The 55,897-nt window shown below is 63.9% G+C and carries 56 protein-coding genes (2 of these 56 only partly in view); 26 read left to right on the top strand and 30 right to left on the bottom strand.

Annotation, left to right across the window (positions count from 1 at the left end):
• Positions 1-545, bottom strand: the 5' portion of a protein-coding gene (locus tag LPA36_RS18380; protein ID WP_228879758.1) for an alpha/beta hydrolase. 286 nt of this gene lie to the left of the window's left edge; the window shows 545 of its 831 coding nt (coding positions 1-545); the start codon lies at positions 543-545; its stop codon lies beyond the left edge, outside the window.
• 310 nt (positions 546-855) lie between these two features.
• Between LPA36_RS18380 and LPA36_RS18375 the strand changes: the two genes are divergently transcribed.
• The 5 genes from LPA36_RS18375 to LPA36_RS18355 all read left to right on the top strand — a co-directional run bounded on the left by LPA36_RS18375 (position 856) and on the right by LPA36_RS18355 (position 5,378).
• Positions 856-1,890, top strand: coding sequence for a methionine ABC transporter ATP-binding protein (locus tag LPA36_RS18375; protein WP_228879614.1), 1,035 nt, complete (start codon positions 856-858; stop codon positions 1,888-1,890).
• The gene (locus LPA36_RS18370) at positions 1,880-2,533 is read left to right on the top strand and encodes a methionine ABC transporter permease (protein WP_228879612.1); all 654 of its coding nucleotides are present in this window, start codon (positions 1,880-1,882) and stop codon (positions 2,531-2,533) included. Before LPA36_RS18375 ends, LPA36_RS18370 begins: the two co-directional genes overlap by 11 nt.
• A 53-nt stretch (positions 2,534-2,586) precedes the next feature.
• The gene (locus LPA36_RS18365) at positions 2,587-3,390 is read left to right on the top strand and encodes a MetQ/NlpA family ABC transporter substrate-binding protein (protein ID WP_228879609.1); all 804 of its coding nucleotides are present in this window, start codon (positions 2,587-2,589) and stop codon (positions 3,388-3,390) included.
• Positions 3,391-3,666: 276 nt separating this feature from the next.
• Positions 3,667-4,416 carry an electron transfer flavoprotein subunit beta/FixA family protein gene (locus LPA36_RS18360; protein ID WP_228879607.1) on the top strand — a complete coding sequence of 250 codons (750 nt, stop codon included), beginning with the start codon at positions 3,667-3,669 and terminating at the stop codon, positions 4,414-4,416.
• Positions 4,417-4,442: 26 nt separating this feature from the next.
• A complete protein-coding gene (locus tag LPA36_RS18355; RefSeq protein ID WP_228879605.1) occupies positions 4,443-5,378 on the top strand; it encodes an electron transfer flavoprotein subunit alpha/FixB family protein in 936 nt (311 codons plus the stop codon).
• A 506-nt stretch (positions 5,379-5,884) separates the two neighbouring features.
• On the opposite strand, the gene LPA36_RS18345 is transcribed toward LPA36_RS18355, so the two are convergent.
• On the bottom strand, positions 5,885-7,171 hold the full coding sequence (locus LPA36_RS18345) for a D-amino acid dehydrogenase (protein WP_228879602.1): 1,287 nt from the start codon (positions 7,169-7,171) through the stop codon (positions 5,885-5,887).
• A 146-nt stretch (positions 7,172-7,317) separates the two neighbouring features.
• On the opposite strand from LPA36_RS18345, the gene LPA36_RS18340 reads away from it, so the two are divergent.
• Together LPA36_RS18340 and LPA36_RS18335 are read left to right on the top strand one after the other, a co-directional pair.
• Complete coding sequence (locus tag LPA36_RS18340; protein ID WP_228879595.1) at positions 7,318-7,806, top strand: Lrp/AsnC ligand binding domain-containing protein; 489 nt, start codon at positions 7,318-7,320, stop codon at positions 7,804-7,806.
• 87 nt (positions 7,807-7,893) lie between these two features.
• Positions 7,894-9,024 carry a PA0069 family radical SAM protein gene (locus tag LPA36_RS18335; protein ID WP_228879593.1) on the top strand — a complete coding sequence of 377 codons (1,131 nt, stop codon included), beginning with the start codon at positions 7,894-7,896 and terminating at the stop codon, positions 9,022-9,024.
• 25 nt (positions 9,025-9,049) lie between these two features.
• On the opposite strand, the gene LPA36_RS18330 is transcribed toward LPA36_RS18335, so the two are convergent.
• Both LPA36_RS18330 and LPA36_RS18325 read right to left on the bottom strand, forming a co-directional pair.
• Positions 9,050-9,517, bottom strand: a complete 468-nt coding sequence (locus LPA36_RS18330) for an NINE protein (protein ID WP_228879592.1) — start codon at positions 9,515-9,517, stop codon at positions 9,050-9,052.
• 145 nt (positions 9,518-9,662) lie between these two features.
• A complete protein-coding gene (locus LPA36_RS18325; RefSeq protein ID WP_228879756.1) occupies positions 9,663-10,802 on the bottom strand; it encodes a PQQ-dependent sugar dehydrogenase in 1,140 nt (379 codons plus the stop codon).
• Positions 10,803-10,996: 194 nt separating this feature from the next.
• On the opposite strand from LPA36_RS18325, the gene rpsP reads away from it, so the two are divergent.
• The 6 genes from rpsP (at position 10,997) to LPA36_RS18295 (ending at position 15,254) form a co-directional block, all read left to right on the top strand.
• Positions 10,997-11,251, top strand: coding sequence for a 30S ribosomal protein S16 (gene rpsP / locus LPA36_RS18320; RefSeq protein ID WP_006476550.1), 255 nt, complete (start codon positions 10,997-10,999; stop codon positions 11,249-11,251).
• 105 nt (positions 11,252-11,356) lie between these two features.
• On the top strand, positions 11,357-12,052 hold the full coding sequence (rimM, locus tag LPA36_RS18315) for a ribosome maturation factor RimM (protein WP_228879589.1): 696 nt from the start codon (positions 11,357-11,359) through the stop codon (positions 12,050-12,052).
• Between the two features lie 50 nt (positions 12,053-12,102).
• On the top strand, positions 12,103-12,870 hold the full coding sequence (trmD, locus tag LPA36_RS18310) for a tRNA (guanosine(37)-N1)-methyltransferase TrmD (RefSeq protein ID WP_228879753.1): 768 nt from the start codon (positions 12,103-12,105) through the stop codon (positions 12,868-12,870).
• Between the two features lie 156 nt (positions 12,871-13,026).
• Positions 13,027-13,413, top strand: a complete 387-nt coding sequence (gene rplS / locus LPA36_RS18305; protein ID WP_020069334.1) for a 50S ribosomal protein L19 — start codon at positions 13,027-13,029, stop codon at positions 13,411-13,413.
• Between the two features lie 106 nt (positions 13,414-13,519).
• On the top strand, positions 13,520-14,200 hold the full coding sequence (locus LPA36_RS18300) for a CoA pyrophosphatase (protein WP_228879587.1): 681 nt from the start codon (positions 13,520-13,522) through the stop codon (positions 14,198-14,200).
• A gap of 115 nt (positions 14,201-14,315) precedes the next feature.
• A complete protein-coding gene (locus tag LPA36_RS18295) occupies positions 14,316-15,254 on the top strand; it encodes a CobD/CbiB family protein (RefSeq protein WP_228879585.1) in 939 nt (312 codons plus the stop codon).
• 88 nt (positions 15,255-15,342) lie between these two features.
• Here LPA36_RS18295 and LPA36_RS18290 read toward each other — a convergent pair whose 3' ends face one another.
• From LPA36_RS18290 to LPA36_RS18280, 3 genes are read right to left on the bottom strand one after another with little or no spacing between them, the layout of a single operon-like run.
• Positions 15,343-15,663, bottom strand: a complete 321-nt coding sequence (locus LPA36_RS18290; protein ID WP_228879751.1) for a putative signal transducing protein — start codon at positions 15,661-15,663, stop codon at positions 15,343-15,345.
• Between the two features lie 23 nt (positions 15,664-15,686).
• Complete coding sequence (gene rsgA, locus LPA36_RS18285; RefSeq protein ID WP_228879582.1) at positions 15,687-16,628, bottom strand: ribosome small subunit-dependent GTPase A; 942 nt, start codon at positions 16,626-16,628, stop codon at positions 15,687-15,689.
• Positions 16,625-17,884, bottom strand: a complete 1,260-nt coding sequence (locus LPA36_RS18280) for a M48 family metallopeptidase (protein ID WP_228879580.1) — start codon at positions 17,882-17,884, stop codon at positions 16,625-16,627. Before LPA36_RS18280 ends, rsgA begins: the two co-directional genes overlap by 4 nt.
• Positions 17,885-18,028: 144 nt before the next feature.
• Here LPA36_RS18280 and orn point away from each other — a divergent pair, with 144 nt between their 5' ends.
• Positions 18,029-18,646, top strand: a complete 618-nt coding sequence (gene orn / locus LPA36_RS18275; protein ID WP_228879578.1) for an oligoribonuclease — start codon at positions 18,029-18,031, stop codon at positions 18,644-18,646.
• Positions 18,647-18,667: 21 nt separating this feature from the next.
• On the opposite strand, the gene mog is transcribed toward orn, so the two are convergent.
• Both mog and yjgA read right to left on the bottom strand, forming a co-directional pair.
• Positions 18,668-19,288, bottom strand: coding sequence for a molybdopterin adenylyltransferase (gene mog, locus LPA36_RS18270; RefSeq protein ID WP_228879748.1), 621 nt, complete (start codon positions 19,286-19,288; stop codon positions 18,668-18,670).
• A complete protein-coding gene (gene yjgA / locus LPA36_RS18265; protein WP_228879575.1) occupies positions 19,269-19,874 on the bottom strand; it encodes a ribosome biogenesis factor YjgA in 606 nt (201 codons plus the stop codon). Before yjgA ends, mog begins: the two co-directional genes overlap by 20 nt.
• A 182-nt stretch (positions 19,875-20,056) precedes the next feature.
• Here yjgA and pmbA point away from each other — a divergent pair, with 182 nt between their 5' ends.
• A complete protein-coding gene (gene pmbA, locus LPA36_RS18260; RefSeq protein WP_228879573.1) occupies positions 20,057-21,433 on the top strand; it encodes a metalloprotease PmbA in 1,377 nt (458 codons plus the stop codon).
• A 122-nt stretch (positions 21,434-21,555) separates the two neighbouring features.
• Here pmbA and LPA36_RS18255 read toward each other — a convergent pair whose 3' ends face one another.
• From LPA36_RS18255 to LPA36_RS18215, 9 genes are all read right to left on the bottom strand, one after another.
• The gene (locus LPA36_RS18255; protein ID WP_228879570.1) at positions 21,556-22,056 is read right to left on the bottom strand and encodes a dihydrofolate reductase; all 501 of its coding nucleotides are present in this window, start codon (positions 22,054-22,056) and stop codon (positions 21,556-21,558) included.
• 113 nt (positions 22,057-22,169) lie between these two features.
• Entirely contained in the window at positions 22,170-23,753 is a 1,584-nt protein-coding gene (locus LPA36_RS18250) for a sigma-54-dependent transcriptional regulator (RefSeq protein WP_228879567.1), read from the bottom strand.
• Between the two features lie 26 nt (positions 23,754-23,779).
• Positions 23,780-25,252, bottom strand: a complete 1,473-nt coding sequence (locus LPA36_RS18245; RefSeq protein ID WP_228879555.1) for a hypothetical protein — start codon at positions 25,250-25,252, stop codon at positions 23,780-23,782.
• A 117-nt stretch (positions 25,253-25,369) separates the two neighbouring features.
• Positions 25,370-26,203, bottom strand: coding sequence for a peptidase C39 (locus LPA36_RS18240; RefSeq protein ID WP_228879551.1), 834 nt, complete (start codon positions 26,201-26,203; stop codon positions 25,370-25,372).
• Between the two features lie 7 nt (positions 26,204-26,210).
• Positions 26,211-26,861, bottom strand: coding sequence for a C39 family peptidase (locus LPA36_RS18235; RefSeq protein WP_228879747.1), 651 nt, complete (start codon positions 26,859-26,861; stop codon positions 26,211-26,213).
• Positions 26,862-27,000: 139 nt separating this feature from the next.
• Positions 27,001-28,584, bottom strand: coding sequence for a beta strand repeat-containing protein (locus LPA36_RS18230; protein ID WP_228879549.1), 1,584 nt, complete (start codon positions 28,582-28,584; stop codon positions 27,001-27,003).
• A 27-nt stretch (positions 28,585-28,611) separates the two neighbouring features.
• Positions 28,612-29,247: a hypothetical protein gene (locus tag LPA36_RS18225; protein WP_407674301.1), complete on the bottom strand. Its 636-nt coding sequence runs from the start codon at positions 29,245-29,247 to the stop codon at positions 28,612-28,614.
• Complete coding sequence (locus tag LPA36_RS18220; protein WP_228879545.1) at positions 29,244-29,750, bottom strand: hypothetical protein; 507 nt, start codon at positions 29,748-29,750, stop codon at positions 29,244-29,246. The genes LPA36_RS18225 and LPA36_RS18220 overlap by 4 nt, the downstream gene beginning before the upstream one ends.
• A gap of 74 nt (positions 29,751-29,824) precedes the next feature.
• The gene (locus LPA36_RS18215; RefSeq protein ID WP_228879542.1) at positions 29,825-30,271 is read right to left on the bottom strand and encodes a hypothetical protein; all 447 of its coding nucleotides are present in this window, start codon (positions 30,269-30,271) and stop codon (positions 29,825-29,827) included.
• A 534-nt stretch (positions 30,272-30,805) separates the two neighbouring features.
• On the opposite strand from LPA36_RS18215, the gene LPA36_RS18210 reads away from it, so the two are divergent.
• Together LPA36_RS18210 and LPA36_RS18205 are read left to right on the top strand one after the other, a co-directional pair.
• Complete coding sequence (locus LPA36_RS18210) at positions 30,806-32,200, top strand: sigma-54 dependent transcriptional regulator (protein WP_228879539.1); 1,395 nt, start codon at positions 30,806-30,808, stop codon at positions 32,198-32,200.
• Positions 32,201-32,381: 181 nt separating this feature from the next.
• A complete protein-coding gene (locus tag LPA36_RS18205; protein ID WP_228879538.1) occupies positions 32,382-33,353 on the top strand; it encodes a thymidylate synthase in 972 nt (323 codons plus the stop codon).
• Between the two features lie 163 nt (positions 33,354-33,516).
• Here the strand turns inward: LPA36_RS18205 and LPA36_RS18200 are convergent, their stop codons facing one another.
• Together LPA36_RS18200 and LPA36_RS18195 are read right to left on the bottom strand one after the other, a co-directional pair.
• Positions 33,517-36,096 carry a DUF6600 domain-containing protein gene (locus LPA36_RS18200; RefSeq protein WP_228879535.1) on the bottom strand — a complete coding sequence of 860 codons (2,580 nt, stop codon included), beginning with the start codon at positions 36,094-36,096 and terminating at the stop codon, positions 33,517-33,519.
• A 157-nt stretch (positions 36,097-36,253) separates the two neighbouring features.
• On the bottom strand, positions 36,254-36,973 hold the full coding sequence (locus tag LPA36_RS18195) for an ArsR/SmtB family transcription factor (protein WP_228879533.1): 720 nt from the start codon (positions 36,971-36,973) through the stop codon (positions 36,254-36,256).
• A 174-nt stretch (positions 36,974-37,147) separates the two neighbouring features.
• Here LPA36_RS18195 and LPA36_RS18190 point away from each other — a divergent pair, with 174 nt between their 5' ends.
• From LPA36_RS18190 to LPA36_RS18175, 4 genes are all read left to right on the top strand, one after another.
• Positions 37,148-37,297, top strand: a complete 150-nt coding sequence (locus LPA36_RS18190) for a hypothetical protein (RefSeq protein WP_228879530.1) — start codon at positions 37,148-37,150, stop codon at positions 37,295-37,297.
• 131 nt (positions 37,298-37,428) lie between these two features.
• Positions 37,429-38,682 carry an MFS transporter gene (locus LPA36_RS18185; protein WP_228879527.1) on the top strand — a complete coding sequence of 418 codons (1,254 nt, stop codon included), beginning with the start codon at positions 37,429-37,431 and terminating at the stop codon, positions 38,680-38,682.
• A gap of 52 nt (positions 38,683-38,734) precedes the next feature.
• Positions 38,735-39,928, top strand: a complete 1,194-nt coding sequence (locus LPA36_RS18180) for a GlxA family transcriptional regulator (protein WP_228879523.1) — start codon at positions 38,735-38,737, stop codon at positions 39,926-39,928.
• Between the two features lie 141 nt (positions 39,929-40,069).
• Complete coding sequence (locus LPA36_RS18175) at positions 40,070-40,588, top strand: acyl-CoA thioesterase (protein ID WP_228879520.1); 519 nt, start codon at positions 40,070-40,072, stop codon at positions 40,586-40,588.
• A 153-nt stretch (positions 40,589-40,741) separates the two neighbouring features.
• Here LPA36_RS18175 and fumC read toward each other — a convergent pair whose 3' ends face one another.
• The 5 genes from fumC to LPA36_RS18150 form a co-directional block, all read right to left on the bottom strand.
• Positions 40,742-42,142 carry a class II fumarate hydratase gene (gene fumC, locus LPA36_RS18170; RefSeq protein WP_228879518.1) on the bottom strand — a complete coding sequence of 467 codons (1,401 nt, stop codon included), beginning with the start codon at positions 42,140-42,142 and terminating at the stop codon, positions 40,742-40,744.
• A 56-nt stretch (positions 42,143-42,198) separates the two neighbouring features.
• A complete protein-coding gene (locus tag LPA36_RS18165; protein WP_228879745.1) occupies positions 42,199-43,815 on the bottom strand; it encodes a phospholipase D family protein in 1,617 nt (538 codons plus the stop codon).
• Between the two features lie 363 nt (positions 43,816-44,178).
• Complete coding sequence (gene panS / locus LPA36_RS18160; protein WP_228879515.1) at positions 44,179-45,150, bottom strand: ketopantoate/pantoate/pantothenate transporter PanS; 972 nt, start codon at positions 45,148-45,150, stop codon at positions 44,179-44,181.
• 113 nt (positions 45,151-45,263) lie between these two features.
• Positions 45,264-46,700, bottom strand: coding sequence for an MATE family efflux transporter (locus LPA36_RS18155; RefSeq protein ID WP_228879512.1), 1,437 nt, complete (start codon positions 46,698-46,700; stop codon positions 45,264-45,266).
• Positions 46,701-46,817: 117 nt separating this feature from the next.
• Entirely contained in the window at positions 46,818-47,036 is a 219-nt protein-coding gene (locus tag LPA36_RS18150; protein ID WP_012400207.1) for an RNA-binding S4 domain-containing protein, read from the bottom strand.
• Between the two features lie 295 nt (positions 47,037-47,331).
• On the opposite strand from LPA36_RS18150, the gene LPA36_RS18145 reads away from it, so the two are divergent.
• The 3 genes from LPA36_RS18145 (at position 47,332) to LPA36_RS18135 (ending at position 50,596) form a co-directional block, all read left to right on the top strand.
• Positions 47,332-47,802 carry a hypothetical protein gene (locus LPA36_RS18145; protein ID WP_228879510.1) on the top strand — a complete coding sequence of 157 codons (471 nt, stop codon included), beginning with the start codon at positions 47,332-47,334 and terminating at the stop codon, positions 47,800-47,802.
• A 114-nt stretch (positions 47,803-47,916) separates the two neighbouring features.
• Entirely contained in the window at positions 47,917-48,189 is a 273-nt protein-coding gene (locus LPA36_RS18140; protein WP_228879507.1) for a hypothetical protein, read from the top strand.
• Between the two features lie 241 nt (positions 48,190-48,430).
• Positions 48,431-50,596 carry an ATP-dependent helicase gene (locus LPA36_RS18135; RefSeq protein ID WP_228879505.1) on the top strand — a complete coding sequence of 722 codons (2,166 nt, stop codon included), beginning with the start codon at positions 48,431-48,433 and terminating at the stop codon, positions 50,594-50,596.
• A gap of 81 nt (positions 50,597-50,677) precedes the next feature.
• Here the strand turns inward: LPA36_RS18135 and LPA36_RS18130 are convergent, their stop codons facing one another.
• The 5 genes from LPA36_RS18130 to LPA36_RS18110 all read right to left on the bottom strand — a co-directional run bounded on the left by LPA36_RS18130 (position 50,678) and on the right by LPA36_RS18110 (position 54,253).
• Positions 50,678-51,436: a DUF4088 family protein gene (locus LPA36_RS18130; protein WP_228879503.1), complete on the bottom strand. Its 759-nt coding sequence runs from the start codon at positions 51,434-51,436 to the stop codon at positions 50,678-50,680.
• A gap of 244 nt (positions 51,437-51,680) precedes the next feature.
• The gene (locus LPA36_RS18125; protein WP_228879499.1) at positions 51,681-52,004 is read right to left on the bottom strand and encodes an AzlD domain-containing protein; all 324 of its coding nucleotides are present in this window, start codon (positions 52,002-52,004) and stop codon (positions 51,681-51,683) included.
• A complete protein-coding gene (locus tag LPA36_RS18120; protein WP_228879743.1) occupies positions 52,001-52,678 on the bottom strand; it encodes an AzlC family ABC transporter permease in 678 nt (225 codons plus the stop codon). Before LPA36_RS18120 ends, LPA36_RS18125 begins: the two co-directional genes overlap by 4 nt.
• 186 nt (positions 52,679-52,864) lie before the next feature.
• Complete coding sequence (locus LPA36_RS18115; protein WP_228879497.1) at positions 52,865-53,704, bottom strand: AraC family transcriptional regulator; 840 nt, start codon at positions 53,702-53,704, stop codon at positions 52,865-52,867.
• Between the two features lie 60 nt (positions 53,705-53,764).
• On the bottom strand, positions 53,765-54,253 hold the full coding sequence (locus LPA36_RS18110; RefSeq protein ID WP_407674300.1) for a CreA family protein: 489 nt from the start codon (positions 54,251-54,253) through the stop codon (positions 53,765-53,767).
• A 178-nt stretch (positions 54,254-54,431) separates the two neighbouring features.
• On the opposite strand from LPA36_RS18110, the gene LPA36_RS18105 reads away from it, so the two are divergent.
• Entirely contained in the window at positions 54,432-55,175 is a 744-nt protein-coding gene (locus LPA36_RS18105; RefSeq protein WP_228879493.1) for a (Fe-S)-binding protein, read from the top strand.
• Positions 55,172-55,897: the 5' portion of a lactate utilization protein B gene (locus tag LPA36_RS18100; RefSeq protein WP_228879490.1), read on the top strand. 666 nt of this gene lie beyond the right edge of the window; 726 of the gene's 1,392 nt are visible here — the first part of the coding sequence; it begins with the start codon at positions 55,172-55,174; the stop codon falls past the right edge of the window. Before LPA36_RS18105 ends, LPA36_RS18100 begins: the two co-directional genes overlap by 4 nt.

The raw sequence follows: 55,897 nt of genomic DNA, 5'->3' as shown, positions 1-55,897 counted from the left end.
AGCGGATCGTTGCGGTTTGCCTCGACGATGGCCGGATCGCGCGACAGCAGCGATGCATCGATCTTCATCGCCGGAAACCGGGGCCACACGCGGCTGATGATACGGCTCAGCGTGATCATCCAGCGCGGCACATCGTGGCCGGCGGCAAGCGCCGGGCTCGACAGGATCAGTCCGCGGAGCTTTGGACCACTGCCGGCCGCGCGTTCGATCGTATGGAGCGCCGCGATGGCGCCGCCCATGCTGTGGCCCATCAGGAAGAGCGGCGTTGCCGGTCGGGAAGCCGCATCGAGCAGGGCGTCGGCGTCGTCCAGATAGTCGTCGAAGCGCTCGATCCAGACGCGCGCGCCAGATGCAAGACCGTGTCCGCGCAGATCGATCGCCACCAGTTCGATGCCCGCGGCGTTCAATTCGCGGGCAAGCGCCCCATAACGGCCCGCGTGTTCGGCAAGACCATGGATGAGCGCGACCGTCGCGCGCGGTGCGCCTTCGGGCGTCCAGCGGTAGAGCGACAGTTCGGTGCCCTCGCGGGTCCCGATGCGCGACATCGCCGGCGCTGGCGCGTCGCCAGTTCGCGTCGTGGACGTCACGTTTGCTTGTGAAGTGGTCTCTGGCACGGCTGTCTCCCGTCTCATTATTCTGATCCGCCCGATCATAGTCGCGGGCGACGACCGGCGCGAGCAACCCGCGCGGTGTGGTCCTCTAATGCTTTCAGGTTATGAAAAGATCGTAATTGATTATTAAAGGGAATGTCGCCGATGCGGTAAAATCCGGGCTCAAATCCCAATAAAAGCAACGGCGGCCGTGTGTCGGAGCGCAAAACGCGCGTCGGACAGAACCGCCGTTTCGTTTTTCTACATGATCGAACTTCGCAATATTTCGCAGCGTTTCGCGGGGCTCAGAGGCTGGGTCGAAGCACTGCATAACGTCAACCTGGCCATTCCGCCTGGCGAGGTGTTCGGCATCATCGGCCGCAGCGGTGCAGGCAAAAGCACGCTGGTGCGCACGATCAACCTGCTGACCCGTCCGACCGAGGGCAATATCGTCGTCAATGGTCGCGATCTGACGACGCTGCCCGCGGCGCAACTGCGCGAGGCGCGTCGCGAGATCGGCATGATCTTCCAGCATTTCAACCTGCTGTCCTCGCGTACCGTCTACGAGAACGTCGCGTTGCCGCTCGAACTTGCCGGCATGAAGCGCGCCGAAATCGAGCTGACGGTGTTGCCGCTGCTCGAACTCGTTGGCCTGTCGGCGCAGAAGGATCGCTATCCGGCGCAGATCAGCGGTGGCCAGAAGCAGCGCGTCGGCATTGCACGTGCACTTGCGAGCAAGCCGAAGGTGCTGCTCTCCGACGAAGCCACGTCGGCGCTCGATCCCGAAACCACGCGCTCCATCCTCGATCTGCTGAAGCGTATCAACCGCGAGCTCGGTTTGACGGTGGTGCTGATCACGCACCAGATGGACGTGATCAAGCAGGTCTGCGATCGCGTCGCGGTACTGGATGCCGGACGTGTGGTCGAAGAGGGCAAGGTCATCGATGTGTTCCTGCAGCCGCATCACGAAGTTACGCGCGCGCTGATCGGCGACGTGATCGCCCAGGAACTGCCGCCCGCGATGAAGGCGCGCGTTGCCGAGCGTCTGAAGACGGGCAGCGGTCATCTGCTGCGTCTCGCGTTCACGGGTTCGGGCGTCGACCAGCCGATCCTGTCGGAGACGATCCGTCGCTACGAACTGGACTTCAACATCCTGCACGGCCAGATCGACGAGATCCAGGGTCAGGCGTTCGGCTCGCTCGCCGTGCTCGCGGGCGGCCAGCCGGTCAAGGTGGCCGAAGCGATCGCGTATCTGCGCGAACAGGGTGTGGTGGTCGAGGAGTTGTCGTATGTTGAGTGAAATGTTCGATATGTTCGTGCAGTCGTTCTGGGAAACGCTCGTGATGGTGGGCATTTCCGGACTGGTCGGCGCGCTCGTGGGGCTGCCGCTTGGTGTGCTGCTTTATCTGACGGATCGCGATGGCGTGCTGCAGAACATCGGCGTGAACCGCGTGATGGGCGTGGTCGTCAACGCCGTGCGCTCGACGCCCTTCATCATCCTGCTGGTCGCGGTGATTCCGTTCACGCGGCTGATCGTCGGCTCGTCGATTGGCACGGCGGCCGCCGTCGTGCCGCTCACGATCGCTGCCGCGCCGTTCATCGCGCGTCTTGTCGAGACAGCGTTGCGCGAAGTCGATCGCGGTCTCATCGAGGCCGCGCAGGCGATGGGGGCAACGACCAGCCAGATCGTCTTCAAGGTGCTGTTGCCGGAATCGCTGCCGGGTGTGATCGCCGGCCTCACGATCACGTTCGTTTCGCTCGTTGGCTATTCGGCGATGGCGGGTGCAATCGGCGGCGGTGGGCTCGGCGACCTCGGCATCCGCTATGGATATCAGCGCTTCCTGCCGGAAGTCATGGTGACGGTCGTCGTCATCCTGATCGTGTTCGTGCAACTGGTGCAGTCGTTCGGGGATTGGCTCGTGCGTCGTTTGAGCCACAAATAACAAAGGCTTTGCCCGTCGCGGGAAGCCGCTTATACGGATTGGAAGGGTCAGTCATGCAACGTCGTTTTGTTCTCAAGCTTGCCGCCGTGCTCGGCGCAGCATCGGTGTTTGCCTCGGCCGCGACGGTCGCCGCGGCTGATGAAACCATCAAGGTGGGCGTCACGGGCGGCCCGCACGCGCAGATCATGGAAGCCGTCAAAACGGTCGCCGCGAAGAACGGGCTGAACATCAAGATCGTCGAGTTCTCGGACTACGTGCAGCCGAACGCGGCGCTCGCCGGCGGCGATCTCGACGCCAACAGCTACCAGCACGATCCGTATCTGCAGGCGCAGGTCAAGGACCGCGGCTACAAGCTGATCCGCGTAGCCGATACCGTCACGTACCCGATGGGCATCTATTCGAAGAAGATCAAGACGCTGGCCGAACTGCAGCCGGGCGCGAAGATCGCGGTGCCGAACGACCCGACGAACGGCGGCCGCGCGTTGTTGCTGCTGCAGAAGCAGGGTCTCCTGAAGCTGCGCGCCGACGCCGGCCTGAAGGCGACGCCGCTCGATATCGTCGAGAACTCGAAGAAGCTGAAGATCGTCGAACTCGACGCCGCGCAGATCCCACGTTCGCTGAACGACGTCGACGCCGCGGCGATCAACACCAATTTCGCGATGGAAGCGGGTTTGAAGCCGAAGCAGGACGCGATCGCGATCGAAGATGCAAAGGGTCCGTACGTGAACATCATCGCGATCCGCGAAGCCGACAAGGGCAAGCCGTGGGTCGCGAAGCTGGTTGCCGCGTATCACTCGCCTGAAGTAAAGCAGTTCATCGACGGCAAGTTTGGTGGCGCTGTCATCACAGCCTGGTAAGGCTTGAGCGGCCCCGTAAGCGGGACGGGTTTGTCCGTTGCGTACGTCAGCCAGGGCAAGTACCGACCGCATGTGATCTCGAAATTAGAGGCGTAGGTTAATACCCGGGCTTGCCGTCCGGGTTTTTTCGAGATTAAAATAGAACGATCGTTCGCTAATCCTGTCGCTTTGCGCGGAAGCGATATTTCCGATGCAGGCAACCTGCGGGCGGCTGCCGTGAGGGCAGTCGTTATAATGACCGTTGGGTTGACGTATTCGTAACTTTGGAGCGTGTGCATGAAAATCCTGGTGCCAGTCAAGAGAGTGGTCGATTACAACGTGAAGGTCCGTGTGAAATCGGACAACACGGGTGTGGACATCGCGAACGTGAAGATGTCGATGAACCCGTTCGACGAGATCGCGGTTGAAGAAGCGGTGCGCCTGAAGGAAGCGGGCGTGGCGACCGAAGTGATCGCCGTGTCGTGTGGCGTGACGCAATGTCAGGAAACGCTGCGCACGGCGCTGGCGATTGGTGCGGACCGCGCGATCCTGATCGAGTCTTCCGAAGACCTGCAACCGCTGGCGGTTGCGAAGCTCCTGAAGGCGCTGGTCGACAGGGAACAGCCTTCGCTGGTGATTCTCGGCAAGCAGGCGATCGACGACGATTCGAACCAGACCGGCCAGATGCTCGCGGCGCTCGCGAACCTGCCGCAGGCGACGTTCGCCTCGAAGGTGGTGGTGGCCGACGGCCGCGCGACCGTGTCGCGCGAAGTGGATGGCGGCGCGGAAACACTGTCGCTGACGCTGCCGGCGGTAATCACGACCGATCTGCGCCTGAACGAGCCGCGTTATGTGACGCTGCCCAACATCATGAAGGCGAAGAAGAAGCCGCTGGAAACGCTCAAGCCCGAGGACCTCGGTGTCGATGTCACGCCGCGCCTGAAGACGCTGAAAGTGGTCGAGCCGCCGAAGCGCAGCGCGGGCGTGAAGGTTGCCGACGTGAAGACGCTGGTCGAGAAGCTGAAGACCGAAGCCAAGGTGCTTTGATCACGAACACGCAGGAGACGGACGAAATGACGAATCTGGTAATAGCAGAGCACGACGGCGCATCGATCAAGGCGGCAACGCTGAACACGATTGCAGCCGCGCAGAAGATTGGTGGCGGCATCCACGTGCTGGTGGCGGGCCACAACGCGCAGGGCGCGGCGGACGCGGCCGCGAAAATCGCAGGCGTGAGCAAGGTGCTGCTGGCCGACGCCGCGCAACTCGAAGCCGGTCTGGCGGAAAACGTCGAGGCGACGGTACTGGACATCGCAAAGGACTACACGCACATCCTTGCGCCGGCAACCGCATACGGCAAGAACATCGCACCGCGCATCGCAGCGAAGCTGGACGTCGCGCAGATCAGCGACATCACTGCCGTGGACAGTGCGGATACGTTCGAGCGCCCGATCTACGCCGGCAACGCAATCGCGACCGTGCAATCGAGCGATGCCATCAAGGTGATCACGGTGCGCACGACGGGCTTTGACCCGGTGGCGGCCGAGGGCGGCAGCGCAGCGGTGGAGAAAATCGAAGCCGCAGCCGACACCGGCCTTTCGCAATTCGTGAGCCGTGAAGTGACGAAGCTGGACCGACCGGAGCTGACCTCGGCGAAGATCATCGTGTCGGGTGGACGCGGTCTGGGTAGCGGCGAGAACTACACGAAAGTGCTCGAGCCGCTGGCGGACAGGCTGAACGCGGCGTTGGGCGCCTCGCGCGCCGCAGTGGATGCAGGGTTCGTGCCGAACGACTACCAGGTGGGCCAGACGGGCAAGATTGTGGCGCCTCAGCTGTACGTGGCCGTCGGCATCTCGGGTGCGATCCAGCATCTGGCCGGCATGAAGGATTCGAAGGTGATCGTGGCGATCAACAAGGATCCGGAAGCACCGATCTTCAGCGTGGCCGATTACGGTCTGGTGGGCGATCTGTTCACGGTCGTGCCGGAACTGGTGAGCGAGCTGGGCTAAGTCGTACGAGGACGAACGGCGTCTTTTTACAGGACGTCTGGCGGCACTCGAAAGGGGCGAGGACCTGTTGTCCGACGCCCCTTTTTTTGCATTCAGGCAGGAGAAGGCCGACATGTTCGCGGGCAGCGTGCCATACCTGAAGCCTGAGGGCATTGTCCCGGACGGCTGGCAGATGGCGTGTGCGCTGCTTGTGGCGAGGGAAAAGCGTGAAGACGATCCATCGTTCTAAGGCGCGAAGATCGCAACCGCGCAGTTCTTCGCGGAACATGTGCTGACACAGGCATCGGCGCTCGAAGCGTCGATCGTGACGGCGAAGGGCGGGGAAGGTATGCCGCGACCCGGTGCAGATCAGTTCAGAGTGCGAAGGGACGTGAAGAGTGTACGGGCCCGTATCGACACCGACCTTTCACAAAAACAGAACGGCGCCTCTTGCGAGGCGCCGTTCTGCTTCGCGCAATCGATCGCACACGCCGGTCAGGCTGCGCTAAAACGATCGGGCAACGTCACTACGCGTAAGCCGGACGGTGTGCGCCACCCGTTTCGCCGAGATAACGATGCACGGAAAGGTCGCCCGACTGGATCGCCGGCTGTTTGCCGGAGATCAGGTCCGCGAGCAACTGACCCGAGCCACACGACATTGTCCAGCCGAGCGTGCCGTGTCCTGTGTTCAGGAAGAGGTTCGGCACCGGCGTGCGGCCGACGATCGGCGTACCGTCCGGTGTCATCGGACGCAGACCCGTCCAGAACGTGGCCTTCGTCGTATCGCCGCCGCCCGGGAACAGGTCGTTCACGCACGTTTCGAGCGTCTCGCGGCGCGCCTGGCGAAGCGACTTGTCGAAGCCGGCTATTTCCGCCATGCCGCCGACGCGGATCCGGTCGTCAAAGCGCGTGATCGCGATCTTGTACGTTTCGTCGAGCACCGTCGAAACCGGCGCTGCGGCTGCGTCGATGATCGGCGCGGTGATCGAGTAGCCCTTCAGCGGATAAACCGGAATCTTGACGGCGTCCGCGAGGAAGCGTGTGGAATACGAACCGAGCGCGACAACGTAGCTGTCGGCCACGATCATCTCGTTGCCGCATTTCACGCCGGCGATACGGCCGTTGCTCATCGCGAGCGCGTCGATCGGCGTGTTGTAGCGGAACTTGACGCCGAGCGCTTCGGCCATCGCGGCAAGGCGCGTGGTGAACAGCTGGCAGTCGCCGGTTTCGTCGCCCGGCAGACGCAGGCCGCCCGTCAGCTTGTGCGACGTCGCGGCAAGCGCGGGTTCGACGCGCGCGAGTTCCGCCGGCGTCAGCAATTCATACGGTACGTTTGCATCTTTCAGGACGGCGATATCTTTCGCTGCACCGTCGAGCTGCTGTTGCGTGCGAAAGAGTTGCAGCGTGCCACCCGTGCGGCCTTCGTACTGGATGCCGGTATCGGCGCGAAGCGCCTGCAGACAGTCGCGGCTGTATTCAGCGAGACGAACCATGCGGCCCTTGTTGACGGCATAACGCTCCGTCGTGCAGTTCTGCAGCATCTGCCACATCCACTTCAGCTGGAACTGCGTGCCGTCGAGCCGGATAGCGAGCGGTGCGTGCTTCTGGAACATCCATTTGACGGCCTTGAGCGGCACGCCCGGCGCCGCCCACGGCGCGGCGTAGCCGGGCGAGATCTGGCCTGCATTCGCGAAGCTGGTTTCGAGCGCAGGACCTGCCTCGCGGTCGATCACGGTCACTTCGTGACCCGCGCGCGCAAGGTAATACGCGCTCGTAACGCCAACGACACCGCTGCCCAGAACGACAACTCGCATGACTTCTCCAGAAAGGTCGGAAGGCTGACGGTATCGAAATGTTCGATTAATGAGGTATTACGCGGTCAACCCAGTGTTAACCGCTATACTATTGATGAACAGTCAGGTTTTGTTATCGTATTTTTTGGATTTTCAGTAGAAACATCATGCGAACCCAACGTCATCCGATACGCGCGCTGGACAAGCTCGATCACCGCATCCTCAAGCTGCTCCAGCAGGACGGCCGCATGGCCATGAAGGACCTCGCCGAACAGGTCGGGCTCTCGGTCACGCCGTGCATCGAACGCGTCAAGCGCATGGAGCGCGACGGCGTGATCATGGGCTACTACGCCCGTGTGAATCCGGCCGAACTTGGGGCTGCGCTGCTGGTGTTCGTCGAGATCACGCTCGATCACAAAAGCGGCAACATGTTCGATCAATTCCGGCGCGAAGTGCAGAAGATCCCCGAGGTGCTGGAATGCCATCTCGTGTCGGGCGACTTCGACTACCTGATCAAGGCGCGTATCGGCGAAATGGCCGACTACCGGAAACTGCTCGGCGACATCCTGCTGCAACTGCCGGGCGCGGTGCAGTCGAAGAGCTATGTCGTGATGGAAGAGATCAAGGAAACGCTGGCGATCGCCGTCGGCGAATGAGATTCGCCTCGCCGTCTGGCCAGTCTCGACAAACGGCTCAGATACTGTATATTTATACAGTATCTGAGCCGTTTTGCTTTCTGTGCCGTGACCGATTCCAACGACGAATATCCGATTGCCCCGCCCGCACCCCTCAAGGGGCGCGGCGCAGTCACGAACCTGCAGGGGCGCTACGAGATCAACCAGCGCGAAGCGTTCGACGACGGCTGGGTGCTGTCATCCGCCGATGACGATTTCGGCACGCCTGCGTTGCGTACCCAGGTCTTCGAGGAGCGGGCGAAATCGATCCTGACACGCAACGCCTCGCCGGACATTCCGTTTAACGTGTCGCTCAACCCGTATCGCGGGTGTGAACACGGCTGCATCTATTGCTTCGCACGCCCAACGCACAGCTATCTGGGGCTTTCGCCGGGGCTGGATTTCGAGAGCCGCATTTACGCCAAGGTCAATGCAGCGGCGTTGCTCGAACTCGAACTGTCGAAGAAATCCTACGTTCCCGAACCCATCGCCCTGGGCGTGAATACGGACGCCTGGCAGCCGGTGGAACGCGATCGCAGGTTGACCCGCAGTGTCATCCAGGTGCTGCACGATCGTGGGCATCCGTTCGCGGCCATTACGAAGTCCTCGCTGATCGAACGCGATCTCGATTTGCTTGCGCCAATGGCGGTGCGTGGGCAGGTCATGGCGGCCATCACGATCACAACACTCGACGCCGACATCGCCCGTACGCTGGAGCCGCGCGCCGCCACGCCGGCAAGACGATTGCGCACCATCAAGACATTGAGCGAGGCCGGCGTGCCGGTGGGTGTCAGTATTGCGCCGGTGATTCCGTTCGTCACGGAGCCGGACATGGAGCGCGTCCTGGAAGCGTGTGCGGAGGCGGGTGCTTCGTCAGCCAGCTTTATCGTCCTGCGATTGCCGTGGGAGGTCGCGCCGCTGTTCAAGGGCTGGCTCGCGGCGCATTTTCCGGATCGCGCCGATCGGGTGATGAGTCGTGTGCGCGACATGCGGGGCGGCAAAGACTACGATGCGTCGTTCGCGACCCGGATGAAAGGTGAGGGGCTGTGGGCGGATCTGCTCAAGCAGCGCTTTCACAAGGCAGCCCGACGGCTCGGCCTGAACGAGCGACAGCGCGGCATTCTGGATATGTCGCACTTTCGCCGGGTTGAAATGGCGAGGCCGCCGTTACCGGATAACCCGCAGCTCGATCTGTTCTAGACTGGCGGCCAGACGCGCTGGCCTCTCATTGCGAGAGTGTTTTCGCCGCCTGAACCTGCAATTCGAAATACGTCTGGAATGAGAGTGCAAGGCCCGTCATCAGCAGGAACGCGCCGATCAGCAGCGAGAAGATAACGATGAAGATCACCGTCCATCCCGAGTCGCTTTCCTTGCCGGTCTGTGCGTTGAACTGGGCGTCCCACTTTTCGTCCGGGCGCAGACCGTAGACGATTGCCGCGAGGAACGCCGCCAGCAGGGAAATCGCGCCCGGGAGCACGAGCACCCAGCCGGGCGTCGACGCGCGTTCAGTGGCCGCGAGCAGCAGATAGCCGGGAATGCCAATCAGAGTGCCAAGCAGATGCGCCCAGCCGTACACGTCGCGCAGTCCGTACAAATAGAAGCGATGTGCGCCCAGCGAGCCGAAGAAGAACGCAAGTGCTGCGGTAATCGTCTTGGATCTGAAGCGCGGAGAAAGCGAGGCAACGGTGGACATGGGCTAAGGCTGAATATCACAGACAACAGGGTCGGCGCGCCAGGCGCGCATGCCGCGGCAGGTGCGCGGGGCCGACGCGCATTCTACGCTCCACGCGCGCCGCGGGTCACATGGCGTGTCTGGAGCGCTGAGCCCGTCGCCTCGATCAAGGCGCCGCCCAGGTGACGCGGTAGATCGCGCCCGCGTAGTCGTCGCTGATCAGAAGCGAGCCGTCGGGGAGTGGAAGCACGTCGGCGGGGCGACCCCACTCGCTTTCGTCCGGCATCAGCCAGCCCTGGGCGAAGACTTCCTGGCGCGGATTGCTGCCATCGGCGTTCACGATCACGCGCATGACGCGGTATCCGACCTTCCGGCTGCGATTCCACGAACCGTGTTCGGCAATGAAGATGGTGTTGCGGTAATCGGGCGGGAACATCGGGCCGGTATAAAAACGCATCCCGAGCGCCGCGACGTGCGCGCCGAGTTTCGCGACCGGAGGCGTAAATTCGCTGCACGCGTGGTCCTTGCCGAATTCCGGATCGGCGATGTCGCCTGCGTGGCAGAACGGATAGCCGAAATCCATGCCGCTGCGCGGGGCGCGATTGAGTTCGTCGTCGGGGCGATCGTCGCCGAGCATGTCGCGACCGTTGTCGGTGAACCACAGTTCGTGCGTCACCGGGTGCCACGCAAAGCCGACCGTGTTGCGGATGCCGCGCGCGATCGTTTCGTAGTGACTGCCATCGGCGTCCATGCGCCCGAGCATCGCGTAGTGGTCGCGATCGGGCAGGCAGATATTGCAGGGCGCGCCTTGTGGCACGTACAGCTTGCCGTCAGGGCCGAACGCGATGAATTTCCAGCCGTGGTGATGCTCAGTGGGCAATTTGTCCGTAACAATCACAGGCTTTGGCGGATCGGCCAGGTGGTCATCGATTGCGTCGAAGCGCACAATCCTTGATACCGCCGACACGTACAGCGTGCCGTCGCGCCACGCGACGCCTGCGGGCGTGTCGAGGCCGGACGCGATCACGTGCCGGGCGGTGACTTTTCCGTCGCGCAGTTCAAGGGCATACACGTGGCCGTCTGTGCTGCCCGCATACAGAATGCCTTTTGGCGAAAGGGCCATTTCGCGCGCCGAAGGCACGTTGTCCGCCAGAACCTCGATGTGAAATCCGGGCGGCAGCCTGATTCGCTCGATGGGTAGCGAAGCCGCCGGGGCGGCTGACGCAGCCAGATTCAGCAGGCAAAACGCGATGGCAAGCAGCCGGTCATGCCAGATGCGCGGGCGTCCGGGCCGGAGCCCGAACATCGTCGAAAAAGCCGTTTTCATGTGCCTCCCGCATGGATAACCGGGCGAGTCTGCCGCAGCCGCGTAGCGGGCGACGCCTCGCCGTCGCGACCCGGCTTTGCAGTTTATCCCCGTAAGTGTTTGTTATGGCGTTGCTTTCGGGCTATAATCTCGCGTTTCAGTGGTTTCGAACCCCGGATTTCAAGGATTCCAGTATGGTCATCATCCGCTTGGCTCGTGGCGGCTCCAAGAAGCGCCCGTTCTACAACATCGTCGCAACCGATTCGCGTAACCGTCGTGACGGCCGCTTTATCGAGCGCGTTGGCTTCTACAACCCGGTTGCAACGAAGGGCGAATCGCTGCGTATCGCTCAAGACCGCCTGACGTACTGGCAAGGCGTTGGCGCGCAACTGTCGCCGACCGTCCAGCGTCTCGTGAAGGAAGCGCAAAAGGCGCAGCCGGCTGCCTGATGGTAGTCAGCAGGTGCATCGCGGGCGTGTCGCGCGAACTGTGCGGCGTGCCGGGTGCGCACGTATTTTCTGAAGTTGGCTCGAAGCTGGCTGTGAGGTTGACCCATGTCCGCGCGTGATTCCGACGGCTCAGGCCGTAGCAAACCCGCGAACCGTGGCGAAGCTTCATTTGGCGCCTTCGTTCGCAAGCCAGCAGCGCGGGTTGTACCGGCGGCAGCTGATCCGGCTGCGGCAGAAATGCGCGCTGAATCGGCGGAAAGCTGGCCGGACGACGCTGTCGAAGTTGGCGCAATCGTCGACGCGTACGGGCTGAAGGGCTGGGTGAAGGTGGCCGCGCATGCGGACGCCGGGCGAGGCGGCGACGCCTTGCTGAGTGCCAAACGCTGGTGGCTGCTGAAAGGCCGCGAGCGTCGCTCTGCACCGGTTCTGCAGTCAAAGATACATAGCGATAGCATCGTTGCCCATCTCGGCGGCACGGCTGACCGCGACGTCGCATTGTCGCTGCGCGGTCACAGTGTGTACGTGCGTCGCAGTGACTTCCCGGCACTCGAGGCCGACGAGTTTTACTGGGTCGACCTGCTCGGTCTGGATGTCGTCAACGAATCCGGTGTCGAACTGGGTAAGGTTGCCGACATGATCGACAACGGTGCGCATTCGGTTCTGCGGGTCGAGTACCCGACCACGGGCAAAGACGGCAAGCCGGTCACCGGCGAGCGTCTGATTCCGTTTGTCGGCGTCTACGTCAAAACGGTGGATCACGCGGCGAAGAAAATCGTCGTCGACTGGGAAGCCGATTATTAATCGGTACCGGCAACACGGTACCGGGCACGATTCGCTGAATGGGGAGAGCGATGCAGTTCGATGTCGTCACGCTCTTTCCTGACATGTTTCGCGCACTGACCGATTGGGGTATCACCAGCCGGGCAGCGAAACAGCAGCGTTACGGTTTGCGTACGTGGAATCCGCGCGACTTCACGACCGACAACTACCGTACCATCGACGATCGTCCCTATGGTGGCGGTCCCGGCATGGTCATGCTTGCAAAACCGCTTGAAGATGCGATCGGCGCAGCGAAAGCCGCGCAGGCGGAGCAGGGTGTGACCGGTGCGCGCGTCGTCATGATGTCGCCGCAGGGTGCAACGCTCAATCACGATCGTGTGATGCAGTTCGCGCAGCAACCGGGTCTGATCCTGTTGTGCGGTCGCTATGAAGCGATTGACCAGCGTCTGATCGACCGGGTCGTCGATGAAGAAGTCAGTCTGGGTGATTTCGTGCTGTCCGGCGGAGAGTTGCCGGCGATGGCGTTAATGGACGCCGTTGTACGCCAGTTGCCTGGCGTGCTGAACGATTCACAATCGGCGGTGCAGGACAGTTTCGTCGACATGTTGCTGGATTGTCCGCATTACACGCGGCCCGAAGAATACGATGGCGTGCGTGTGCCCGATGTGCTGCTTGGCGGCCATCATGCGGAAATTGAGTTGTGGCGTCGGCGCGAGGCGTTGCGCAATACGGCAAACAAGCGTCCCGATCTGATCGCGCGCGCCAGAAAGAACAAGATGCTGAGCCGTGCCGACGAGGCATGGCTTGCAAGTCTCGCGAAAGAAGCGTCGAAGGCGTGAGCCTTTACGATTCCGAGTGAGCACCAGGCGGTGTCGCACATGCGTGTGCGACGCCAGATGTGAACCCATCCTCTATCGGGGCCGTAGCCGCGCGCAACAGGCAAAGCCAGCGCAAGGCAGGTACGAACGCCGACAAGATGGACATAGGAGTCAGTGATGAATCTGATTGCAAAACTCGAGCAGGAAGAAATCGCGCGCGCCCTCGGCGAGAAGACCATCCCCGAATTCGCCCCCGGCGATACGGTGATCGTCAGCGTGAATGTGGTTGAAGGCACGCGTAAGCGTGTGCAGGCTTATGAAGGCGTTGTGATTGCCAAGCGCAATCGTGGCCTCAACTCGTCGTTTATCGTCCGCAAGATTTCATCGGGCGAAGGCGTCGAGCGTACGTTCCAGACGTACTCGCCGCTGCTGGCAAGCATCGTCGTGAAGCGTCGTGGTGACGTGCGTCGCGCAAAGCTGTACTACCTGCGCGATCGTTCGGGCAAGTCGGCCCGGATCAAGGAAAAGCTGGTCTCGAAGGACCGTGCTGCTTCCCAGGCCTAAAAACCTGTAAGAGCTGTAAGAAAAAGCACCCCTCGCGGGTGCTTTTTTCTTTGCTACGTCAGAATAGCGTCTTGTCCAATTCAATCGCCTGATTCCGGGAAGCCCGTTGACCCGCCCCGTCTTTGAACCCGAAGCTCTGCCTGTCGAATCGACGGGTATCGATCTGCCCGTTATTGCGCCCGCACGTCTGACGCCCGACGGCCTGCGCGCGCGTTTTGAGAAATCGCTCGCGTGGGCGCCGGAGCCGCTGGTGGAAACGCGTCTGCATGATGGCGATCCGCGACTGGCCGCCGTGCTGGTGCCGCTCGTCGTGCGCGACGAAGGACTCACCGTCCTGTTGACGCAGCGCGCCGACCATCTCAACGACCATGCCGGCCAGATCAGTTTTCCTGGTGGCAGGCAGGAATCCTGGGATGCGAACGCGACTGCGACCGCGTTGCGCGAAGCGCAGGAAGAAGTCGCGCTGGATCCGGAGCGCGTCGAAGTTCTGGGTTCGTTGCCCGACTACCTCACGGGTACCGGTTTTCGCATTACACCCGTGGTCGGTCTCGTGCACCCGCCGTTCACGGTCGAAGCCGATACGCTTGAAGTTGCCGAAATCTTCGAGGTGCCGCTCGCCTTTCTAATGGACCCGGCACGTCATGAAGTGCGCGTATTTCGCTGGGAAGGCGGAGAGCGTCGTTTTTTTGCCATGCCTTATCCGCGTAGCGAATCCGACGGCCATCACTTCATCTGGGGTGCAACGGCGGGTATGTTGCGTAATTTCTATCGCTTCCTCGCAGCTTGACCCGAAACCCCGGCTGGTGCCGCAAGCGTTTGCGCCCCTTGCACGCTCAGGCTCATCCGACCCTGTGCTATCGTTATAAAACAACCGAATAAACCCGAATAGCACGGCGCAACGCATGACATTTTTCTCCGTATTGCTGGCTCTCATCATCGAACAGTTACGCGCGCTGTCGCCCAACAATCCGGTGTCGGCGTTGCTTCAATACCATGCGGAGTCTGCCGCGCACGGCTTTGACGCCGGCAAGCAGAAGCACGGAATCCTCGCCTGGCTGGTTGTCGTGCTGCCGTGGACGCTCTTCGTCGGCGTCGTTTACTACGTGCTGTACGAGATCAACTTCGTGCTCGCGTTCCTCTGGAACGTGGTGATCGTGTACTTCACGCTTGGATTCCGGCAGTTCAGCCACTATTTCACCGACATTCATCTCGCGCTCAATAACGATGACGTGCCACGCGCGCGTGAAATCCTCAACGAATGGACAGGGCTTGAGACCGTTGATATGCCGGTCAGCGAGATCGTGCGTCATACGTTGATTTACGCGGTGATCGCATCGCATCGTCACGTGTTTGGCGTGTTTTTCTGGTTTCTCGTGCCGGTTGGGCCGGCAGGGGCAGTGCTGTATCGCATCGCCGAATATCTCGCGCGGACGTGGTCGAAGCCGGCCGACGAACGCACGCCGGCGTTCTCGACGTTCGCACAGCGGGCGTTCTTCGTGATCGACTGGATTCCGGCGCGTTTGACGTCGCTGGGTTTCGCGATCGTCGGCAATTTCGAAGACGCGATCTACGCCTGGCGCAACCACGCGCGTCAGTGGCACGATGCGAACGATGGCGTTCTGCTTGCTGCAGGCAGTGGCGCGCTCGGTGCGCGACTGAGCGGGCCGCTTGCCGAGCCGTCGAGTCTCGACGCACTTTCGACCGGCGATGGTGGCCCGATGCAGGTCGGCGACGACTGCACGCCGCGCACGCTGCAGTCCGCAGTCGGACTCGTGTGGCGCGCGGTGATCCTGTGGATGATCATCCTGCTCATGCTGACGATCGCCGTGTGGCTGGCCTGAGTCACGCAGCCTGGAACCATCAGTTGCAAAGCAGAAGAGGCCGATAACCCGGCCTCTTTTTTTGTTTTTGCGTCGGGCTGGCGATCGATTAACCGTCGAGTGGATTGCGCGCGGTGCCGCATTGCCAGCACACCGTGAACTGCGCTTCGAGTGTTTCGCCGCAATGTCCGCAACGCCACGATGGCGCGCCCGTGGCAGGACCGCTGGAGGCCGCTTCGATCAATCTGCGCGCGAGCGCTTCGTCGCGTTCATCGACGAGCCACAGTTCCGGTGCGCACTGCTCCGCCGGAATCTCGCCCAGCGCGCCGTTCAGATAACGGTTGTGCAATTGGCATGCGACGCCCGCCGTCGACAGCACATTGATCCAGTGCTGGCCGATCAGCACGTTCGGGGCGCGCATCAGTTTCATCATGGCGGGGCGGGAATCGGCGCCTAGCGCACGATCTGGCTGGCTTCGTGGACGAGTTGCGCGTAGAGCGTATGACGTTCGCGCGCGATGTGGCCGTTAGCGACGGCGTCGAGGATCGCGCAGCCGGGCTCGTGCAGATGATGGCAGTTGTAGAAGCGGCAATCCGCCAGCAGCGGACGAAACTCGGGAAACGCGCGCTCAAGGCGCCCTTCGGTCAGATGGTGCAGGCCGAATTCCTGAAAACCTGGCGAGTCGGTGAGCGAACCGCCTTCGGGCAGTGGATAAAGGCGTGTGTACGTCGTCGTATGCCGGCCGCTGTTCAGCGCAGTCGAGATCTCGCGCGTTGCCACTTCCGCATTCGGGACCAGCAGGTTCACGAGCGTCGATTTGCCCATGCCGGATTGCCCGAGCAGAAGCGTCGAATGGCCGGTCAGATGTTCGCCGAGGGCTGCGCGCGCCTCGTCTGGACGCGTTCTGATCGACACTTCCACGACCGGATACCCGAGTTCGCGATAGCGGGCGAGCCGCGCGCGGGCGCCCGCAAGCGCGCCCTCGACGTCGGTCTTGTTCAGCATGATGAGCGGCTTCAGTTCGTTGGCTTCGGCGGCGACGAGTGCGCGGCCGAGCAAGTCCTCGCTGAAATGCGGCTCGGTGGCGAGCACGATCAGCAATTGATCGAGGTTCGCCGCAAAAAGCTTCGACTTGTACTGATCGGAGCGGTAGAGCAGGTTGCGCCGCTCGTCGATGGCGACGATCACGCCCTGATCGGCGGACGCTGCCTCGTACGTTACGCGATCGCCAACGGCGACCTCGCTCTTCTTGCCGCGTGGGAAGCATTGCAGCGCCGCGCCACCGTCATCGGGCACGACGAGGTAGTGGCGGCCATGCGCCGCGACGACAAGACCGTGTACCTGCTTCTGCGCGCTGGCCGCGGCGCGGGCCGCTTTCGGCGAACGGCCGCTCATGCGTGCCGCAGCAGACGGTCGATCCGCTGCGACGCTGGCGGATGCGAGTAGTAGAACGCGGTGTAGAGCGGGTCGGGCGTGAGCGTCGACGCATTGTCCTCGTACAGCTTGACGAGCGCGTTGACGAGATCTTTGGCATCCGTTTGCGTAGCGGCGAACGCGTCGGCCTCGAACTCGTGCTTGCGCGAGCTGAGACTGCCAAGCGGCGTCACGAAGAACAGGAACACGGGCACAGCGAGGAAGAACAGCACGAGCGCAAGCCCGCTGTTGCCGCCCGTGAGCGACGGACGCACGCCCAACCCTTCGTAGAACCACACACGCTGCGACAGCCAGCCAAGCAATGCGAGCATCACGAGGCTGATCGCGAACGTGACGACCATCCGTTTGATCACATGGCGGCGTTTGAAGTGGCCGAGTTCGTGGGCGAGCACGGCTTCGATCTCGTTGCCCGACAGGCGCGCGAGCAGCGTGTCGAAGAACACGATGCGCTTGGCCGCACCGAAGCCGGTGAAATACGCGTTGCCGTGCGCCGAACGACGGCTGCCGTCCATCACGAAGAGGCCCTTGGCGGCGAAGCCACAGCGCTTCATCAGCGCCTCGATGCGGTTTTTCAGCGCCTCGTCCTTGAGCGGTTCGAACTTGTTGAAGAGCGGGGCGATGAACGACGGATACAGCACCAGGACGAGCATCTGGAACGCGACCCACACGACCCACGTCCACAGCCACCACAGGCTGCCGGCCTGGTTCATCAGCCACAGCACGACGAACAGCAGCGGCAGGCCGAACGCAGCGCCCAGCAGTGCGCCCTTGATACGGTCGACGAAGAAAATGCGCCGGCTCATCCGGTTGAAGCCGAAGCGGTCTTCGATTACGAACTGACGGTAGTAGTCGAACGGCAGATCGATCACGCTCGTGATCGCGACCACTGCCGCGACCAGTGCGATCTGGCCGCCGTAGCCGCGGCCAAGCCATCCGGTGATGCCGAGATCGAGCGACTGGACGCCGCCCAGCAGTGTCAACCCGATCAGCACCGCGGCGCTGACGACGATCTCCACCATCGTGAGACGCGTGCGCTCAACAGTGTAGTCGGCCGCACGCTGGTGCGCCGGCAACGGAATGGTCGTGGAAAACTGCGGCGGCACCTGGTCGCGGTGCGCCGCCACGAAGCGGGTTTGCCGCGACGCGAGCCAGAGTTTGGTTCCGACCATCGCCACAACGGCGATCACGAACAGAACGGTGAAGTACAGGGTAGGCATCCGGGAGATCCGTAGTATCTATGCGAGAATTATATGTTTCTTCCCGCCGGCTGGCGGGTTGTGCTCATACGAACCGTTTCAACGGCGTCGGGCGCGTCATTCGCACGCGATACCTGGCGCCTGATAACAACCAGGGTTGCCTTCATGACTGACACTCTCGACGCCGCTGGCCAGGCTCCGCTCGTTCGCAGCGACATGAATCTCATCTGGCTCGACATGGAAATGACGGGCCTCGAACCGGACACGGACCGCATCATCGAGATTGCTGTCGTCGTGACCAATTCGACGCTCGACAAACTGGTGGAAGGCCCGGTGATCGCCATTCATCAAAGCGACGAAACGCTGGCCAAAATGGATCAGTGGAACCAGAACACACACGGCCGCTCAGGCCTGATCGACCGCGTGCGCGCCTCGACCGTCAGCGAAGCCGAAGCCACCGAGCAGATTCGTGCGTTCCTCGGCGGATTCGTGCCGCCCGGCAAATCGCCGATGTGCGGCAACTCGATCTGCCAGGACCGCCGTTTCATGGCACGCTGGATGCCGGACCTCGAGCGTTTTTTCCACTATCGCAACCTCGACGTCAGCACGCTCAAGGAACTGTGCCGCCGCTGGCAGCCGACGATCTACAAGGGCTTCCAGAAGCGCGCGTTGCACACGGCGCTCGCCGACATCCACGAATCGATCGACGAACTCAAGTATTACCGTGAGCACTTCCTGATTCCTCAGGCGAGTGCACCCGGCGCTGCTGCCGTCGCCATCTGAAGCGATAAGCGGCCTGAATCGCTACCGGGGAGCGCGCTGCGCGCTCTTCGGGCGAAACGCGGTGACCACGCCGGCGTTCGTTTCCATGTACGGGCCGCCGATCAGATCGATGCAATACGGCACCGCAGCAAAAATGCCCGGAACGGTGATAGTACCGGCTTCGTCGCGCAAACCCTCCAGCGTTTCCCTGATCGATTTCGGCTGACCCGGCAGATTGACGATCAGCGCTGCGTGCTCCGGCGTTTCGCGAACCACCGCGACCTGCCGCGAGAGAATCGCCGTCGGCACGAAATTCAGGCTGATCTGCCGCATCTGTTCGCCGAAGCCCGGCATTTCCTTCGTTCCCACTGCCAGCGTGGCTTCCGGCGTGACGTCGCGCCGCGACGGGCCCGTGCCGCCCGTGGTCAGCACCAGATCGCAGCCCGTGTTGTCGACGAGATCGACGAGCGTGGCCGAAATGGTGGCCGCGTCGTCCTGGATCAGCCGCGTCTCGATGCGCCACGGGGAGGCGAGCGCCGTGCCGAGCCACGCTTCGAGTGCGGGAATGCCCTTGTCTTCGTAGACGCCGCTGCTTGCCCGGTCGCTGATCGACACGAGACCGATCAGGATCTCGTCAGGGTGGTTACGCGTCGGTTTCGTCATCGTCGTCTTCGCGGGCTTCGTCAGTTTCGTCGTCATCGTCGCCGGTTTTGCTCGCGTCCTTGATCCACTGGAACAGTTCGCGGAAGTAGCGCGGCGGTTTCGCCTGCTGCTGCTCCTTGCGCGCGTTGCGGATCAGCGTGCGGCCTTCCTGCGGATCGGCGGCAGGGTGCTGGCGGATGAATTCGGTCAAGGCGGCGTCGTCGGCGAGCAGCTTTTCGCGCGTGCGCTCGATCCAGTGCAGACGCGCCGTTTCGGCCTTGTTGATGCCCTTGTAGCTGTCCAGCGCGGTGCGCAGCGCGGCCGTTTCCGAATCCAGCAGCCCGCGCATCACGCGACCGACGTACTGCACCTGGCGGCGCTTGCCTTCGTGATCGGTAATGCGGCGGGCCTCGCGGACCGCGTCGTTGAGCGCTTCGGGCATGGGCATGCGCTTGAGCGCGTCTTTCGGCAGCGCGATCAGCGCCTCGCCCAGTTCCTGCAGCGCGTGCATATCACGCTTCAGCTGCGATTTGCTGGGACGGTCATACCCGTTCTCGTCGACTTCCGGAGCGGGTTGCATGGGTTGAGTGCGGGTTTTGCGTGTCATGCCCATATTGTAACGTGCCGTGCCCCCCGAACCCCTATGCCGGATGGCTAACGCGCCGGCATGAAGACGGTTTAAGGTCAGGTACAGCGGCGCGGACCTTGCTATGATCGCGAGATGCAGAATTTCACCGATGCGAACAACACGCGGGCCGGTTTCCGGCCCCGAACCGGACGGTAACGACGATGGCAGCAGACACCGACATGGACGTTAAAGAGCGCTTTTTCCCGCACACGCAGGACGAACTGAAGCAGATCGCCGAAGACATCCTGCGCCACGCCAGGGCAATCGGCGGCAGCGATGCAGCCACTGAAATCTCCGAGGGCGACGGCCTGTCGGTTTCGGTGCGGCGCGGCGAAGTCGAAACGATCGAGCACAACCGCGACAAGATGGTCGGCGTGACGGTCTTCATCGGCAACAAGCGCGGCAACGCCAGCACGTCGGATTTCTCATCCCAGGCGCTGAAGGACACCGTTGCGGCCGCATATAACATTGCCCGTTTCACGGCGGAAGACGACTGCGCGGGCCTCGCCGAAAAGGAATTGCTGGAAACGAACCCCCAGGATCTCGATCTGTATCACCCGTGGAACCTGTCCGCCGACGAAGCCGTTGAAATCGCCCGTCGCGCCGAAGACGCCGCGTTCGCGGTCAGCCCGCAGATCCGCAATTCGGAAGGTGCGAGCGTCTCCGCACAGCATTCGCAATTCGTGCTCGCCACCTCGCGCGGTTTCCTCGGCGGCTATCCGTATTCGCGGCATTACGTAGCGTGCGCGCCGATTGCGGGCAGCGGCCGCAACATGCAGCGCGACGACTGGTACACGTCGAAGCGCAGCGCCGGCGAGCTGGCCGATCCGGAAGCGGTCGGCCGTTACGCCGCGCATCGCGCGCTGGCGCGTACCGGCGCGCGCGGTCTCGACACACGCAAGGTGCCGGTGCTGTTCGAGGCGCCGCTCGCCGCGGGCCTGCTCGGCGCGTTCGTGCAGGCCACGAGCGGCGGCGCGCTGTATCGCAAGACAACGTTCCTCGTCGACAGTCTCGGCAAGCCGGTGTTCGCGCCGCACGTGCAGGTGGTGGAAGATCCGCACACGCCGCGCGCGATGGGCAGCGCGCCGTTCGACGAAGAAGGCGTGCGCACGCAACGCCGTTCGGTGGTGAAGGATGGCGTGGTCGAAGGCTACTTCCTGTCGACGTATTCGGCGCGCAAGCTCGGCATGAAGACCACTGGCAATGCGGGCGGTTCGCACAACCTGTCGCTGCTCAGTTCGAAGACGCGTCCCGAAGACGATTTCGAAGCGATGCTGAAGAAGCTCGGCACGGGTCTGCTGCTGACTGAACTCATGGGGCAGGGCGTCAACTACGTAACGGGCGATTATTCGCGCGGCGCGTCGGGCTTCTGGGTGGAGAACGGCAAGATCCAGTATCCGGTCGAGGAAATCACCGTCGCGGGTACGTTGCAGGAGATGTTCCATCACATTGTCGCGATCGGCGCGGATACGATCGTGCGCGGCACCAAGCAGACGGGCTCGGTGCTGATCGAACGGATGACGATCGCCGGGCAGTAAGCGGTTGTCGGAAGGAACAGGCGCGTGACGCCTGCAAAAAGACGCCACGGGCCGCTATCGAAACCCGTGGCGTCTTTTCGTGCGCCAGCTGCTCAAGGCACGCAACGTGTCGTCACACAGGTTCAGTCGCGCTTGCGCTGGTAGGTCACGAACGCGTAATCGAACTCGTTCGGCGCATGCGCGCGATGCGTTTCGCGTGCGATTTCGTCCCAGTGTTCGGCGTCCGGCGAGGGAAACGTCGCATCGCCTTCGAAGTCGGCGGAAATCTCGGTCATCACGAGTTTGTCCGCGTGGTGAAAGCCTTCGTGATAAAGCTGCGCCCCGCCAATCAGGAATGCTTCGGGCGCCTGATCCTGCTCTGCGAGCGCGAGGGCTTCGTCGAGACTGGTGACCGTGTCGCAGCCATTGAAGCGCCGCTTCGCATCGCGGGTGACGACGATATTGCGTCGTCCCGGCAACGCGCGGCCGATGGATTCGTGGGTCTTGCGGCCCATGATGATGGGCGCGCCCATCGTGGTGCGCTTGAAGAAGGCAAGATCTTCGGGCAGCCGCCAGGGCAGCTGGTTGTCGCGGCCGATCACGCCGTTGCGGGCGCGAGCGACGATCAGGGTCAGCGTCGTCATCGAGTGGTCAGTGAACGTAATCGTCCTGATTCTACCTGACAGGCGCTGTGCCTCTTTTCGCGCAGCGTGCGGCTTGCGCGCAAGGTCGGGTATGGGGGGAGCCCGCGCTCCATTCACTCGTGATGCTCGCCGTCGCCCTGCGCGGCGGCCTTGTCCTCCGGCGCGATACATTCGCGCAGTCCGTGTGCGCCCATCAGCCGGTACAGCGTGACGCGCGAAATGCCGAGGTCGGCGGCCGCTTCGTTCAGACGATGACGATGGCGCAGCAACGCCGATTCGATCGCCCGTTTTTCGGCGGCTTCGCGCGCCTGCGAGAGGCTCATCGTCTGCTGTTCGGTGAAGTGCGCGAGGTCGAGGTCGTCGGCGGAAATCAGCTTGTTCTCGGCCATCACGATCGCGCGCCGGATCCGGTTGATGAGCTCGCGTACGTTGCCGGGCCAGTTGTAGTTGTACATCGACTCGATTGCGGAGGGCGTGAAGCCACGGATCTTCCGCGCGCTGTCGGTCTTGAACTTGTGCAGCACGTGATGCGCAAGAATTTCGATGTCCTTGCCGCGTGCGCGCAGCGGCGGTTCGTCGACGCGCAGCACGCACAGGCGGTGAAACAGGTCGGCGCGGAAGCGTCCGTCGCGCATCGCGACTTCGAGGTCGATGTGCGTCGCGGAAATGATGCGCACGTCGACCGTGATCGATTCGCGGCCGCCCAGCCGTTCGATCTTGCCTTCCTGCAGGAAGCGCAGGAGGCTCGCCTGGCTTTCCATCGGCAGATCGCCGATTTCGTCGAGCAGCAGCGTGCCGCCGTCCGCCGCCTCGACGCGGCCGATCTTGCGCTGGTTCGCGCCGGTAAAAGCGCCGCGCTCGTAGCCGAACAGTTCGGATTGCAGCAGATGATGCGGAATCGAGCCGCAGTTGATCGCGACGAACGGCGCCTTGCGGCGCGGCGAACGCTCGTGAATCGCGAGCGCGGTCAGTTCCTTGCCCGTGCCCGATTCGCCGGAGATGAACACGCTCGCGTCCGTGTTGGCGACCTTGCGGATGGTGCGAAAGAGCTGCTGCATCGCTTCGCACGTGCCGACCATCTCGTCGTCGCCGGATACGGCGGTGGTGGCGAAGTCGGGGTCGCACAGCGTGACCATGCCGAACGCGTGGCCGACGAGGTAATCGATCGTCGCGCTCGCGACAGGCGTTTTCACGTAGTCGAAGCAGTAATGGCGGATGAGGCGCCGCGTTTCCGGGTCGGTGAGACGCTCAGCCGTGGCGAGCGCGATCCAGCCGACCTGCTGCTGTCGCAGGCTCGCTTCGAGGCCCGGCAGGTCGCGCAGCGCGAAGCTCGTCAGGTCGACGATGCCGGCACACGCCAGATCCGGCTTCAGGAGCCGGCTGAGTTCATGCGCCGAGCGTGCGACCGCAACAGTCCAGCCGCGGCTTCGCAGGTGAGCGGAGAGTGTTTCGTCGGGCACCCGCGCGACATACAGCAAGGTGCGCGCGGTCTGGGCGTCGAAATGGGCGGTGCCTTCGACGTGCCCGGCGACACCATTGCGCGCGCCGGTTCCGTCCAGCGAATCACGCGCGAGCGACAGGCGTTGCCCCGTCTCCTCATCGCGCTGGCCGGCAGTTTCCTTGCCGGCGGCAAGCGAAAGCCGCGAGCCTGCGCCAGCGAGCGGAGTGACGGTACTCAGATGGGGTGATTCGCGCACGATCGACCTCTCATATCGGTGACACGTCAAAAAGTGTAGGGAAACCGCACGCCGACAACAAAGTTGGGTGCGTCGGGCGTGAGGCCCACCGACACCGCGCCGTTGATCGTCAGATGCTTGTTCACTACGTGATTCAAACCAAAATTCAGTACCGACGCGGTGGTTTCGCTGCCCGGCACCTTGACGTAGTCGCCGCCCGGCGACTTCGTCTTCGATGACGGCTCGATGGCCATCGTGTAGGAAATGCTTGCGGAATCCTTGTCCGAGAACGCGAGCGCGACGCCGCCGCCGAACTGCACGATGTCGCCGAGCTTCACGGTTGCGGGCTGTGTCTGGCCAGCCACCGACGAGATATCCGCAAACGACCGGGCAATGTTGTAGGTGTAGGACACACTGCCGAACAGCACAACCGGGTCATAGGTCTTCAATACCGACATGCCTGCCGTGATATTCCAGAAACCTGTACCGGTGGGCAGCTTGCTCGGCGCAACGAGATTCGTGTTGTCGGGCTCGAGCTGAACCACCTTGATGCCGAACGGCGACGTGCCGGTCGGCGCCTTGAACCGCAGGCTGCCGACCACGTCGGGCATGTTGTTGGTTTCCTTCAGGAACTGGTAGTAGATCCCGAAGTTGACGTCGCCGATCGCATTCGAATTGACCGAGGCGTCCGACAGCGTGTTCGCCGCGCCGCCCGCGCCACCCACGATAAAGTCGCTGTGGCGGTAGATGTACGGCACGTCGACGTCGATGCTCATGCGGTCGGTGAGACCGTAGCGCGTGTCGAGATCGGCCATCACCTGGTGCGACTTCGTCTGACCGAGGTTGATGTTGCCGAGGAAAATCGCGTCGAGCGCGAGGAAACCGGACAGCTGCAGCTGGCGGCGGTCGTAGTAGGTATCGCTGATACCCCAGTCGAGCGTCAGCTTGTGATCGAAGAGCGGCGCGTGCTCGCGCTGCACGACGGCTTCCTCGGCCTGGGTGCGGACCGGTTCGGCGGCTTTCTGGGTCTGGCCGACCGTGCCGTCCGTGCCGGCAGAGCCGCCCGGCCCCGAGGTGCCGGCCGTGGCCGGCGAGGCCGCCGGCACGCCCGGCGCGCCGCTGTCCGGCGCGGGCGGGTTGACCGGCACGCCGGTCGCCGTACCGGTCGAGCCGCCGGGCGCCGGTGCGCCCGGGCTCACCTGGGCGAGCGGTGGAAGTGGAACGGGCAGGCCATCTGCGCCGGGTTGTTCGGCTACTGCTTCCGAACCGGCGGGGCCGCCGTAACCTGGGGCGCCGCGTCCACGCTGCGCCATTTCCAGGTTCGTGACCTGCCGTTCCAGCGAGTGAATCTGCCGTTGCTGTTCGTCGACGACACGCATCAGAGTGTTGAGCCGTTCTTCTACCGACTGGCCTGCGAGCGCCTGCGCGCCCGCCCCCTGTGACAGCGCGAACAGCAGCACGGCGGCCGGAATGGCCGCCAGTGCGCTGCGCGGCGCCCTGGTCCCTGAATCGTTGTTCATTCTTCTTCCCCCGGGAAAACAGCCGCACGCAGCGGGTCTCCTTGCCGCAACGCGTTGCCGTTGGTACTGCTTCAGTCTGTTTTTACTGCGGTCGCAAGTCACGGGTGGCGGCCCGCCTTATCTCCTCGAGTTCTGCAGAGCCTGCAGGACGCCAATCTGTTGCTGCATTGCCGGCGTCATCTGCTGTGTCTGCAGATGCAACTGCAACTGGTTCGCGACCTGCTGGTTGTTACCCGCGATCTGCAGCAACTGCGCAATCGAACTGACCTGTGCCGCGGTGCTCGGCACGATGGTCTGTGTCGCGATGCCAGCTGGCGTCTGCAGTGCGACGGTCACGCCGCCCGAGCCAAACGCGATGCCAGCCTTGATCGTGCCGGATGCATTCGATGCGCTCGAAACCGGTGAATTCGTGCCGCCTGGCAGATTCGCCACCTGTGCCACGTTGTTGTTGAAATCGATTGATGCTGCGTTAACGCCGACATTGCGATCGCCTGCCACCTGCGTGACCTGCGATACCCCGTTCACCGAGACGCCCTGTCCTCCGCTGGTCGTTGCGTTCGGATTGGCGCCACTGTTGGCGGCGTTGGTCGCGTTCTGCTCGATGACTTTCGTCATCGTGTTCACCTGCGCGTTGATCTGGTTAGTCAGGTTTTTCGTGACGGTGAGGGCGCCCTGGGCAATCGCTGCCGCCCCATTAGGCAACTGCCACTGGGAAAGGACACTCAGCACGAACCCGGAGATCATGGGTGCGCCGGCGAACTTGCCGGTTTGATGCTCGAGGACGTCGTCGTCTACCGCCTGCCACTTGAGTTGTTGAGGGGCAACGTCATGCGCCGAGAGAAAGTCGGGAACGGGCGAAGCGCCTGTTCCCTCGGCGGCAAAAGCCCCGCTTGCGAAGACGCACGTCGATGCGCACATCGCGAAGCCGAACTGGGTGAATGTAAGCTTCATGGTCGGGTCAGAACAGGTCTGCCTTGGACAAGCCAAATTCCACAAAAGGAGTCGCCGCCGTCCCGTTGTTCAGCGCATTGGTGCGCAGCTTCAGGGCCAGCGACTCGTTATCCTGCAACAGCGGTGAATCCTCCAGAAATGGTTTTCCGAGGACAGCGAACACAAGACCGTTCCAGGTCTGCGCGAAGTCCTCTTCGAGCACAATGCGATTGCCGAGTGCAGGATCCGCAATGAAAATGCGGCCGTCCTGCGCGTGCTTGACGATCACGAAATGCTCGTACCCTCCGATATTCATCAGAACCATCACGGGGATCTGCAGGTGATACAGCGCGTCGACGTTGACCCGATAACCTCTGCCGCGCAGCCCGATCGTCTCCACGAACTTCTTCATGTCGAGCATCGAAAAACCGTTCTTCACGACGACGTCGGGCGTTGAAAACACCATCATGCGGCGGATGAGTTCCGTCTCGGGGATGTCAATGCCGTAGCCGTACTTGAGGAGCGTGGCGAGCGCGGCTGCACCGCAGCTGTAATCGAACTGCTGGCTGACGATGTGGCCGTAACGAATGTCCTTCATCGAGCGAACCGTTTTATGAAGCGGGACGCCCGTCAGGGTAGACGTATCGATGACTGCCTGTGCGTGGCCTGTCGCACACATCGTGCAACTTGCCAGCAGAGCGGCGAGCCTGACGACGCGCCGCAACACGAGAGGTGGGACAAGCCCGGACATTCTGGTCTCCTGCTGATGCACGCCGGCCGCTTCCGTGGCGGCCGGCATGTTCCCCACTGTGATCCGGTCAGTGACCGCTGTTGAGGGCAGCGATTGCCAGACCGTTGTGCTGCAGGTTGCCCGCGCCGCCGGCGATGTTCACGCCGATGTTGCCGCTCGAGCCTGCCAGGGCGCCGGCGCCGAGCATTGCCGTACCCTGGAACTGACCGTACACCGACATCGAGGCGCTTTGGGAGTTGTCATCCGTGGCGACCATGGCTGTCGTCTTCGCAGCACCCGGCGACGTCGTCGTGACCGCGCCAGCAAGGCTGTTGTTTTGCGCATTGCCGATACCGGATGCGACGTTCACACCAACGTTGCCCGACACGTTCTGCAGCGAGTTGTCGCCGATCGAAGCGTTCAGGTTGAAGTTGTTGATATTGGCGCGGCCGGAAGACGACTGCTTGTTGAAGATCTGCGCATTGCCGAACACGTTGCCGACGTCGACCGAAGCGAGCGAGGTGTCGTTGCTCTGGGCGTTGTCGATGCCTTCTGCGATGTTGATACCCAGGTTGCCCGATACACCCGAGCCTGCGCCCGTGCCCGTCGTGGCGTTCAGCGTGCCGGCGACGCGCGTGTCATAGACCTGCGTGACATGGCCGGTCGTCTTCACGTCGGTGCTGGCCAGCGTGTCGTTCACGCTATAGCCCGAGGCGTGCGAGGCCGCCGACGAGCTGCTGTACGAAGAGGAGCTTGCGCTGCCCGTCGTATGCGTGGACGAGTCGTTGTGAGCGTAAGTCGACGTCGAGTTCTTCGACTTGTTGCCCGAGCCGCTGTCGGAAGCCGTTGCTGCCCAGCTTTGCGTTGCATCGGCGTACGAAGCGCGGTTTGCATCGGCGCTATTCGTCGAGTTCGACGTGTCATGCGAGTTCGAACCGTGCGACGCGGTCGTTCCGCTGCCGTCGCTGTGATTCTTGTTGTAGTTCGAGGCGGTGCTTTCCGAACCCGAAACCGTCACGCTGGCGTGGCCGTTGAAGATATTGCCGCCGCTCGAGGTCGATACGCCGACCGTTGCGGTGCCTGCTGCAGCTTGCCCCTGGCTGCCGTTCGAATAGCTGGAATGCGCGTTGTTCGCAGCGTAGGCGTCGGTGTGCGTCTTCGACTTGTCGCTCGCCGAGGCGCTGTTGCTGGCCCAGCCCGAATCGTTCGTGCTATGTGCCTGGCTGGCTTCCGCCGCGCTCGCCGTGTTGCCGTACGCATAGTTGCTGGCCGAGCTCTTCGTCGTCGTCGAGTTCGATGCGTTCGTCGTCGTTGTTGTGTGGGCGTGTGACGAGTCCTGGCTTGCCGTGAACGAGTTGTTGTCGTACGAGGTGTTCGTTCCCGTGCCAACGAGGCTGGTCGAGCGGTTGTTATAGGTCGTCGTGACGGCGCCCTTTACATAGCTCTGTGCCTGCGGATCGAGCGTAGCGTAGACGCTGGTGTTCTGCGTGTTGTTCACGACAGCGCCAGCGGTGCTGGAGACGTTCACACAGCCGAACAGCGTGACCCACCCTTCAATGCCGACCTGCTCGCCGACCAGGGTGGCGTTGAACAGATAGGGGTTTTGCGGAGATGCGAAGGCGGAACCCGTAGCTGCCGCAAACACCGCCGCTGCAATAATTGTGCGTTTCATTTTTCGCTCCGATACGAGTGTGGCTATTTAGAAAAGAGTGCCCGCCGGGGGACGGAGCACAAAACTGTTTGCCGTTGCATTACCGGCTCCGGCAGTCTGGTTGATCTGGACGATCCCGCTGACGTTCTTGAAGGCTTCATTGGAGATGTTGGCCTCTCGAACGCTCTGAACCCCGATGGATTGACCCGGACCACCGTTTTTCGGGGCCGTCGCGGATAGCACCCCATCCGAGACGGTCTCGACTCCAAGCGCCGCAGTGCCAAGCTGGACACTGTTTTGCTGGAGATTCCCTGCGCCCGCAGACTGGTTCAACATCACCGCTCCGGACGTACTGGAAAACGCATTGCCTTCGATCGTTGCCCGCGCGGCTTTGACCTTCGCGGCTACCGTCGAGCTCTGGGCGCCGGCGTTGTCGTTCGCCACTGCGCCGCCCGTCGTGATCGTCAGCTGGTTGGCCTGGACGTTGTCGAGGCCGGCTGTTTCATTCATCGCGATCGCGCCGTGCACGCTGGTCGCCGCGCCGTTCGCGATCGTTGCATCGGCGGTGACGCGCGGAATCGTTTGCGCATGGGCGCCCGTTACAGTGAGGGCGCCGAGCACCGCGCACGCGACGATCGGGCGGCGCACGCTGGCGTGAAGGCCAAGGCTATGGAGGCGGCTCATTTCAGACCTCCGAGCGCGCCACCAAGGGCGGTCGACAGGGGCGCCAGCGCGCCCGATACCGACGAGGAGATCGTGCCGCCGATGCCCGGCGCCGGCGCGCCGATGTTGCCGTTGTTAAGCGCGACGTTATTGCCCGTGGTGTTGCCGCTGAGGATGCGTGTGACCGCCTGCAGGCCGGCCGCGCCGACACCGCCGTCGGCGAGCCCGGTCGAGCCGTGCGCACTGGTCAGGTCCGCGTCCGACACGGCCGTCGCCATCATCGGATTGAAGCTGTTGGCCGGGAACGTCGTGGCGCGCACGAGCACCGGGTCCTGGCTCTTCGGGACGTTGTCGTAGGCGATGCGCGGGGTGATCTGACGTTCGACGATGATGTCGCCCGGATTGACAACCTGCTGGGCGCAGGCGAGCGTCGCAGAACCCGCGGCCAGCGCGCCGAGCAGCAGGGCTGCGAGGCGCGGTGCATGCTGGCTGTGGCCCCGCGTGGTCTCTCTTGAAACGGTCATGTCAGTGTCCCCGATATCGGAGCGAAGTGCCGGCGCAGTGGAGCGGCGGCGATCGCATCCGTTGTTCATCCGCTCTACTTGCGCGTGTAGCTCGCCACGTTGCTTTGCGCTGCGCGGGCCGCATCCACCGGAACCGGCAGCGGCGTGGGCGGTGCAATTTCATCCCACAGCGTCACCGAACCGCCACGCATCTGCGGCGTTGCCGCCACCATCACCATGCCGACCGCACCGCCGCGTTGCCGCGACAGCATCTGGTCGTCGAGCACCAGGTCGTTCGACGCGCCGACGTCTGCGCTCGCACCCGAATCGGCGGGCGTCTGTGCGGCGACAGACGATGTGTCCGTCGCGTTGTCGTCCAGACTGGCAGGCGTTACGGCGGCGACGGAAGGCGTACTGCTGTCTGATGCGGGAGCAACCACCTGGGCAATGACGTCGACGGGCAGCGTCATCGAAGCCAGCGAGACGCAGATTGCGGCGCCTAGCGTGGTCAACTTCATGTCGATGCGGAAAACGTGTCGCATGGTGTGTCTCCTTGGTGCAGGACATTTAGCGAAACGTGTGCCATCTCCCGCAATCCGTTGATGGGACTGGGTGGCTTCTAATTGGGGTGGCGGACGGATTAAGAAAACAGCGGAAAATGTTTCAGGTCTGAAACGAGCGGAAGAAAATACCGGGTATTTCAGAAACCGCCGGCAAAAAGTGAAACGGGGTGAAAACGTTTAATCGTGTGAGGGAAACGGTTTATTAACAGGCTGCAGACAACCCGAATCGCCTTCTTAGCCTTATCTGTGGCGGAAGGGCGATTTAATTTGCATAATTGTTTTCGGGGCGGCTTGCCTATAGTAAGCTCTCGAAAACTGCAGCACATTTTAAAAAAGTCCGGACCAGGGACGTCTCATTACACACACGCCGCTTTTCGGGGATCCGCTGTCCGCACGGAATGGAATGGCCGTTCGGTTTTTGCCCATGCGAAATCCTGACGTAAACTGGCGTGTCTGAAAAACTGTTCAGGTACGTGCCGTCATCCTTAACGTTCGTTGACGAGGATCTGAATAATGGAATCCGCACCGCGGCAATTGATTTACGTGACTCGCGATCCAAGCGCGGACCTGAATTCGCGCTTTCACGAGCGCGGCTGGCATGTGGAAGTGGTCAATTCGGCTCGCGACGTTCGTCGGGCCGTGCGCGCCGGAGCGGCAGCCGGTGGCCTGCTCGATCTGTCGAGCCGTTTTCAGCCGCACGAAATCGTCGGATTCGAATCGTGTCTCACGATGCCCAACGTCGGCTGGGTTGCCGCCACGACGCCTGGCCAGTTGCAGGATGCGGCGCTGCGCCGGCTCGTGCGCGACTACTGTTTCGATTACGTAACGGTCCCCTATGCGGGTGACCGGATTGTCGATTCCGTCGGTCATGCTTACGGAATGATCTCGCTTGGCGAACCCGCCTCCAACGATTCGACCACCTCCGGCACGGAAGGTGAAATGGTCGGTTCGTGCGACGCGATGCTCGCGCTCTTCCGCTCGATCCGCAAGGTTGCGATGACCGACGCGCCGGTGTTCATTTCCGGCGAATCCGGCACCGGCAAGGAGCTGACGGCCGTCGCGATCCATGAGCGCTCGGGCCGTCGCGCCGCGCCGTTCGTGCCGATCAACTGCGGCGCGATCCCGCCGCATCTGCTGCAATCCGAACTGTTTGGCTATGAGCGCGGCGCCTTTACCGGCGCGAACCAGCGCAAGATCGGGCGTGTGGAGGCGGCGAACGGCGGCACCCTGTTTCTCGATGAAATCGGCGACCTGCCGATGGAAAGCCAGGCGAGCCTGCTGCGTTTCCTGCAGGAAGGCAAGGTCGAGCGGCTGGGCGGCCACGGGTCGACGTCGGTCGATGTGCGGATCATTTCGGCCACGCACGTCGACATGCATACCGCGATGATCGAAGGGCGGTTTCGCGCCGACCTGTATCACCGTCTGTGTGTGCTGCAGATCGACGAGCCGCCGCTGCGCGCCCGCGGCAAGGACATCGAGCTGCTTGCGCGTCACATGCTCGAACGTTTCAGGAAAGATGCGAGCCGGCGCCTGCGCGGTTTTTCGCCGGATGCGATCGCGGCGCTGCATAACTATAGCTGGCCGGGCAACGTGCGCGAGCTGATCAACCGCGTGCGCCGCGCCATTGTGATGTCCGAGGGGCGCGCGATTACCGCGCGCGATCTCGAACTGGCGGATTACGTGGAAATCGTGCCGGTATCGCTCGCGCAGGCGCGCGAAGCGGCGGAGCGTCAGGCGATCGAACTGGCGCTGTTGCGCCATCGCGGCCGCCTCGGCGACGCGGCGCAGGAACTCGGCATCTCACGCGTGACGCTGTACCGGCTGCTGTGTTCGCACGGCATGCGGCATATCGATGGCGAACCGATCGCCTCGCATCCGGATCTGCCCGCCACCATCCCGCATCTTTGAGGCGCGTCAGCGCTTCGATCAACTTCATCGGGAAGCTCGCCGGCACAGGCCGCGAGCCGCCCGGTCGATCGCAAAACAGCGCCGCCGGACGGCGGGACCGGACGGAAGTCCGCTGCGCTTGCTAAAATCAGGGATTCTCTGCCAAAAACGGGTGCGTTCGCGCCCGGCCGAAGGAACCCGAATGAAACAATACCTCGACCTCGTCCGACAGATCCTCGATACCGGTACGTGGCAGGAAAACCGCACGGGCATCCGCACGATCAGCATGCCCGGCGCGATGATGCGCTTCGATCTGCAGCAGGGTTTCCCTGCTGTCACCACGAAGAAACTGGCGTTCAAGTCCGCCGTCGGCGAACTGGTGGGCTTTCTGCGCGCGTCGCGCAGCGCGGCGGAGTTCCGCGCGCTCGGTTGCAAGGTCTGGGATGCGAACGCCAACGATAATCCGCAATGGCTCGCCAATCCGTATCGCGAGGGCCCGGACGACCTCGGCGATGTGTACGGCGTGCAGTGGCGCAAATGGCCGGCCTACAAGGTGCTGGACGCTGGCGCCACCGCGCAGATCGCGGACGCGACGTCGCGCGGCTTCAGCATCATTACGTCGTTCAATGAAGAGGGCAGCGAGAAAGTGCTGCTGTACAAGGCAGTCGACCAGTTGCGCCAGTGTCTCGACACGATCATGCGCAACCCGTCGGACCGGCGGATCCTGTTTCACGCTTGGAACCCGGCGGTGCTCGACGAGATCGCGCTGCCCGCCTGTCACCTGCTGTACCAGTTTCTGCCGAACGCGGCGAAGCGCGAAATTTCGCTATGTCTCTACATCCGCAGCAATGACGTGGGGCTGGGCACGCCGTTCAATCTGACCGAGGGCGCCGCGCTGCTGCATCTCGTCGGGCGACTGACGGGCTACACGCCGCGCTGGTTCACGTATTTCATCGGCGACGCGCATATCTACGAAAACCAGCTCGACATGCTGCAACAGCAACTCGGGCGCGAGCCGTTCGAAAGCCCTTCGTTCGCAATCTCAGACCGCGTGCCGGCGTATGCCGAAACCGGTGTCTACGAACCGGAGTGGCTGGAGAAGATCGAGCCTTCGGACTTTTCGCTCGTCGGCTACCGTCATCACGAGCCGTTGACGGCGCCGATGGCCGTGTAGTTTTTGTTTCGCTTCCGGTTGCGCGAGTTTGCGCGTGACGAAAAAAACCCGCATCAATGATTGAACTGCACCCCAAAAGTTGGACACCCGTCCAACGATCTGGGGTGCAGTTCATGACTCGATGCGGGTTTTTTTCATCGTGGCGGCGTTCGCGAAAAACGTTTCAGCCGCGGTGATGTTCGTCATGTCCGCCGCCCGTGGCGTGCTGATCCGGGTGCTGTTGCGGATGTGGCTGCTGAACCTGCTGCGGCGGTTGCGGATGCGGTTGAGGCTGAGGCGCCGGCTGCGGGCGCGGCTGCTGTTGCGCCTGCTGCGGATGAAATTCCGCACGCGGCTGGGGTTGCGGACGCGGTTCCAGCCGGGGTTGCTGGGCCTGCTGCTGCGGCGGCTGCGGTCTCGGTTGCTGGGCCTGCGGCTGGGGTTGTGGCTGCGGATGGGACACCTCACGCGGGGGTTGCTGCGGTTGCGGGCGGACTTCCTGCGGCCGGGGTTGTTGTTGCGGTTGTTGCGCATGCATCTCCGGCGCGCGGGGCGGCTGCGCCGCCTGCGCAGGCGTGGGCTGCCGAAGTGGCACTTCTTGCGCCTGCTGCGCCTGCCGCGTCTGGGCCGGTTGTTGCGACTGCGGTTGCGCCGGCGTCTGCGGATGGAATTCCGGGCGCGGTTGCTGCGCGACGGCCGGATTCACCTGCGGTGTGCCGTGCTCAGCCTGCACCGGACGGCTCTGCACCGGAGCGCCCGGTTGCGGCGGACGTTGCCCCGGCTGGGCTTGCTGCGCCATCGGCGTGTGCGGCTGCGTCCACGCGGGCTGCTGGCGTGTCTGACCTGGCGCCGCCCCCTGTTCGGGACGCGGTTGCCCGCCGTTCGGGACATTGCCCCAGACCTGCGGCGGACGCGGCACGCCATTCGCTGGTTCAGGACGCCCATTGGCCATCTGGGCGGGCTGACCTGGACGTTGCTGCGCGGCGACCGGCGGCTGTGTCGCTTCACCTGGACGCTGAAGAGGCGCACCCGGACGCTGCGTGAGCTGACCTTCACGACCCGGCGCCGCGCCCGGACCATGCGCCTGCACCACGCGCACGTTCTGCGGCGACGGCGAACCACCCGTTCCGGCCGGCCCCGTCCAGTTGCCCAGATGCGCCGGCACCGAAGTGCGCACGACCGGATTTCCCGCGTTCGGCACCCGGCCGCCGCTCTGTGCAAAACGTTGCGCGAGGTTGTCGTGATAGGCCGCCGGCACGACCGGACTGCGGGTCGCGATCACCGGGCGGCCCGTCACATTCGAAGGCGGCCTGTTGCTGGCGTTACGGGTGCCTGGGTTGAAGCTCTCACGAACCGGCGCGATGCCCGGCGCGCCCGGATTGATCTGCGCGTTTCGCCATTGACGCGGATCGACTTTCTGCGCAAAACGTCCCACCGGCTGCCCGTGCACAAACGCCGTCGCCGGGACGGCCGTTACGCCGCCGGGCGCGCGATAGTTGACGTACGTGTTGTGGACGTTGATGTTCGTTACGTTCACCTGCCGGTTGTAGTTGTTCACGACGACGGTCCGGTTCACGCGGTCGTAATAGTGCGGGCTCCAGCCGCCGCCGCGCGGATGCCACGCCTCGCCCGGACCGAGCGGGAACCACGCGACGCCTGCGGCCGCCACCGCGCCGCCAATCGCCAGATTCACGCCCCAGTTGAAATGGCTGTCGCCGCCGCCCACGAACGCGACGAGCGCCGGCGCATACACGGGCGGTTCACTTTCGACCATGGGCCCCGGTGCCCATGCCCAACTGTTGTCGACGTAAGCCCAGCGGCCATAGTGATATGGCGCGAAGCCCCACGGCGCATCGTCGACCCATGTCCAGCCCCAAGGCGCCTGCCAGATCCAGTGGCCGTCGTGATACGGCGCCCAGCCTGCCGGTACCGCGTTCGGCACCCATACTTCGCCGTACTGCGGATTGCTGCGCCACGTGCCGTTCGCATCGAGGTCCTGATAACCGGGGATGTCGCGCGATACGTAGCGCGCCGATACCGAGCGGTCTTCTGCGGCGTCGCGGCTCAATGCCCACTGATCGAATGCGTCAGGCTGCGGTGCGCCGTTGCCGGCGGCCTGTTGCAGGTTCGTGCCGGTGAACGTCACCTGCTGGCCGGCCTGCACGGGCACCTGCGCGCCGTCGCCATAGACAGTCGCCGCGCCGCTGCGCACGGTGACGGTCGTGCTGCTGCCGTCCGACGCGACGTCGACGCGGTAGTCGCCCGCGGCGCCCACGCCGAGCGCGAGGTTCGGCGTGTCGATCTCATACGTCGAGCCTGCGGGCATCGAACGCACGCGCGTCGACAGCGTCCCTTGCGCGACCTTCAGTTGTGTATTGCTGTCGTCGAGATTGAGGACGTCGAGGCTCGTCGATTCGCCGAGGCGAACTGCCGTCGAGCCCATGTGCAGTTCCGAGCGTGCGCCTTTGTCGTTCCAGAGCTGGTCGCCGGTGGTGAGCGGCCGGTTGATCTGCGCGTACGACCAGTCGGTCGCGCCAGCGGACTGCGTGGTCACCGCGCCCGCGGTGTAGTTCAGGCGCGCGACGCGTCCCGGCGGATCGACGTTCTGGCCAGCCGTCTGCGGGGCCTGTGCGTCGGGCGGTGAGTCCGGCGGTCCGGCTTGCGCGAACGCGGTCTGGGCGGCCAGGGAAAATGGCGCTGCAACAAGAAGGGCGTAACCCGTAAGACGACGGAACCTAAGCAGGCGTGGCGTGCAGTTTTTCATATGTTCTCTCCATCGGATGCTGCCGTATGGCCGCATCCTGTGAAGTCACTCTACCTGCCGTCCCTGTATCAAGGCGCGCTCATTTGTAAGCCTGCCCGGGTTGCCTGTAACAAAAGTTGTCGGGAATGGCGCGCCGCGGAAAAACCCGGCCGTCGCCTCACTGAGCAAGGAACTGGTCGAAATGGCGCCGGCCGGCGGGCGTGATCCGCAGGATACGCGGACGGTCCGTGCGTTCGACCCAGCCATGCGTCTTCCATGCTTCGAGGAGCGCCGCGCCGAGCGCGCCGCCCAGATGCGCCCTGCGCTCGCTCCAGTCGAGACACGTGCACGCGAAGCGGCGCCGTCGCGCCTGCTGTCCGCCGACGTCGACGCCCCAGCCCGCGAAGCGGGCTTTACCGGCGGGCGTCGCGTCGAGCGTGTCGCCGTTCTGCGTGAGGAGGCCATCGCCGACCATCCGCTCGAAGATGCGCACCGCCAGCTCGCCGGCCATGTGGTCGTAGCAGGTGCGCGCGTAACGCATATCCACCGGCACCGTGCGTGCCGGGCGCAACACGGGACGTTGCGGCGCGGTGGCCTGCGCCACGTTCGCCAGTGCTTCGATCGTCGCGGCTATTTCCCGCGAAGCGATCCTGAAATAGCGATGCCGGCCGCGTACTTCGAGCGCGAGGAGGCCGCCGTCGGTGAGTCGCGCAAGGTGGGCGCTGGCGGCGGACGGAGAGAGACCTGCGATCAGCGTCAGCTCGCCGGCCGGCCGGGCGCTGCCGTCCATCAGCGCCCACAGCATCGCGGCGCGTCCCGGGTCGGCCAGCAGCGCGCCGAGCCGGCTCAAACCGGGAAAATGACTCTGGTCGCGCTCGTCGAGAAGCGGATTGGACATGGACGTTTCCCCAAGGGTAGCGGCCGGAACGGCTCGCGATGCCATGACTTTAGCGCGGCCCCGGCATTCCATGTTTCAGGGTGAGGCGAAACGTCGAATGCAGATGTGCTGCGGAATGCTCGACCCCTGCCAGGCTAAAATCAGAGTCTCCTTTCGCCGGACAGCAGGTCTGACATGAAACGCTGTTTTGCCATTGCCGCAGCCGTACTTGCGGTGCTGTGCGCCAGCGGCTGTGCCCAGGGCGGCGGGGGTTCCTCGCAGTCGGGTTCGAGCGGCATCACGATGTACGGCACCATCGACGAGGGCGTCACCTTTCATAAGTAACCGCCCGCGACATCCCACGGCTGGTGAAAACGACTGGCCTGGCGGGAATTGATGCATCATTGGCATTCCTGCCATCGGTGGGCATGTGACGATCAGGATCTTTCGTCACTTTTATCGCGTGAGGAACGCCCATGCCCGACGTCGCCGCTTCTTCGTCCACGCTCCCTGATCCACAACCTTCCGACGCCAGTGGCCGGCGCGGCGCATGCGTGCTGGCGCTGTGCCAGGCGTTCTATACGTCGTCGGTTTCCATCGATCTGACGTTGACGGGGCTTGTCGGCTACACGCTCGCCGACGACAAGGCGCTCGCCACGCTGCCGTTTTCGCTGATTACGGTCGCGGCGGCAGTCACCACGATTTTCGCGTCGTTCCTGATGGCCCGTATCGGGCGACGCGCGGGCTTCGCGATGGGCGCGGGCGTCGGAGCAGTGGGCGGTGCGATCTCCGTGTACGCGATTTTTCATCACAGCTTCTGGGCGTTTTGCGTCGGCACAGCGACGGTCGGCGTATTCCAGGCATTCGCGCAGTACTACCGCCTCGCCGCCGCCGACGCCGTCGGCATCGAAGCAAAAGGCCGCGCCATCTCGACAGTGCTGACGGGCGGTGTCGTGGCTGCGGTGGCTGGGCCGGCGCTCGCCGCATGGAGCCGCGACTGGCTTGCGCCCGTTGCGTTCGCGGGTTCGTACGCGCTCGTGACTGCGTTCGGGCTGCTTTCGATCGTACTGCTCGCGCTGTTCTACCGGGATCACGTCCCGACTCACGTGAGCGCCACCGCCGAAGCGGCGCCGGCGCGACCCCTCGGACGCATTGTCCGGCAGCCGGTTTTCCTCGCCGCGCTCGCGAACAACGCGCTCGGCTACGCCGTGATGATGTTCGTGATGACAGCGACGCCGATCGCGGCGGTCGCCTGCGGACACACGATCGGCGACGGCGCACAGATTATCCAGTGGCACCTTGTCGGCATGTTCGCGCCGTCGTTTTTTTCAGCGCGGCTGATCGGACGCTTCGGCGTGCTGCGCGTGATTGGCGCGGGCACCGTGCTGTCGGCGCTATGCGGCGTGATCGCGCTTCATTCGACCGACCTGCCGCACTTCTATGCGGCGCTCGCGTGCCTTGGGGTCGGCTGGAACTTTATGTTCGTGGGCGGCTCGACGCTGCTTGCGCAGTCGTACCGGCCGTCCGAACGCGCGAAGACCCAGGCGACGAGCGAATTCACAACGTTCGCGTGTTCCGCGCTCGGATCGCTGTTCGCGGGACAACTGCTCGCGCACTTCGGGTGGGCCGTGATCAATGTGGCGATCCTGCCGTTGCTCGGCGTCGCCGCGCTCGCGACGCTCGCCTTTGCGTGGTCGCGCTCCCGGGTTGTCGCGGCGGCGGCTTCGTAGTTCCTCTTTCCCGTTTCCTGTTTTCTGTTTCGACTTGATGCCACCCGTTCACATGAATGCCTCTGTCACACCCGCCTTACCCGTTCGCCACGTTGTGATCGCGGTGGCGCCCGATCTCGTGCTGCTCGACGCCTGCGGTCCGCTGGAAGCGTTCTGGCGAGCCGAGCTGACGCTCGCCGAGACGCGGCCTGACGCTGTGCGACAGGCGGCCGTTTCGAGCGCAACCGGAATGCAGGCGCGGGCGCCGGTTGCATATCGCGTGACGGTGGCTTCGATCGAAGGCGGTGTGCTGCAGACGTTTCCGGGTCTGCCGGTCGTCACGCAACGGCTGGATACGCTGGAGGACGAACCCATCGATACGCTGATCGTGCCCGGCGTGCCCATCGACGAACGGATCGCGTTGCAGCCCGAGCTCGTCGCGTGGATCGCGCGTCGTGCGCCCGCTGTACGACGCGTGTGCTCGGTGTGCACCGGCGCGTTTTATCTGGCCGCGGCGGGCCTTCTCGACGGACGCCGCGCGACGACGCACTGGCGCGATGCCGAACTGCTCGCGCGGCATTTTCCGAAGGTGAAGGTGGACGCGGACCCGATTTTCATCCGCGACGCGCGGGATTTGCGTGAGGCGGGCGATGCATCCACGCATCGTGCAGCGACCGACGCGCGCAACGGGTGCGATGGGCGCGGCGGGCAGGGCGCAGGCACCGCGGCCCACGACGGCGAAACGCCCGACTCGCGGCAGCCCCACGCCATCTGGACTTCAGCCGGGGTGACCGCGGGGATCGATCTCGCGCTGGCGCTGATCGAGGAAGATGTGGGTCACGCGATCGCGATGCAGGCTGCGCGGCGGCTGGTGGTGTTCATGAAGCGGCCCGGCGGTCAGTCGCAGTTCAGCGCGGCGCTGGCCGCTCAGGCATCGGCGGGCGGCCCGTTCGACGCCCTGCACAGCTGGATGGCCGTCAATCTGCGTGACGATCTTTCGGTCGAGCGGCTGGCAGGCGAGGCCCGCATGAGCCCGCGCACGTTCGCGCGACGCTACGTCGAGGAAGTGGGGCGCACACCCGCGAAAACCGTTTCGTCGATGCGTCTTGAAGCCGCGGCGCGCTCGCTGGCCGCTTCGCGCTCGCCGCTCAAGCGGATCGCGCTCGACTGCGGCTTTGGCAGCGAGCAGAACCTGAGGCGCGCGTTCATGCGCAGGTTCGGCGTACTGCCGCTCGAGTATCGCGAGCGGTTTGCATCGGCTGCATGACGGTCCGCGACCCGCGCGACGTCGCGAATGACGCAACTGCCATCCCGCGAAGCTGACGTTCGCGGATCACGTACCGCGCTGTTTCTGGCACTCGTATAATCGGCTCCTTTCGATAATCTCAATCCCCGAACGGAGTCCAGGATGAGTAGAGTCAAGACCCACAGCCCTGCGGCCCCGATGGACCGTTCCGAAACCACTTTCCGCTTTCTCGCCGAGCCAACCTCGGTGAACTTCGGCGGCAAGGTTCACGGCGGCGCGCTGATGAAGTGGATCGACGAAACCGCCTACGCCTGCGCGGCGGTCTGGTCGAGCCGCTACTGCGTGACGGTAAGCGTCGGCAACATCCGTTTCCGCCGTCCGATCCTGGTCGGCAACCTGGTCGAACTGCGCGCCCGCGTCGTCGCGACGGGCCGGACCAGCATGCACATTCACGTGTCGGTACAGGCCGGCGACCCGAAGGGCGGCGAACTGCTGCAAACGACCGATTGCCTCGTCGTGATGGTCGCCGTTAACGAGAACGGGCACCCGGTTGGCGTGCCCTCGTTCGAGCCGGAAACCGAAGAGCAGAAGCGCCTCGCGAAGTACGCAATGGACGTCAAGGAAGCGCTCGATGCCATCGTCGAACTGAAGCCTGAAGAAGTGGTGAAAGGCGAGGTTTGATCTGGCGGTGAGACGGGTCTTGCACGCGCGCCGGGATATGCGCGTGGCCTCGACTCGCCCCATGCCGCTGCCCGCTAAAAACGCTGCGCCGGGTCACGCCGGCGCGGCGTTTTTCGTATCGGGACCCGGGGCGAACCAGGTCCCAACCCGATATCAGGTCTTGCTCGTGCCGACCATATCGGCCGGCTTGACCCACTCGTCGAACTGCTGGTCTGTCACGTGACCGAGCGCGAGTGCCGCGGCCTTGAGCGTCGTGCCTTCCTTGTGCGCCTTTTTCGCGATCTGCGCGGCCTTGTCGTAGCCGATATGCGGATTGAGCGCGGTGACGAGCATCAGCGATTCGTTCAGGAGCGTCTCGATACGGTCGTGGTTCGGCTCGATGCCGACCGCGCAGTTGTCGTTGAAACTCAGTGCGCCGTCGGCGAGAAGCCGGATCGATTGCAGCACGTTGTGCGCGATCATCGGACGGAACACATTCAACTCGAAATTCCCGCTCGCGCCACCGAAGTTGACGGCGGCGTCGTTGCCGAACACCTGACAGCACAGCATCGTGAGTGCTTCGGACTGCGTCGGGTTGACCTTGCCCGGCATGATCGAGCTGCCCGGCTCGTTCTCGGGAATCGACAGTTCGCCAAGGCCGCAGCGCGGCCCACTCGCCAGCCAGCGGACGTCGTTCGCGATCTTCATCAGGCTTGCCGCGACCGTTTTCAGCGCGCCGTGTGCGAAGACGAGCGCGTCGGCCGCAGCCATCACTTCGAACTTGTTCGGCGCCGATACGAACGGGACGCCGGTCAGCTTGCCGATCGCGGCGGCGACCTTGTCGGCGAACTGCGGATGCGCGTTGAGTCCGGTGCCGACGGCCGTGCCGCCCTGCGCGAGTTCGTACAGATGCGGGAGTGCCGATTCGAGATGTTTCGCGCACTGATCGAGTTGCGCGACGTAGCCGGAAAACTCCTGGCCGAGCGTGAGCGGCGTCGCGTCCTGCAGGTGCGTGCGGCCAATCTTCACGATGCCGGCGAACGCTTTGGCCTTCGAATCGAGGGTGGTGCGCAGTGTCTTCAGCGCGGGCAGCAGATGTTTGACGATGCCGACAGCCGCCGCGATGTGCATGGCCGTCGGGAACACGTCGTTTGAGGACTGCCCGCGGTTCACGTCGTCGTTCGGATGCACCTTGCGTGCTTCGCCGCGCTCGCCGCCGAGCAGTTCGCTTGCCCGGTTCGCAATCACCTCATTGAGGTTCATGTTGCTTTGCGTACCGGAGCCGGTCTGCCATACGGCAAGCGGAAATTCGTCGGGGTGCTTGCCATCGATGATCTCATCGGCCGCGGCAATGATTGCGCGGGCTTTCTTTTCGTCGAGTACGCCGAGGCCCTGATTCACTTCCGCAGCCGCGCGCTTGATGATGGCGAGCGCCGTGATCAGTTCGGGCGACTGCTTTTCCGTCGAGATCTTGAAGTTCTGCAATGAGCGCTGCGTCTGGGCTCCCCAGAGTTTTGCATTCGGCACGGCAATTTCGCCGAACGTATCGCGCTCCATCCGTACATCTTCAGTCATGGTTCAACTCCACTTGAGGAAGTGTTGTGGCGCGCCGCGTGTCGCGGCCCCGCACGTCAAAGTTCGCTGTCGACTGGCAGCAGCATGAAAATTCCCGTCATCAGATTCCTGTAAAAGCCTGCATCCGGATCGAGATTCCAGGTGCGCAGCTGCCCGTTGACTTCTCCGGTCCAGACAAGGTCGCCCGGCGGTGCACTTGTTGCCTTCAGCCGTGCGCGCTGGTCGGGTGTGACAAGCGCCACGCGCCAGCTGACCGCCGGCGCCGTCGCATGATCGAAGATTCTTGCAAGCTGATCCGCGAGCGGAGGGCTGTGAATCACGAGCACCAGTTCCGTATTGAGGTTCGCGGAGCGCGGATCCAGATTCATCGAACCGATCACAAGCGTCTGCCGGTCTATCACGAACGTCTTGGCATGCAGGCTCGAGCGGGAGGTCGAGCCGACGAAGTCGACCCGCGCACCGCCTTCTCCCTGCTGCGGCATGTATTCGTAAAGCGCTACACCACGCGCGAGCAACGGCTCACGATATGGACTGTACCCGGCTTGCACGGCGACTGCATCGGTGGCTGCGAGCGAGTTCGTCAGCACGGCAACGCGCACGCCGCGGGCCGTAAGCGCGCCGAGCGCGTCGACTCCGGCGTCGTGCGGCACGAAATAGGGCGATGTGATCAGCACTTCTTTCTGCGCCGAATTGACGAGCTCGATGACCCGCTCCAGCGGCGGGCTTTTGTAGTCGGGCGAAGGATGTGTGATCTTGTCGGGCGTGTCCGCCTTGAACTCAGCTTCGGCCCACGTAAGCCCGAGTTCGTTCTTCTGGATCTGCGAGGCGAGCGGGGTCGCGTTGAGCGGCTTCGCGTTGTACGGGTCAGCGTTGGTGCGCCAGTGCTGTCGCAGTTCGTTGCGCATCGCGTCGAGATCGGCGGCATCGAATTTCTGCTTGTTGAGCGCGCGTAGCGGGTACGAGGCGCTGCTGTTCCAGTACTCATCGAAGCTTGCCGAAACGTCGTTCGTGATGGGGCCTGCGGCGAGCACGTCGATGTCGCGGAACTGCAGCGTTTCACTGGCGCTGAAGTACTCGTCGCCGAGATTGCGGCCGCCGACAATCGCGATCTGATTGTCCGCAATCATGGCCTTGTTGTGCATACGCCGCGTGAAATGGCCGAGCTGGGTCACTACGTTGCTCGTGCGTTCGTAAAAGCTTTGCTGCGCGGCGCCGAACGGGTTGAAGACGCGGATTTCGATGTTGTCGTGCGAATTGAGCGCCGCCATCACGCGATCGATGTCCTTGAAGTTCAGGTCATCCACCAGCATGCGCACCCGCACGCCCTTGTCGGCCGCGTAGAGCGCGGCGCCAAGCAGCAGCTTGCCGGTCGTGTCTTCATTCGCAATGTAGTACTGCATGTCGAGCGTCTTCGTCGCGGCGCGGGCGAGCGCGATGCGCATCTGCAGCGCGTCGGCACCGTTCGCGAGCACGCGGAAGCCGGATTCGCCTGGATGTGTGCGCTCCAGTGGCGCAAGCGCCGCGCCGAGCGCGGTCGGCTCCGACGCTGGCAAAGCATGCGTGATGTCGCGGTGAAGGTCGGTGGCGGGGGGGCGCGTCGCGCAACCACCGACGAACGCCAGGAATGCGCACGCGAACGCGAGGCGCAGCCAGACCACGCACGCAGCATGCATTTCCTGAACCCGAATGTTGTTCTTGTTGCTGTTGTATCCCGGCACTTTCGCTTCTCCCTTTGAACCGGCTGCCACCGCGCAGCAAGTGCTGTACCGCGCCCCACCGCCTCAGCTTGAAAGGCATTCTAAGGGGAATCGGGCAGGGGGCGGACTCGGCCATTCGGCAGATTGTTTGCGCCAGCGGGCGGCTTCAAAATGCGCAAGTGGTTGGGGGATGCGGCGGTGATGCTGTGACGGACGCGTCACGGGCGGAGAGAGTGGAAAAGGTAGGGGAAAGCAAGGCTTGCGGCAAAAACACGGCGAGCAGCTTGAGAAGCCGCCGCCGTGTGCGCGGTCATCGGATCGACGACCGCGAATCGCTGGTTACGACGCGCGCTGGCTGCGCCCGGGCGCGCGCGGGGCGGCGCCGTCGGGATGCGTCGAACCCTTCGCGGGGCGGCCTGCCCAGTAGCCCGCGAGCAGCGAACCCGACAGGTTGTGCCACACCGAGAACAGGGCACCCGGGAGAGCGGCAATCGGCGTGAAATACAGCTTGCCGAGCGTGGCCGCAAGGCCGGAGTTCTGCATGCCGACTTCGACCGCGAGCGTGCGGCACACAGCCTCGTCGAAGCCGAGCAGACGGCCGCCCCAGTAGCCGCCGAGCAGACCAATGCCGTTATGCAGCACGACGCCGAGCATCACCACGAGGCCGACTGACGCGATGCTCTTCTGCGTGCCCCCTACGACAGCCGCGATGATCAGCAGAATGGCGACCATCGAAACCAGCGGCAGCACCGGTTCGATCCTGCGCACGATCCGTCCGAACAGGTGGTTCACGATCAGGCCGATGACGATTGGCAGCGCGACGATCTGCAGGATGCTCATCAGCATGCCGTGCACATCCACGGCGATCGAGGCGTCGACATAGAGACGCGTGAGCAGCGGGGTCGCGAACACGCCGACGAGCGTCGACAGCGCGCTGATCGTGACGGACAGCGCGACGTCGCCGCGCGCCAGATAGATCATCACATTCGACGCCGTGCCGCTTGCCACGCTGCCGACGAGCACCATGCCCGCCGTGAGGTCGGGCGGCATGCGCAACGCTTTGGCGATGACCCACGCGGCGAGCGGCATGACGAGGTAGTGCAGCACGATGCCGGCAACGACGGGCGCCGGCCGCGTGAACACACGCTGAAAATCGGCCACAGAGAGCGTGACGCCCATGGCGAGCATGATGATCGTGAGCAGCGTGGTGACGTGCGGGGCGATGGGCGTGACGGACGTCGGCGAAAAATATGCCGCGAACGAGACGAGCACGGCCCACAGGGGGAAAAGACGGGTAACGCGGGCGAGCATGAAGAGATCCTGTTTGCCTGGAGTGACGGTAAATACAGCGCCGCAATGTAGCGGATACTTATTTTACCGGTCAGCTTTCAGTCAGACAGGGTTGCGCGCCATGTTTTCAGCGTTTACCGGGTAAGTCCTGGGCCGGTGGCTTTATCGGCGCCAGGCTGGCCGGCCGGGATAGCGGGTACGCGACGCAGGCTCAGGCGGTGAAAGCGCAGCGTCATCAGGAGCGCGACGCTGGCAAGCCCCGCGGCGAGACCCCACCACAGGCCGCGCGCACCAAGACCGAAGTGGAAGGCCAGCGTGTAGCCGGTTGGAAAGCCGATGCCCCAGTACCCGAACGCAGCGGCGATCATCGGCACGCGGGTGTCTTTCAGGCCGCGCAGGCAACCGGAGCCGACCGTCTGCATGCCGTCGACGATCTGGAAAATCGCCGCGACGCCAAGTAGGGACGCGGCAAGCGATACTGTCGAAGCATTCCCCGGATCATCGAGATGCAGGTACAGGCCAACGATGGCGTGGGGTGCCACGATGAGCACGACGCCCGACAGCATCATGAAGCCGACGCCGAGCGCGATCGCGACGAAACCGGCGTGCCGGGCGGCAAGCGGCTGTCCGGCGCCAGACCAGAAACCGACGCGCACGTTCGCTGCCTGGCCGATCGCAAGCGGCACCATGAACGCCACCGACGCCACGTTGAGCGCAATCTGGTGGGCGGCGAGCTGCGATTCGCCGAGCAGGCCGACCATCAGGCCGGTCGCAAGAAAAAGCGTCGACTCGACGCCGTAAGTGATCGCAACGGGCCAGCCGATGCCGAACAGTTCGCCCATGAGCGGCATTTCCGGGCGCGTCGCCGTGACGAAATGGCGATATCGCGGCCGTAGATGCAGCAGCGCCATCAGGACAAGCGCCGTCAGCCACACCGTGATGGTCGTCGCCGCACCCGAGCCGAGAAAGCCGAGCTTCGGCAGGCCGTACGCACCGTGAATCAGGCCGTAGTTGAGGAAGGCATTGACGCCCACGCCGCCAATCGACACCCAGAGCAGGCGCTTCGCGGCACCGATCGCGGGCAGGAATGAGCGCATCAGGCCAATGCCGATCAGGCTCGCGGGCGTGCCCCAGCGCAGCATCGCACAGTATTCGCCGACATTGTGCGCGAGCAGCCTGGGCTCGCCGAACGCGAGCAGGATCGGTCTCGCGAACGACAGCAGCGCGAACGCCGGAACCGCCAGCAGGATCGAGAGCATGAGCCCCGTCCAGTAGATGTGCGGCACCCGGTCTTCCGCCTGCGCGCCGCGCGCATGCGCGACGCTCACGCTGACGGACGTCAGCACGCCCTGCAGCAGCGTCACGACGACGAAGAACAGGTTCGCGCCCAGGCCGCCGGCGGCGAGCGCATCGGGGCCGAGCGAGCCGAGCAGCACGGTATCGGTCACGCCCATCGCCATCTGCGATAGCTGTGCGATGGCGAGTGGGGCGGCGAGGCGGGCGGTATCGGCGGCATGCCGCGACAGCGACGGTTGCGCCGCGGCCGCGCGGGAAAAACCGGGTTGGGTCATGAACGAGGAACGGCGCGCGGATCGGGTGTCCGCGCCGTTTTCTTCTAAAAGAGACAGCTTATTGGGAAGCGGTCCCGCTGTCGATTGGAAGGCACATTTTTGGTGCGATTTCTTTCGCTAGCCTTCATGCACGGCGATTCGCGTGTCGCCCAGCAACACCACCTGGCCCGCGCGGATCTTGCAGGTCTTGCGCGTTTCTACCTGGCCGTCGACCGTGACGGCGCCGGAAGCGACGATCACTTTCGCCGAGCCGCCGCTGTCGGCGAGCCCCGTGATCTTGAGCAGGTTATGCAGTTCGACGTAGTCGCCGGTCAGCGTGAAATCGAGGTTGGGCATGGCGCGCGCCGGTCGGAAGACGACAGAAGGAAAGGGCTCGAATCATAAGCCAGAAGTGTCACGGACGCACTCCGCGTGCCTGCTTCGCCCCCATGTGCAAGCAGATGTTATCGAGTTGTCAGGAAATGAAACGTTGAGTAACACGTGGCATTCCTGCAGAACTTCACTCGCAAGCGCCCAGTCTGTAGAAAAGCCTGCTGCATTTCGTGGCAAGGCTCACAGGCCGGGCGCGGCGCGCATCGAATGCGGCACGCCAGACTCGACGCCCGGCCAGACAACTTGAGAGAGGAAAGCCATGACCCAGATTCGCTCGCTTCTGATCGGTACCGCCCTGACGGCCCTTGCTTCGAGCGCTGCATTCGCGCAGACCGCCGCCCAGCCGGCCCCGGGCGCGGCAACCCAGGCCCAGATGCAGATGCCGGCCGCGCCTGGCGCAGACATGGCGCCGCCTGCACCCGCCGCGCAGGGTGTGACGCCTGTTGCACCGGAGCAGCAACGACTCGTCGCGCCGGGTTCGGCCGATCCGCTCGTCCAGAAGCGCAACGCCGACGCTCAGGCGAACGCCGAATATCGTGCGTCGAAGAAGGCCTCGAAGGCGCAGATGAAGCAGGAACAGAAGGATGCCAAGGCGCAGTACAAGCAGGACGTACGCAACGCGAAGATCAACAAGCAGGCTGACAAGGCCGCCGCGAACAACGAACTGAACGCGCAGATGCAAAGTGCACAGGGCCAGGGCGCGGCCCCCGGCGTCGATACGCATCAGTAACGCGCAGGTAATCGCATCTCTGCCCGCGCCGGTTTCCCGGGGCTGGGTTCAGCCGCTACGCCTGCTTCGTCCGCATGAAACAGACGAGGCAGGCGGCAGAACAGGAGTTATCGCATGAAAACAAGCACATTCGCCGCGGCGCTGGTCGCGGGTTGCCTGTCGGCCGGCATGTCGGTGGCCGCTTTCGCGCAGACCGCGCCGTCGCATGATCCGGTTTCGGAGCCTGTCACGCACGCCGACAACAAGGCGGCGAAGGAACAGTCGAAGGCCGACAAGAAGGCCGCCGTCGCTCAAGCCAAGGCCGACAAAAAGAAGACGGACGCGCAGTCCGATGCCGACAAGGCAGCCGCCGATGCCCGCGTGAAGGACGCAAAAAAGCAGGACTAGCCACGACGCCTCTCGCGTCCCGCGATCCGCTCCGGTTCAGTACGGGCAAGGGCGTATCGCGGAGAACGGCCCTGGGCGCGTCGTGCGCCCGGGCCGTATTCATTTGCGCGTGACCTGAAACTCAGCGGTCGCGCGACGGCCGCTGCGCCGTAACCGGAACGCGGAAAAAGGGTGCTTGTCGGCGCGGGTTGTACGGATATACAGTATGCGTCGCCCCTTCCACCCTACGTAGCTGACCACTGTGCTCCCTGTCGCCGATTCCCCGCCCTCCGATGCCCCCGCGTATCTCGAGAAACTCAACGAGGCGCAACGGGAGGCCGTCGAGTTCGGCGCGGACGATTCCGGGCAGCCGCCCGGTGCGCTGCTCGTGATTGCCGGCGCGGGCTCGGGCAAGACGAACACGCTGGCGCATCGTGTCGCGCATCTGGTGGTGAAGGGTGCCGATCCGCGCCGTATCCTGCTGCTCACGTTCTCGCGGCGCGCCGCACAGGAAATGACCCGGCGCGTCACGCGAATCGCGGGCGCCGCGCTCGGCGCGCGGGCAGCGCTCGTGCAGGGCCTCACGTGGTCGGGCACGTTTCACGGCGTCGGCGCCCGCCTGCTGCGCGAATACGCGGACCTCATCGGTCTGTCGCCCACCTTCACGATCAACGATCGCGAAGACTCAGCCGATCTGATGAACCTCATCCGCCACGAACTCGGATTGTCGGCGAAAGAAAAGCGCTTCCCGTCGAAGAACACCTGCTTTTCCATCTATTCGCGCGTCGTGAATACAGGCGCAACGCTTGCCGACGTACTCGACACCGCGTTTGCGTGGTGTCGCGAGTGGGAAGCCGACCTGCGCGCGCTCTTTGCCGCGTACGTCGCAGCCAAGCAGACGCAAAGCGTGCTCGATTACGACGACCTGCTGCTCTACTGGTCGCACATGGCGGCGGAGCCGTCGATCGCGGCCGACCTGTCGGCGCGCTTCGATCATGTGCTCGTCGACGAATACCAGGACACCAACCGCCTGCAGGCGTCGATCCTGCTCGGCATCAAGCCGGACGGGCGCGGCCTGACGGTTGTCGGTGACGACGCACAGTCCATCTATTCGTTTCGCGGCGCGACGGTGCGCAACATCCTCGATTTCCCGGCGCACTTCAATCCGCCGGCAAAGCAGGTGACGCTCGAGCGCAACTATCGCTCGACGCAGCCGATTCTTGCCGCGTCGAACGCGGTCATCGATCTCGCGGCCGAGCGCTTCACAAAGAACCTGTGGACCGATCGCGCGTCGGCGCAACGTCCGCGCCTTGTCACGGTCGCCGATGAAGTCGATCAGGCGCGTTACGTGGTCGAGAAAGTGCTGGAAGCACGCGAGTACGGCATGAAGCTGAAATCGCAGGCCATCCTGTTTCGAGCGTCGCATCACAGTGCGACGCTCGAGATCGAACTCACCCGCCGCAACATTCCGTTCGTCAAATTCGGCGGGCTCAAATTTCTGGATTCGGTCCATGTGAAAGACGTCCTCGCCGTGTTGCGCTGGGCGGAAAATCCGCGCGACCGCGTAGCGGGTTTTCGCGTCGTCCAGCTGATGCCGGGCATCGGGCCGGCAACGGCGGCGCGCGTGCTCGACCAGGTCGCCGGGCATGCGGGCGTGGCCACGACGGCTGACGCGGAGGCCGTCACGGCGGGACTGCATCCCGGCGTGCAGCACACCGCGGGCGCGCTCGCATCGTTCACGCCGCCGGCCCGCGCGGCGGAAGACTGGCAACCGTTCGTCGAGCTGATGTCGCGGGTGTGCGGGCGGCAGTCGGCGTGGCCCGCGGAGTTCGAACTGATCCGCCGCTGGTACGAACCGCATCTGGAGCGCAATCACGAGGACGCGTCGATCCGTCATGGCGACCTGCTGCAGATGGAAAGCATCGCGGGCACGTACGCGTCACGCGAGCGTTTTCTGACGGAACTGACGCTCGATCCTCCGGACGCCACCAGCGACGAATCCGGCGTCCCGCTGATCGACGAGGATTATCTGATTCTCTCGACGATCCATTCGGCGAAAGGGCAGGAGTGGCGCAACGTGTTCGTGCTGAATGGCGTCGACGGCTGCATCCCATCGGATCTCGCGACCGGCAACGAGGCCGAGCTCGACGAAGAGCGCCGCCTGCTCTATGTCGCGATGACACGCGCAAAGGAAGACCTGCATATCGTCGTGCCGCAGCGTTTTTACGTGCACAACCAGACGCAGCCAGGCGACCGTCATGTGTGGGCGCAGCGCACGCGCTTCATTCCGGCGCATCTGCTGCCGCTTTTCGACGCGCACGCGTGGCCGTACGTGCCGGTGCCCACCGCGCCGACGGCGGCCGGGCTGGCGGCAGCGGCCCACGCGAAGATCGAGATCGCGGCGAAGCTGAGAAGGATGTGGGATTGAGCGTGCGCTCACCACCGCGGGCGCGTGACAGACACGCACCTGCGGCGGCTTATGGGCGGCTGACCCCGCGCGTCGTCACGCTCAGCGCGACTGACGTTGCTGGGGGCGCGGCGGCGGCGTGAAGAAATTGCGCAGCCACGCGGCGAGCCGCGTGAACATGTCGTACGGCTCTTCGACGAAGATCTCCGGCTTCAGGAGGCGCAGGTATTCCATGATCTGCTGCGCTTCCTGCTTCTGGAACGAGCCATGCGAAATGCCGAGCCGAAGCAGCCCGCGCAGTTCGCCCAGCTTTTCGCGCGCCATGCTGCCGACGCTTGTTTCGCAGCCGATCTTCGCTTCGTACACGCGCTGGCGCAGCGATTCCGCAAGCCGCCATGCGGGCGTCTGCATCTGCTCCTCGAGCGCCTGGATGTCCTGTGCCGCCGACTTGATCTGCGCGGCGAGCGGGTCGATCAGTGATGGATCGCCCTGTGCCTCGTTGACGATCGCCGTCGACCAGTCGCGACACTGCTTGGCGAGCTCTTCGGGCGTCCATTCGGAGCGCGAAGCGAAGCCGAAGCCGAATTCGTTCGCCTGACGCATCAGGATCGCGACGACATCGGGGAATTCCTTGTCGAGCGCGCGCTTGGCCCATGCATACTGGCCGCCCTGCAACATGCGCTGCACCGCATGCTCCGTCAGCGGGACCATGTTGTCCAGCAGCTTGGCGCGCAGAAAATCCTCGAACGAAGGCGTCGCGAACTGCGGATCGAGCTTCAGCGATACGCGCAAAAACGCGTCGAAATCCTTGCGCAATGACGCAACGGTTTCGTCTTTCAGCGAAAGGGTGATGTGACCCATATCTTCCTGTCCCGATTGGTCGTCCCGCGTTGCGTCGTTCTGGCGTCGCCGGCGGCTGCCCGTGAGCAGCCCGCCCGACGCATTGCGTGGCTGGTCCCCGATTTGTGGCGGCGATCGCGCCGGCCCGACAAGGGGACCTCGACTGTTTATCGGCGGACGTCGCCGAAACTTGAGCGGGATTTATCGAGGACGGCAGCGAGACAAGGCGGAGCGGCCGTTCCCCGGGATGAAAGCATGGGCGCCGCTACTTCAGCACGACGCCTTGCCACAGGAAGAACACGGCCAGCCCGACGGCGATCGTCAGGAGGGGGCGGCGCGTGAGCGCGCTCACGAGGACGGCGGCCAGCGCGCCGACCAGTTGCGGATTGCGCCACGTCAGTTCCGCGCCGCTGCCATGCGGGGACACGGCCATCGGCACGATGATGGCGGTCAGCACAGTGACCGGCACGAACCCAAGCGCAGTACGCACAAGCGGCGAAAACACCAGCCGGTCGCCAACGATGAAAACCGTCGTGCGGATAAGCCACGTGATCAGCGCCATGCCGAGGATGATCAGGACATAGTTCATTGCGATGCCTCCGCGGTGCGTCGGCGTGCACGTTGCATTTCCGGCCGCGACAGCGCCACGCCGATCGCGACGCCCGCGATCACGGCGCCGAGCAGACCGAGCTTGTACGGCCAGCCCTGCCAGAAAAACGCGAGCGCACCCGCGGTCGCGGCTGCCGCGACGTAGCGAAACGCGATGAGCTGCGGCACGACGATCGCGATGAAGGTCGCGACCATCGCGAAATCGAGTCCGAGGGACTGGAGGCCAGGGAATGCCGCGCCGAACAGCAGACCCGCCAGGGTCCAGATCTGCCAGTTGACGTACATCGAGACACCCGAGCCGAGAAAATGCCAGGGGCCGACCTCGCCGGGCGCGTGACGCCGGTAGTGTGTCCATGCGACGGCGAACACTTCGTCGGTGAGCAGGCCGCCGAGCACGACGCGCCAGCGCAGCGGCAGATGCGCGACGTACGGCGCAAGCGTCGCGCTGTAGAGCACATGGCGCAGGTTCACGACGAACGTCGTCGCCCAGAGCACGATGAAACTCGCGTTGCCCGCCATGAGCCCGACCGCGATGAACTGCGCCGACCCGGCGAACACGGCAAGCGACATCAGCTGGCCGTGCCACACATGCAGCGGGCCCGACGTGACGAGCGTGCCAAAAATGACGCCGAACGGCGCGGCGCCGACCATCATCGGGATGGTGTCGCGTGCTCCCGCGACGAATTCACTGAAACGACTGGACTGGCTCAATCTGACTTCTCCTTTGAACACGGAGCGTAGTCGTCTCGGGCCGAACGGGCTTGTACGTTCTTGCTACGGGCAGTGCGGGCAGGCGGTTCAAGCGCGTGAGTCAGGCGGAAAGCCGCGCGAGGCGCCCCTTCACGCCGCTTGCCAACGCCCCGGCGGCACACCGAACATGCGCCGGAAATGGCGGGTGAAATGGCTCTGGTCGGTAAAGCCGCTGGCGGCGGCGACATCCGCCACCGAAGCACCCGCGCGCAGCGGCCCCAGCGCGCGCTGCAGCCGGATCTGGTTGCGCCACGCGTGCGGCGGCATGCCGGTGGCCTGCGCGAAGAGCCGCGCGGCGTGAAACGGCGACAGCCCGACGGCGTTCGCCAGATCCGACAGTTGCACCGGCTCCGCGAGGTCGGCACCCAGTTGCGCCTGCATGACGGCGACGCGCGGATCGTTTGCCGCGATCCTTTGCGTTTCGGGCCGCGTGCTGCCGTAGCGGGCAAGCAGCGTCGACAATGCGTCGATCATGGCGGTTTCGGCGGCGAGCAGGTCGCTGCCGGCTTCCATCAGTTGATGCGCGTGCCGCAGACGGTATGCGAGATCGCGATCGCGGATCACGCCCGGATCGAACCACGGCAGCGGTTGCGGCTTGCCGGCGAGGTCGTCGGCGATTTTCTGGAGGAAGTCGACGGGCGTATACATCACGCGGTAGCGCCAGCCCGCGTCGACCGCCCGGGAGCCCGTGTGCAACTCGCCCGGATTGATGACCGGCACGCTGCCCGCCTCCGCAATATGGGTCGAGCCGCGATAACGATAGGTCTCCGCGCCCGCCTCGATGACTGGAATCGCGTACGCGTCGTGCCAGTGCGGCGTGAACTCGTGGTCGTAATACTCGGCCGTGAGCATCTCCGCGCCGGGAATGAGCGGCGTGCGCCAGTAACGGGGACAATCGCGAAAGCGGGTGGAGGAACCGGTGGAAGTCATGAGTAAAGTCCAGCTGGACCCGTCAGTCTAGCGCGAGCGCGCACCTGATGGGTCGACTTGTTATTTCACCGGAATCGCCGTGCCCGCCGGCATCGGCACGGCCGTGACGCTGTTTTTCGCGCTGCCGGTCGCGACGCGGTCGCTGTACGTCAGATAAACAAGGGTGTTGCGCTTCGGATCGACGACCCGCACCACGTGCAGCGTCTTGAAGATCAACGACATACGCTCGGAAAACACGTCCGATTGTTGCCTGACTGGCCCGTTGAAGTGGATCGCGCCGACCTGCCGGCAGGCGATCGAGGCTTCCGTCGGGTCTTCGGCGATGCCAAGCGTGCCCTTGATGCCGCCCGTGCGCGCCCGCGACACGTAGCAGGTAATGCCGGCCACGTCCGGATCGTCATACGCCTCGACGACCACACGATCGGAACCCGTCAGATGGAAGTTTGTGTTGACGCTGCCGACTTCCTCGCTGTGCGCGAGCGGCGCGACGCTCGCGAGAAGCGCTGCCGGAACGGCCATGAACAACGATCGCAGCAAAGTATGTGTCATCGCAATTCCATCAGAAAACCGTCATCGTATACCGGCGGCCGCGCGCGCGGACGAGGTTTGACAGCGCTTTACGTCCCTTTTATATTTCATGGTCAGACCAACTTTACCAATGACGACAGGCACCGGAATTCCGGTGGCTCTCGCACGACAACACCCCCATAACCTGTCTGGTTTGCCCATGAAAGTCGCGCTGTTCATCCCCTGTTTCATCGACGCGTTCTATCCGGAAGTCGGCATTGCGACGCTCGAGCTGCTCGAGCGTTTCGGCATCGACGTCGACTATCCGCAGGACCAGACCTGCTGCGGCCAGCCGATGGGCAACAGCGGCGCGCAGGTCGACGCCGCCGGCGCCGAGCGCGTGTTTGCTCGCAACTTTGCGGGCTACGACTACATCGTCGGACCGTCGGCGAGCTGTATTCACCACGTGCGCGAACATTTCACCGCGATCGGGCAAACCGACGAAGTCACGAAAGTCCGGGCCAGCGCGTATGAACTCGTCGAGTTTCTGCACGATGTGGTCGGCGCGCGGGAGTTTCCGTGGGCGGAGTTTCCGCACCGCGTCGGGCTGCACAACAGTTGCAGCGCGTTGCGGCATCTGCGTGAAGGATCGGTTTCGGAGCTTGCCGGCGCGCCCGGCTCGAAGCCGCGCACATTGCTGGAGGGCGTGAGGGGCATCGAGTTCGTCAGCCCCGCGCGGCCCGACGAATGCTGCGGCTTTGGCGGCACGTTCTCGGTGACCGAAGAAGCCGTCTCGGTGCGCATGGGGCAGGACAAGGTCCGCGATCATCTGGGCGCGGGCGCGCAGTACATCGTGTCGGGCGACATGTCGTGCCTGATGCATCAACAAGGGTGCGCCGAGCGGATGAAGGCGGACGCCCGCTTCATCCATATCGCGCAGGTGCTGAACGGAGCACGCGAATGAAACGCATCGACCATGCGAAGGCGGCGGCCGGGTTCATCGCGAAATCGGATCACGTCGCGTTTCACGACAAACGACTGTGGGATCTGCGTCAGAAGCGCGATGTGCAGGCGCACGGCATCGCCGAATGGGAGACGATGCGCGAACTGGCGTCCGGCATCAAGGAACACGCGCTGTCGCATCTGTCGGAGTATCTCGAACAGTTCGCGGATGCGGCGGCGGCCAATGGCGTCGTCGTTCACTGGGCGGCGAACGCGGAGGAACACAACGAGATCGTCTACCGGATCATGTCGGAGCGCGGCATGACGGCGCTCGTCAAGAGCAAGTCGATGCTCACCGACGAATGCGCGATGCGCGACTATCTGGAGCCGCGCGGTATCACGGTGATGGAAACCGATCTCGGCGAGCGCATCCAGCAACTCGATCACCAGGACCCGAGCCACATGGTCGTGCCGGCGGTCCACAAGCTGCGCGGCGACGTCGCGGAACTGTTCGGCCGCACGATCGGCACCGATCCGAAGAACAGCGACATCCACTACCTCGCCGAAAGCCAGCGGATGAACACGCGCCCGTACTTCGTGCGCGAAAAGACGGCAGGCATGACCGGCTGCAACTTCGCGATCGCGGAGACGGGCACGGTCGTCGTCTGCACGAACGAAGGCAACGCGGATCTCTCGGCCAGCGTGCCGCCACTGCATATCGCCTCGATCGGCATCGAGAAGATC

It is taken from the genome of Paraburkholderia saeva, assembly GCF_907164555.1.
Taxonomy (GTDB): domain Bacteria; phylum Pseudomonadota; class Gammaproteobacteria; order Burkholderiales; family Burkholderiaceae; genus Paraburkholderia; species Paraburkholderia saeva.
The sequence above is the reverse complement of the archived record's forward strand: the minus strand, read 5'-3'. Positions and strand labels throughout refer to the sequence as shown.

Bases quoted from the DNA above. Each gene is read 5' to 3' on its own strand.
- LPA36_RS18110 (WP_407674300.1), bottom strand. From the start codon at position 54,253: ATGACACATACTTTGCTGCGATCGTTGTTCATGGCCGTTCCGGCAGCG.
- LPA36_RS18255 (WP_228879570.1), bottom strand. From the start codon at position 22,056: ATGACGACGCTGACCCTGATCGTCGCTCGCGCCCGCAACGGCGTGATC.
- rsgA (WP_228879582.1), bottom strand. From the start codon at position 16,628: ATGAGCGGCCGTTCGCCGAAAGCGGCCCGCGCCGCGGCCAGCGCGCAG.
- LPA36_RS18125 (WP_228879499.1), bottom strand. From the start codon at position 52,004: ATGAACTATGTCCTGATCATCCTCGGCATGGCGCTGATCACGTGGCTT.
- LPA36_RS18175 (WP_228879520.1), top strand. From the start codon at position 40,070: ATGAGTAGAGTCAAGACCCACAGCCCTGCGGCCCCGATGGACCGTTCC.
- LPA36_RS18360 (WP_228879607.1), top strand. From the start codon at position 3,667: ATGAAAATCCTGGTGCCAGTCAAGAGAGTGGTCGATTACAACGTGAAG.
- LPA36_RS18235 (WP_228879747.1), bottom strand. From the start codon at position 26,861: ATGTGTGCGACAGGCCACGCACAGGCAGTCATCGATACGTCTACCCTG.
- mog (WP_228879748.1), bottom strand. From the start codon at position 19,288: ATGACGAAACCGACGCGTAACCACCCTGACGAGATCCTGATCGGTCTC.
- LPA36_RS18370 (WP_228879612.1), top strand. From the start codon at position 1,880: ATGTTGAGTGAAATGTTCGATATGTTCGTGCAGTCGTTCTGGGAAACG.
- LPA36_RS18345 (WP_228879602.1), bottom strand. From the start codon at position 7,171: ATGCGAGTTGTCGTTCTGGGCAGCGGTGTCGTTGGCGTTACGAGCGCG.
- rplS (WP_020069334.1), top strand. From the start codon at position 13,027: ATGAATCTGATTGCAAAACTCGAGCAGGAAGAAATCGCGCGCGCCCTC.
- LPA36_RS18210 (WP_228879539.1), top strand. From the start codon at position 30,806: ATGGAATCCGCACCGCGGCAATTGATTTACGTGACTCGCGATCCAAGC.
- LPA36_RS18295 (WP_228879585.1), top strand. From the start codon at position 14,316: ATGACATTTTTCTCCGTATTGCTGGCTCTCATCATCGAACAGTTACGC.
- LPA36_RS18115 (WP_228879497.1), bottom strand. From the start codon at position 53,704: ATGACTTCCACCGGTTCCTCCACCCGCTTTCGCGATTGTCCCCGTTAC.
- pmbA (WP_228879573.1), top strand. From the start codon at position 20,057: ATGGCAGCAGACACCGACATGGACGTTAAAGAGCGCTTTTTCCCGCAC.
- LPA36_RS18185 (WP_228879527.1), top strand. From the start codon at position 37,429: ATGCCCGACGTCGCCGCTTCTTCGTCCACGCTCCCTGATCCACAACCT.
- LPA36_RS18190 (WP_228879530.1), top strand. From the start codon at position 37,148: ATGAAACGCTGTTTTGCCATTGCCGCAGCCGTACTTGCGGTGCTGTGC.
- LPA36_RS18105 (WP_228879493.1), top strand. From the start codon at position 54,432: ATGAAAGTCGCGCTGTTCATCCCCTGTTTCATCGACGCGTTCTATCCG.
- LPA36_RS18280 (WP_228879580.1), bottom strand. From the start codon at position 17,884: ATGCCTACCCTGTACTTCACCGTTCTGTTCGTGATCGCCGTTGTGGCG.
- trmD (WP_228879753.1), top strand. From the start codon at position 12,103: ATGCAGTTCGATGTCGTCACGCTCTTTCCTGACATGTTTCGCGCACTG.
- LPA36_RS18330 (WP_228879592.1), bottom strand. From the start codon at position 9,517: ATGTCCACCGTTGCCTCGCTTTCTCCGCGCTTCAGATCCAAGACGATT.
- LPA36_RS18140 (WP_228879507.1), top strand. From the start codon at position 47,917: ATGAAAACAAGCACATTCGCCGCGGCGCTGGTCGCGGGTTGCCTGTCG.
- LPA36_RS18200 (WP_228879535.1), bottom strand. From the start codon at position 36,096: ATGAAAAACTGCACGCCACGCCTGCTTAGGTTCCGTCGTCTTACGGGT.
- LPA36_RS18340 (WP_228879595.1), top strand. From the start codon at position 7,318: ATGCGAACCCAACGTCATCCGATACGCGCGCTGGACAAGCTCGATCAC.
- LPA36_RS18195 (WP_228879533.1), bottom strand. From the start codon at position 36,973: ATGTCCAATCCGCTTCTCGACGAGCGCGACCAGAGTCATTTTCCCGGT.
- rimM (WP_228879589.1), top strand. From the start codon at position 11,357: ATGTCCGCGCGTGATTCCGACGGCTCAGGCCGTAGCAAACCCGCGAAC.
- LPA36_RS18150 (WP_012400207.1), bottom strand. From the start codon at position 47,036: ATGCCCAACCTCGATTTCACGCTGACCGGCGACTACGTCGAACTGCAT.
- LPA36_RS18205 (WP_228879538.1), top strand. From the start codon at position 32,382: ATGAAACAATACCTCGACCTCGTCCGACAGATCCTCGATACCGGTACG.
- LPA36_RS18165 (WP_228879745.1), bottom strand. From the start codon at position 43,815: ATGCATGCTGCGTGCGTGGTCTGGCTGCGCCTCGCGTTCGCGTGCGCA.
- LPA36_RS18215 (WP_228879542.1), bottom strand. From the start codon at position 30,271: ATGCGACACGTTTTCCGCATCGACATGAAGTTGACCACGCTAGGCGCC.
- LPA36_RS18375 (WP_228879614.1), top strand. From the start codon at position 856: ATGATCGAACTTCGCAATATTTCGCAGCGTTTCGCGGGGCTCAGAGGC.
- rpsP (WP_006476550.1), top strand. From the start codon at position 10,997: ATGGTCATCATCCGCTTGGCTCGTGGCGGCTCCAAGAAGCGCCCGTTC.
- yjgA (WP_228879575.1), bottom strand. From the start codon at position 19,874: ATGACACGCAAAACCCGCACTCAACCCATGCAACCCGCTCCGGAAGTC.
- LPA36_RS18245 (WP_228879555.1), bottom strand. From the start codon at position 25,252: ATGAACAACGATTCAGGGACCAGGGCGCCGCGCAGCGCACTGGCGGCC.
- LPA36_RS18145 (WP_228879510.1), top strand. From the start codon at position 47,332: ATGACCCAGATTCGCTCGCTTCTGATCGGTACCGCCCTGACGGCCCTT.
- orn (WP_228879578.1), top strand. From the start codon at position 18,029: ATGACTGACACTCTCGACGCCGCTGGCCAGGCTCCGCTCGTTCGCAGC.
- LPA36_RS18240 (WP_228879551.1), bottom strand. From the start codon at position 26,203: ATGAAGCTTACATTCACCCAGTTCGGCTTCGCGATGTGCGCATCGACG.
- LPA36_RS18230 (WP_228879549.1), bottom strand. From the start codon at position 28,584: ATGAAACGCACAATTATTGCAGCGGCGGTGTTTGCGGCAGCTACGGGT.
- LPA36_RS18180 (WP_228879523.1), top strand. From the start codon at position 38,735: ATGAATGCCTCTGTCACACCCGCCTTACCCGTTCGCCACGTTGTGATC.
- LPA36_RS18225 (WP_407674301.1), bottom strand. From the start codon at position 29,247: ATGAGCCGCCTCCATAGCCTTGGCCTTCACGCCAGCGTGCGCCGCCCG.
- fumC (WP_228879518.1), bottom strand. From the start codon at position 42,142: ATGACTGAAGATGTACGGATGGAGCGCGATACGTTCGGCGAAATTGCC.
- LPA36_RS18365 (WP_228879609.1), top strand. From the start codon at position 2,587: ATGCAACGTCGTTTTGTTCTCAAGCTTGCCGCCGTGCTCGGCGCAGCA.
- LPA36_RS18120 (WP_228879743.1), bottom strand. From the start codon at position 52,678: ATGATGGTCGGCGCCGCGCCGTTCGGCGTCATTTTTGGCACGCTCGTC.
- LPA36_RS18155 (WP_228879512.1), bottom strand. From the start codon at position 46,700: ATGACCCAACCCGGTTTTTCCCGCGCGGCCGCGGCGCAACCGTCGCTG.
- LPA36_RS18325 (WP_228879756.1), bottom strand. From the start codon at position 10,802: ATGTTCGGGCTCCGGCCCGGACGCCCGCGCATCTGGCATGACCGGCTG.
- LPA36_RS18130 (WP_228879503.1), bottom strand. From the start codon at position 51,436: ATGGGTCACATCACCCTTTCGCTGAAAGACGAAACCGTTGCGTCATTG.
- LPA36_RS18355 (WP_228879605.1), top strand. From the start codon at position 4,443: ATGACGAATCTGGTAATAGCAGAGCACGACGGCGCATCGATCAAGGCG.
- panS (WP_228879515.1), bottom strand. From the start codon at position 45,150: ATGCTCGCCCGCGTTACCCGTCTTTTCCCCCTGTGGGCCGTGCTCGTC.
- LPA36_RS18220 (WP_228879545.1), bottom strand. From the start codon at position 29,750: ATGACCGTTTCAAGAGAGACCACGCGGGGCCACAGCCAGCATGCACCG.
- LPA36_RS18290 (WP_228879751.1), bottom strand. From the start codon at position 15,663: ATGAAACTGATGCGCGCCCCGAACGTGCTGATCGGCCAGCACTGGATC.